The organism is Agrobacterium sp. D14, from assembly GCF_001526505.1.
GTDB classification, from domain to species: domain Bacteria; phylum Pseudomonadota; class Alphaproteobacteria; order Rhizobiales; family Rhizobiaceae; genus Agrobacterium; species Agrobacterium leguminum.
On the sequence record NZ_ASXX01000006.1, the window covers coordinates 1 to 54,104 of the forward strand.

Genomic DNA, 54,104 nt, shown 5'->3' on the forward strand with positions numbered 1-54,104 from the left:
CGAGCGTAGCGATATGCGGAGAGCTCGCCCCCTCATCTGCCCTTCGGGCATCTTCTCCCCGGCGGGGAGAAGAAGCAGGCGGCGACCTTGCGGATCAATTCCCCGGCGGTGCGAAGGACGGGTCATCCAGCCTTGTGAAAATCACGCCGCGCGCCTTCAGCGCCAGAAGGCCTTTCACCACGCCCTCGCCCGCTTCATGGGTGGGCTGGTTGATGTGGGAGATGATGACATCGCCATCCCTGGCGGCAGCGATGTGTTTCGCCGTCGCGGCCGCCCCCAGCAGCGAGCCGCCATCGCCATTGACGGAATAACCGGCCACCCGCATACCGAGCCGGTTGATGGTGGCCATGGAGGAGCCTGTATATTTGGCCGTCGCACCACGGAACCATTGCGGCTGGAGGCCAGTGGCGGCGACGATGGCCTGACGGCCCCCCTCCACTTCCTGCTCGACCGCCGCTTCCGAACCGGCGGCGGCGATGCCGTAGATGGAAACCGGCTTGTCTACTGCCGGCACATGGTTTTCGCCGTGGTTTTCGATCTCGAACAGATCCGGATGCGCCATGAGCACGGCGAGCGCTTCGCCATTGTGTTTCAGCCAGCGGGCGGTGACGAAGATCGTTGCCGGAATGCGCTCCTTCACCAGCGTATCGAGGATGCGGTGGTCGGTCTTGCCCATGCAGGCGTCCAGCGTCATCGCCACCCGCACCTTGCCGTCATGCTGCGGCGACATTTTCAGCGACGGCTCGACAAGACCGGTTCCCGCAAAGGCGGCGGAAGAAGCGCAGAAAAACAGGGTGGCGATGAAGAGGCGACGCAGCATTTTATGTTCCGGAGTGTGAAGACGTGGCAATCCGCCCGCAAAGCGCCCGAATTAAGGCGCGGTTTCCATCGCCGACAGGGCCTCCAGCGCCTCTTCCACCCGCTGGCGTTCGGCGCTGGTGAGCGGCAGGATCGGCCGGGGCGGTTCGCTCACCGTCAGCGACAGGATGTTGGCGGCGGCATAAACCACGCGGATGCTGCCGAATTCCTTAAACAGCGCCCAGAGCGGCTGGAAGGCCGCATCGATCCTCTTCGCCTCTTCCGCATTGCCGGCCTGAGCCGCCCGCGTCAGCCGCAGGGCCGGAACCGGCAGCAGGCCGGCGACCACGCTGTACCAGGTGTCGCCGCCGGCAAGCGTGGCGTCAGCGCAGCCCCAGTCACCGCTGTAACCGATGGCGAAATCTTGCCCCAGCTTCGGCCTCAGCCGCGCAAGCTCACCGGCATAATCGGAGTCGGCCGGCAGCGGCATCTTGATGGCGCGGATATTGGGAATATAGGCAAGCCGCACCAGAAGCTCGTCGCTGAAGGCAAAGCGGGTCGTCGTCGGGTTGTTGTAGATGGCGAGCGGCAGGCCCGTTGCGCCGGCCACGGCGGCGAAATGGTGATAGGCCTCTTCCTGCGTCAGCGGCGTGTAGGACACGGGCGCGAGCAGCAATGCATCCGCACCGGCAGCTTCGGCGTCCTTTGCCAAGGCCACGGCGTCATCGGTGCGCAGGGCGCCGACGCCGGCCATGAGTGTGCGCTTGCCCTTGAGGACCGCCGCGGCAGCTTCGATCGCCCGACGTCTCTCCGCGCGCGACAGATACATATAGATGCCGGTGCTGCCGAGAATGCCGACGGAATCCACCTCGGCCGCATCAAGCCGCTCGGTGAGGGCGGAAAAGGCCTGTGTGTCGACCTGCCCGGCCTCGTCGGCCGGCGTGATCGGAAAAGCCGAAAGTCCCTTGAATCGTGTCGCCATGCCCGTCTCCCTCGCTTTGATCGGCAAGCAGGGTTACAGAGCCGGTGGCGGAGCGGCAAGAAAAGCGGAGGCTAAACACCTGCCAGCAACTGAAAAAACCCGTGCTCAGTCATAAAGATACAACTTCTTCCACTGCTCTTCGGGAATTTTATCGCCCACACGGTAGTCGAAGGACTGGATGCTGAGACTGTCGCTCTTGAGCTGGCACTTGTATTTCAGCTTGTACCATTCGCCCGCGCTCCTGAAGACCGCGCCGGGCGCCTTGATGGAGTTCTTTCCGACTTCCGGATCACCGAAAGTATAGGCGATGACCTTGTCCGGCCGCATGCCCTTCTGCTCGGTCGCTATCCTTTCCATCGCCTCGATATCGCAGCGCTGTTCCAGCCGCTCCTCGGGAGCAAGCGCGTTCAGCTGCCGCATGACGCTGGCATCGATCGCGAAAGCAGGCGTGAAGGTCTGCAAGCCAAGGAAAAAGGCAGAAAGGGCAGCGGGAAGAAGCTTTCGCATGGGATCCTGTCAGTTTTTTCGTTTGTTCTTGTGGTGGGCGGCAGGCCGAGCGGCCTGCATCCATCATCGCTGATTTGCCGGATATTGCCAAAATGTGATCGAAAGCTGACGAAATTGTGCCCAAGCCGCATTCCGCCTGTGGAGATTTGAAACTTGATCGGCTGGGAGAGGAATATCAGTTGCGATTCTTTTGAAGTGACCGTCCTATAAATCTTGCCATCTCCCAAAATTTAAAGAATAACTTGAGAAACAAATTCATTTTTTAAATAACTAAATTCCCATATTAATTTAAATTTTGGTAAATTATGAAAAATACAATTATTAATTTCACGATTCTTGCCGTTTTGCTTTCCGGCTGCACTCAGACAGATAAAGAGAACGCTAAATCTCGGCTTTTAGGAAATGCTGCCAATGTCGCTCTCGGTGCCGACCTCGCCACGCAGATGTGGGCAGCAGATGCCGAGTACAAAGCACTCAATCTCAGCAAGGCCTATATAAAGGCAACCGCGACAACCTACCCCATTTCCCACCGACCGGCCGACAAGGCATTCGGAAAACTGGGCGATTATGTCGTGGAGTTGAAAAACATTGAGCAAAATCCAAATATTGGCGACATAAATCAGGCTGGATTGACCAAGCAAGTTAATATGTACCTGAATGCCAAGCGGCTTTGCCAGGGTCTACACGTTTTTGTAAAGCTATTTGATGAACCTGTTTCACTCTACGACCCTGTAACAAAGCGGGCCGGTATATTGATAAAATGCATGCCTTCCGGGCGGGTCAAGCCAGAGCATTGGCTAATGCCCATCGAGGTCCGAAGTTCGGAATATGGACCCAGGGTGGGCATTGGTTACATTGCGAGAGAGAAAGACTAACACGGCCATTCGTGATGAGCAGAACCTAGGACACCGCAAGTATCAATCCGAGGGTGAGGCGGGGCGCAAAAAAATGTTAGGGTCGTCGCCGACGAATCTTTCCTAGCGCCGTTCATCATACGAAAGCGAGTTTCCCTTGCCGATTTTCAAGAACCTGCCCGCCGCCCCGACCGCCGAAAAACGGCCCGTTCAGGATACGCACCACGGCATTACCCGCACCGACGAATACGCATGGTTCCGGGCCGATAACTGGCAGGCCATGTTCAAGGACCCTACCCTGCTCGACCCGTCGATCCGCGCCCATCTGGAAGCGGAGAACGCCTATATGGAAGCGGCCATGGGTGACACCAAGGCGCTTCAGGAAAAACTGTTCGAGGAAATGAAGGGCCGCATCAAGCAGGATGATTCCTCCGTGCCGGTCAATGACGGGCCTTATGCCTATGGCACATTGTTCGTGACCGGCGGCGAGCAGCCGCATTATTTCCGCACCCCGCGCGGCGGCGGCGAAAAACACGTGCTGCTGAACGGCGACAAAGAGGCCGAGGGCAAGGATTATTTCCGTCTTGCCGGTCTCGACCAGTCCTCCGATCACAGTCACGGCATCTGGGGTTATGACGACAAGGGTTCGGAATATTTCACCCTGCGCATCCGCAACCTCGAAACCGGCGAAGACCTTGCCGATGTCGTGGAAAACACCGGCGGCGGTGGCGCATGGGCGCCCGATGGCAAGAGCTTCTTTTATACGCTGCAGGACGAGAACCACCGCCCCTCCAAGGTCTTCCATCATATCATCGGCGAGCCGCAATCGGCAGACCGGCTGGTCTATGAGGAAAAGGATCCCGGTTTCTTCATGGGCGTCGGCGCGTCGGTTCTCGACGATTTCATCTTCATCGACATTCACGACCATGAGACCAGCGAATATCGCCTTCTCTCCACCAGCGACCTGACCGCCGAACCTGCCGTGGTGGCGGAGCGCGAGGAAGGCATCGAATATTCGATGTGCGAAGGCGGCGATGTCTTCTTCATCCTCACCAATGACGGCGACGCCAAGGATTTCCGCATCGTGGAAGCACCGGTCACCGCACCCGGCAAGGAAAACTGGAAAGAAGTCGTGCCGCATGAGCCGGGCCGCCTTATTCTCTCCGTCGATGCCTATGCCCGCCACCTCATCTGGCTGGAACGTCGCGACGGCCTGCCGCGCATCGTCATCCGCGACCGCCGCACCGGCGAGGAACATTCCATCGCCTTTGCCGAAGAGGCCTATTCGCTCGGCCTGCATGGCGCGGCGGAATATGACACCGATGTCATCCGCTTCTCCTATTCCTCGATGACGACGCCGAGCCAGCTGTTCGATTACGACATGGTGACGCGCGAGCGCACGCTGCTGAAGACGCAGGAAGTGCCCTCCGGCCACAATCCGGACGATTACATCACCCGCCGCATCATGGCGCCTGCGCATGATGGCGAGCTGGTGCCGGTCTCCCTGCTCTATCGCAAGGATGTGCCGCTTGACGGTTCCGCCCCCTGCCTGCTCTACGGATACGGCGCTTACGGTATCACCATTCCCGCCTCCTTCTCCACCACCACGCTATCGCTTGCCGACCGTGGTTTCATCTATGCCATCGCCCATATTCGCGGCGGCAAGGACAAGGGTTTCGAATGGTACGAAACCGGCAAGATGGAAGCCAAGCAGAACACCTTCAAGGACTTCATCGCCGCTGCCGATCATCTGGTTCAGGAAGGTTTCACCTCCTATGAGGGTATCATCGCCGAAGGCGGTTCGGCCGGCGGCATGTTGATGGGGGCCGTTGCCAATATGGCGCCGGAGAAATTCGCCGGCATCATCGCCGCTGTTCCCTTCGTGGATGTGCTGACCACCATGCTCGATGACACTTTGCCGCTCACCCCGCCGGAATGGCCTGAATGGGGCAATCCGCTGGAATCGGCAGAGGAATATGGCTGGATTGCTGCCTACAGCCCCTATGACAATGTGGGTGCGAAGCCTTACCCGCCGATTCTCGCGCTTTCCGGCCTTACCGATCCGCGCGTAACCTATTGGGAGCCGACCAAATGGGTGGCGAAGCTGCGTGAGAAGACAACGGGGGAAGCACCCATCCTGTTGAAAACCAACATGGCGGCCGGCCATGGCGGCAAGTCGGGCCGTTTCCAGCGTCTGGAAGAAATCGCCTTCGAATATGCCTTTGCGCTTAAGGTGGCCGGCAAGGACGCGGCGTGACCCGCTGATGGCGGAACGGGCGGCGGATAACGTCGCCCGGACCAAAAACAGTATAAAAATACCCTTCGAAAACCCGTTTCTGAATATTTTTTCCACAAAATCGCGCCGTTATTTTTTCTTTAAATACCACTTTACGACACAACGGATTTTTATTTCAAACTACTGAAATTCAAAATACACCTCAGTAAATTACAAATATATTTTCAGTATTACGCCAGACGGAAAAATGTTCCGGGAATCGAACGCATGGCTGCGATGCGCCATTTCGCGTTGCAATATCACTTTTTGGCCGTATTATGCCGGTCGTTGACATATTCATGCGCCTTTTCGCCGCATCTCCTGCGGCAATGCCGCAGCGTGTTCTGCGGATATTCTTCTTGCCGTCATTTTTTTCGGCTTTTCCACGCGCCATGTCAGTTCGCCCTTGGCAATCCGGGCTTTGCAGTGCTCCCGCTTTGCCAATTGAAAACACTGCATCAGACTTGGGGGTCTTACACATGAAGAAACTCCTCGCCTCGACCATTCTCGTAACGGGCTTTATCATCGCTGCCGGTGCAGCAAATTCCGCCAATGCCGCCGAAGAGTGCGGCAGCATCTCCATCGCCGAAATGAACTGGGCATCCGCCGGTGTCGCGGCTTACGTCGACAAGTTCATCATGGAAAACGGCTATGACTGCACGGTCAATGTCGTCAGCGGCGATACCATGCCGACCTTCGCCTCCATGAACGAAAAGGGCCAGCCGGACATGGCGCCCGAATTGTGGGTGAACGCCGTGCGCGAGCCGCTCGACGCCGCCGTCAAGGAAGGCCGCATGATCGAGGCGTCTAAAATCCTCACCGATGGCGGCGTCGAAGGCTGGTGGATCCCGAAATTCATCGCCGACGCACACCCTGATATCAAGACCGTCGAGGATGCGCTGAAACATCCCGAACTTTTCCCTGCCCCGGAAGACGCCAGCAAGGGTGCCGTGCACAATTGCCCGTCCGGCTGGAACTGCCAGGTGACCACCGCCAATCTCTACAAGGCGCGCGAGGGCGACAAAAAGGGCTTCACGCTGGTCGATACCGGCTCTGCCGCCGGCCTCGACGGCTCCATCGCCAATGCGTTTGAAAAGAAGCAGGGCTGGCTCGGCTATTACTGGTCGCCCACCGCCATTCTCGGCAAATACGAGATGGTGAAGCTGGATGACGGTGTCGAGCTCGACCGCGCCCATTATGACGAATGCACGGCCAAGGTCGATTGCGCCGATGCCAAGGTCAATGCCTATCCGGTGGCCGATGTCTTTACCGTCATCACCAAGGACTTCGAAAGCAAGGCCGGCGTGACGCTGGACTACATCAAGGCCCGCAACTGGGACAACAAGACGGTCGCCGAAATCCTCGCCTGGATGGATGAGAACCAGGGCACCAACGAGGATGGCGCGGAATATTTCCTCGAGAACCACGAGGACATCTGGACGAAGTGGGTTCCGGCCGAGGTGGCGGAGAAGATCAAGGCTTCGATGTGATTGCAGGCGGGGTTGGCGCAAGCCGCTTACCCCCCTCTGCCCTGCCGGGCATCTCCCCCTCAAGGGGGGAGATCGGCGGGCGCGCTTTCGCCGCTTCATCCTCAACCATCGAGATGGGCGAGACCTTGCCGCAGGTCGATCTCCCCCCTTGTGGGGGAGATGTCCGGCAGGACAGAGGGGGGTGCCCCGCGCGCTCCAGCCTTAACCGCTCACCACCCAATAACCCAAAGGGAAAACAACAATAATGGCCCTCTGCACTTACCTGCCGGACATGCTCTGCAAGTTCCCGGCCATCGACAATTCCACGATGCGTGTGGCACGCAAGACCATCGATGATGGTTTTCGCGACATCGTGCGCAACTACGGCGATGCGATCGATGTGATCGTGCATCCGCTCCAGCTCTTCCTCAATTCCTCGGAGCGGCTGTTCATCCAGACGCCGTGGATCATCACGCTCCTCATCATTCTCGCCATCGTGCATCTGGCCGGTCGCAGCTTCAGGATTACCGGCGGCACGGCGCTAGCCCTGCTGATGATCGGCGCGGTCGGCCTCTGGCGCGACGCCATGACGACGCTGTCCATCGTCGCCATCGCCACCCTGATCGCCATCGTCATCGGCCTGCCGCTCGGCATCCTGATGGGACGTTCGGAACGCCTGCAACGCCTCATCAATCCCGTGCTCGACGTGATGCAGACCCTGCCGAGCTTCGTTTATCTCATCCCCGTGGTGGTGATTTTCGGCATCGGCAAGGTTCCGGGCCTGATCGCAGTGGTGATCTACGCCATTCCGCCCGTCATTCGCCTGACCAGCCTCGGCATTCGCCTGGTGGACCGGGAAGTGCTGGAGGCGGCAGACGCCTTCGGTTCCTCCAACGGCCAGAAGCTGTTCAACGTGCAGCTGCCGCTGGCGCTGCCCACCATCATGACCGGCATCAACCAGACCATCATGATGGCGCTCGCCATGGTCGTCGTCGCCTCCATGGTCGGTGTCGGCGGGCTCGGCAAGAACGTGCTGCAGGCCATCAACAACCAGTTCTTCACGGTGGGCTTCCTGAACGGTTTCGCTCTGGTCGCCATCGCCATCATGTTCGACCGGGCGAGCCAGGCTTTCGGCAAGCGCCTGCAGAAATACCGCGAGGTCTCCCATGGCTAAAAGCATCGAAATCCGCAACCTTTACAAGATCTTCGGCAAGCATCCCGAGAAGTACCTCGAAGCGGTGCGATCCGGCATGGACAAGGCCGAACTGAACGACAAACACAACCACGTTCTCGGTCTCAACAACATCAACATCACCATGCCGGGCGGCAAGATCACCGTCGTCATGGGCCTTTCCGGCTCCGGCAAGTCGACGCTCATCCGCCACATCAACCGGCTGATCGACCCCACCGCCGGCGAGGTGCTTTACGATGGCGAGGACATCTGCGGCATGAGCGCTTCGGCGCTCAGGCAATTCCGCCGCCACAAGACGGCGATGGTGTTCCAGAAATTCGGCCTTCTGCCGCACCGCACCGTGCTGGAAAACAGCGTCTACGGCCTCGATATCCAGGGCGTGCCGCGCGGCAGAAGCGAGGAAAAGGGCCGTTACTGGCTGGAGCGTGTCGGCCTTGCCGGTTACGAGGATTATTATCCGAACCAGCTTTCCGGCGGCATGCAGCAGCGTGTCGGCCTTGCCCGGGCGCTTGCCAATGACGCCGATATTCTGCTGATGGACGAGGCCTATTCGGCGCTCGATCCGCTGATCCGCGTCGATATGCAGACCATGCTGCTCGATCTGCAGCAGGAGCTGAAGAAAACCGTGGTGTTCATCACCCACGATCTGGACGAGGCGCTCAGGCTCGGCGACCATATCGCCATTCTCAAAGACGGCGAAGTGGTGCAGCAGGGCGATGGCCAGAGCATCATCCTCTCCCCGGCGGATGGTTACGTCACCGAGTTCGTGCGCGACGTCAATCGCGGCCGCGTGCTGCAGGCCACAACGGTGATGGAGCCGCTGGAGAGCCGCCCCGAGGGCATGCCCGTGCCGGAAAACGCGACGCTGGAAACCATTGCCCGCGACATGTCGGAAGCCAACGAGACCACCGCCCATGTGGTGGACGAGGACGGCAAGCCGGTCGGCAGCATCGGCCTCGATACGCTGGTGGCTGCGATGGTGACGCCCGCGCCGCAGGAGGTTGAGGTTGAGGTGAAGGAGCCGGAGAAGCTCCAGGAAACGGTTATGCCGGTGGAGAAGGAAACGGCGTAATCCGGCACCGGACGGATTGGCCGCATCCCCGAAATTTCCTCTTTCCGTCATACCGGCCTTGAGCCGGTATCCAGCCAGCCCAAGTCCTTGGGCTGAAAGGACTCTCTCGCCGCGCAGACGCGCGTCGGCTGGATTCCGGCTCAAGGCCGGAATGACGGGAGTGAGGTGTTCACGGCGCCAGAAATTTAAACCGGACTGCAATGCCGCGAGGGACAAAGCTGGCAATCGCCTCCTGCCCCGCCCCCTTTATGCAAAAACGAAGCACTACTTCGCCGGCTGTCAACCCTCGGCAGTCGCTGCAGCGCAGCAAGCGCAAGTTTCGGACAAGTCGCCACCGTTAACCATTCGTTAACTTTTGAACGCGGAATCACCGACATGCAGATCGAAAGCAATATTGGCGGATATAACTATCAGGGTCGCATCCGCGACATCGAAAAAGCTGGCAGCGCTCAAAGCGCGCCGGAGGAGCAGGCGGTAAAACGCGGCCCCGGCAACCCCACCGTTTCCAGCACCATTCTTTCCCAGTCGCTGGCCAATGTTCTGTGGGCCGTCGGCAATGGCAGCGCGCCCGCTTATCAGGATACGACCGCGGCTTCCCCCGAGGATAAGGCGGAAGCCGAGGCGGAATGGGTGCGCAGCGCCTATTCGGAATATACCGAATAGGCGATTCCATTCAGGCCCTTGCCGGGCTGACTTCCACCGTCACATGCGAGAGTTCATGTATGGCGGCAAGTTTCTGCTTGTAGAAAGCCGGCGCTTTCGGCGCCTGCGAATGGATCGCCACGATGGCGGCGTGATGCCCCGGCCCTACCTGCCAGACATGCAGGTCGGTGATGCGATCCTCTTCCGTCTCCACGCTTTCACGGATTTCCTGCGGCAAATCCTCCGCCGGCGGCAGCGCATCGAGCAGTGTCGTCGCTGTGGAGCGGATCAGGCCCCATGACCAGCGGGCGATGACCAGACCGCCAACGATACCCATCAACGGATCGAGGAACGACCAGCCGTTCCACTTGCCGAGCAGCAGCGCGACGATGGCGAGAACCGAAGTCAGCGCATCCGCCAGCACATGCAGATAGGCCGCACGCAGATTATTGTCCCGGCCGCCCTTTGCGCCGTGGTCCGCATGGTGACCGGCATGGGAGCCGTGATCGTGATGGGCGTGGCTGCCATGGCCATGATGAGCATGCGAGCCGTGGCCGTGGCCGTGGCCGTGACCATGATCGTGGTGATGGTCATCCTTCAAAAGCACGGCGCTGAGAAGATTGACGGCAAGGCCGATGATGGCGACGAGGATCGCCTGGTTGAAATCGATTTCAACGGGATTGATGAGGCGCATCGCGCTTTCGACGGCAATCAGCAACGCCACCACCGCCAGCACGATGGCGCTGGCAAAACCCGCCAGATCGCCGAACTTGCCGGTGCCGAAAGTGAAGCGCGGATTGCGCGCCTCACGGCGGGCATAAAGATAGGCGAGCGCCGAAATCAGCATCGCGCCGGCATGGGTGGACATGTGCCAGCCATCCGCCGTCAGCGCCATGGAGCCATACCAGTGGCCGGCAACGATTTCCGCCACCATCATGGCCGCGGTCAGCGCAATGACCATCCAGACACGCCTTTCATTGCGCTCATGGTTCTGGCCAAGGAAAACATGGTCGTGACCGGCTGCTGCACGGTGTTCGGATGTCGTCGTCATGTCGCTAATCCTGTTCGATTTTACCGGATGTAGGTCTTCAGCACCTGGGCCAACTCTTCCGCCGCCCGCGCCCGCTCGTCTTCGTTTTCGGCATGCACCACATGCTCGTGCAGATGCTCCTGCATCACCTCCCCGGTCAGGCCGGAAAGCGCGCCGCGCACCGAAGCGAGCAATTGCAGTACCTCGCCGCAGGGCTTGGCATCATCCAGCGCGCGCTCCACCGCCTCCATCTGCCCTTTCAGGCGGCGGATGCGGGCCAGAAGCTTCTCCTTATTGCGGATCGTATGGGACATGGTCACCTCATATACTATAGGGGGGTACACTATATGAGCGGATTTTTCCGTTCAAGCCCCGTGCGACGCAATCCTCGCGAATGTTTCGGCCGTTAAAAATACCCCATGAAACTTAGGGGACTCAGTCATGACGACTATTGCAGCAACCATCAGCAGCTATCATCCCACTCCGATCCGGAGCCTTGAGCCGGCAAAGGGCAAGGAAACCCACTCCACCACCGAAGCCCTGCTGGAGCTGACGCGCGCCGCGCATCGCACCATTTCGAGCGTCGAAAGCATCGCCACGGCCGTCGCGCCGGCCGCCGCCAGCGTTTCCACCGGCCTTGCCGCAGCGCTCTGGAACCTCGACAGCGGCGCTTCCACGACGACCACACCCGCTCTGGACATGGGCAACATGGCCGCATCGGCACAGCCGGAAACCGCATCCAGCATCGAGAACGATGTCCTCAAGGCGCTCGCCCAGGCGCTCGGTGTGGATGAAGCCGCCTGAGACCCATTGAACGGCAGGCTGAAAAGCCATATCTCTAGAGACTAGAGCATCGCACCCGGAACGGTGGAAGCCACCCGTTCTGACGTCGCTGCACCCGAGATATGGAGAAAAAGATGCTGTCCATCGGTGAACTGTCCAAACGCACCGGCGTCAAGGTGCCGACTATCCGTTATTACGAGCAGATGGGCCTCATCCGCGAAGCCGACCGTTCGGACGGCAACCAGCGCCGTTACGAAAAGACCGACCTCGAAAGGCTGGCCTTCATCCGCCATGCGCGCGATCTCGGGCTGAACATCGACGCCATTCGCGAACTGATCGCGCTTAGCCAGCACCGGCAGATGCCCTGCGAGGGTGCAGATCGCATCGCCGCCGAACACCTCACCCATGTGCGCGAGAAGATCGCCAGCCTGAAGAAGCTGGAGCACGAGCTGGAGCGCATCGTCTCCCATTGCCACGGCCATTCGATCGAGGATTGCTACGTCATCCGCGCGCTTTCCAATCACGGCATGTGCGAGGGTGAACATTGATCGGAAAACCGGGCTTGACAGATTGCGGATTCGGGCGCATTGCATGTCCCATGATCAACGAACGCGCACCCATCTCCTGCTCGTACTTTTGGGCCTACCTCTAAGGGCGGCTCGACAGATCATATTGTCAACAAGCCGCCGTCAGGCGGCTTTGTTGTTTCTCAAGCGTCCTGACGGCACCGATAAGACCAAAGGACCGAAAAAATGACCGAAGATAGCTCCCTTACACTGGAAAGACCGCCCGTCGTCATCATTCGTGGCGCACGCAAGACGGATTTGCCCGAGCTCAACGAGATGATCACCCTGCTTGCCTCCTACCACGGCGATGCGGCGGCGATCACGCCGGCGAAACTGGAACGCGACCTGTTCGGCCCGCTGCCCTGGGTCCATGGCCTCGTGGCCGAAGCCGATGGCGCGCTGATCGGTTACGCCTTGCTTCTGCCGCTCTACAGGGCGCAGGAAGGTCGTCGCGGGCTTGAGCTGCATCATCTCTTCGTGCGTGACGGGCATCGCGGCCATGGCACCGGCCGGCATCTGGTTTCCCGCGCCCGCGATATCGCCAAGCGTCTCGGTTGCGACTATCTTTCCGTCAGCGCCACGACCGGCAATGTCGCGGCGCATCGTTTCTACGAAAACATGGATTTCGCGCCCCGGCCGGTTACCGGCATGCGCTACATGCAGTCCATCGCCTGATTAAAACCACGGAGACGGCCATGACACGGATCGCCATTGCGCTGGCGCAGGATTTTGCGGACTGGGAACCGGCGCTGCTTGCTGCGGCAGCCCGCAGCTATCTCGGCGTCGAGATCGTCTATGCCACCCCCGATGGCAGGCCGGTGACGTCAATGGGCGGGCTGACCGTGACGCCTGACACATCCTATGACGCGCTTGATCCGGCTGGCATCGATGCGCTTGTCATTCCCGGCGGCTTGAGCTGGGAAAAGGGAACGGCTGTCGATCTCGGCGGGCTGGTGCACCGGTTTCGCGACAGCGACCGGCTGGTGGCCGGCATCTGCGCGGCGGCAAGTGCACTCGGCGGCACGGGCGTTCTGAACGATGTCGCCCATACCGGCAATTCGCTGGCGTCCCACAAGGCTTATGCCGTCTATAGCGGCGAGGCGCTTTATCGCGACCAGCCGAAAGCGGTCAGCGATGGCGGCATCGTCACCGCCGCCGGCAGCGCGCCGGTCAGTTTCGCTGTGGAAATCCTGAAACACCTCGGCCTCTTTGGTCCGGAAGCCGAGGCGGAACTTCAGGTTTTTGCGGCGGAGCATCGCTGAGGCATAGCCGTCTCGGTTGTTTGCGCTCCCTCCACTCCCCGTCATTCCGGCCTTGAGCCGGGATGACGGAGGTGAGAACAGCGAGGATTATCGCCGATCCAGCACCCGGCACACGCGCGCCGCCGGCTCCTCACCCTCCCCGGCAATCGCCCGGCGAATATCGCGGCTGTTCAGATGCAGGCTGCGGCCGGCGGGCAAATTTGCACGTTTGATCTTGGAAAGGGCCGCCCCCACAAAGGCGGCCTCGTGGTCGTGGAAAAAGGTGAGAGCCGCCTCGCGTTCGGGATTCGGCCCCAGCACTGCCTTAAAGGCAAGGCGGTGCACGGCGCAGAAAGCGCCGTGACCGGGGACGGCAAAACGCAGCGCATCGAGTTCCTCACTCCATTCCGCTGCATCCTGCATGGATTTACGCCGACTGGAAGCGCTTCAGGAAAAACGCGCTCAATGTTCCGAGCAAAGCCCAGAAAACGAAGCTGGTCACGGTGGCGGCGACGATGAACTGACGCTCCAGCGGCAGCGGCGCCAGCGCATGTTCGCCTTCCGGCGGCAAGGGTGCGCCGACCACGTGCGGTGCGACGATCAGCACCAGCGCCAATATGATGGCCCAGGGTTCGCGGCGGAACGCGATCAGCGCAATGCCGCCCGCGGTTGCGGCAACCGTCGCAAGCCACCAGATCTGTCGCGCCTCGAGCGCGGCAGCCGGGCTGCCCGGCAATTCCGGCGGCAGACCGATCATCGGGGCCAGCATGACGGCGGCAAAACCGGCAACGCCCCAGAGAAGACCTTCGCGCCAGCCGCCATTGGTGCCACGCAGTGAAATGAGGCCGGTCAGCACCAGCGCATAACCGATGGCGGTGAGCACATTGGCGGCGACGGTATAGGCGGTGCGCTCGAAGCCATCGGCCGGAGCCCAGGCCTCGTCATTGTGCTCATGGGCGGGAACGGCAGCACCGGGGGCCGTCGCATCATGGCTGTGGGGCGCTTCGCCGGCGCTTTCATAGGTTTCCGCCTGAAGGATGAGCGGCGTCGTGCCGAAAGCCTGCATGGCCGAAACGGCGAAACCGCCAAGAATACCGACGAGAACGGCGGTAAAGACGATATTGCGAAAAGACGACATGCCGTTCCCCTCAATGGCAGGGGAAGGCATTGGCATGACGCGTGTCATGCGCGGCGTTGTGAACGGCTTCCACATGGGAAAAACCGACAAAACCGACAACGAACAGGCCAAGCACGATCGCCGTCAGCGATTGCGCGAAGCTGGTTGTTTTTGCGGAAACGGCGGCGTTGGCCGTATTCTGGTTGATGGACATGGTGACCCCTCTCCGGCGCGACCCCGCGCCTTTGGACGCGGCCGGACGGCAAAGGGCCGTCGAGCCGCTACGATACACTTCACCACGGGGATACGAGACTGACACAGGGAGGCGTCGATCCCGCCACCCTGAAATTCCGCTCTTCCGGACACCCCGCCGGCATGGATATTTCCGCGATGGCAGGTCTCCTGGCTTACGGGTCAAAACCTGAAACACCTTCCCGGCGTCACCCTCTCTGGAAACCTTCGGTTCCCGGCGAGCTGGCCTGCCAGTGGCATTTCGTTTCAGGCTCTCCGCTCACAGTTGCGGGGGCAGCCACGAATGAGGATTTCTCCCTATCGTGTTCCCTTTTCACCTTCCGGAACGCCCGGAAGGAACCATCACAGGATTGTTATCCGATGGGCGGGGTCGGGAGTCAATGGTGGGCCTGCTTTCCAACCGCACGCCGTCGCCTCCACCTCCGTCACCCCGGACTAGATCCGGGGTCCAGCGCGATCAAGTCCTTGATCGCAATAGACTCTTCTCACGGCGCAGACGCGCCGTGGCTGGATGCCGGATCTAGTCCGGCATGACGGCTGAGAGTTACCGCGACGGTATGGCCTTCAGATAGGCGGCAATCGCATCACGGTCTTCAGGCGTCAGATGCGCCATGTTCTGCTGCACCTTGACCATGGAGCCGCCGACGCTGTCGAATTCCGGGGTGAAGCCGTTTTCCAGATAGCTGGCAATATCGGCCTCGGCCCAGCTGCCGATGCTTTGCGAACCGGGGGTAATGTCGGGAATGCGGCCCTCGCCTTCCGGGTTGGGCCCGCCGGCCAGCCACTTGTCTTTCACGAAACCGCCAAGCGCGTTGCGCGGCGTGTGGCATTCGCCGCAATGGCCCGGCCCTTCCACAAGATATTGGCCGCGCAGCAATTCGGCATTGGCATTGGCAAGCTCGACTCGGGGCCGCGCCGAGGGGTCGAAATAAAGGAATTTCCAGCCGCCCAGCGCCATGCGCAGATTGAAGGGGAACGGCAACTCGTGATCCGGCGCATCGTTCTGGCTGGCCGGCAGGGCTTTCAGATAACCGAAGAGATCGTTGATGTCCTTCTGCGTCATGCGGGCATAGGAGGCATAGGGAAAGGACGGGTAGAGATGTTCGCCGTTCCTGCCCACACCGCGCGTCATCGCATCGCCGAATTCCGCCAGCGTCCAGCCGCCGATGCCATGCTGCGGATCGGAGGAAATATTGGGGACATGGAAGGTGCCGAAGGGGCTTTTCAGCGCCTGCCCGCCCGAAAGCGTCAACAGCGCCTCGCCTTTCGCATCGGGTGCGGCATGGCAGCTTGCGCAGCCGCCCGCCCAGAACAGCGTTTCGCCATTGGCCAGATCCGGTTCGCCCAGGCTGACCCAGTGGCTGGGCGCCTGCCGCTGAGGCGCGGTGACCCAGGCGAATATGCCGTAGCCCGCAATGGCCGCGACGACGGCCCCGCCCACGAGTTTCGTCCAGATGGAGGACATGCCCCTCTCCCCATTCTCACCTGATCCGGTCAGATGTCTTTCGTGCCTGAGAAAACGCCGCCGGTAAGCGGCGTTTCCAAAGTGCTGCGATTATTTCTTCAGACGATAGGTCTGGTGGCAGGTGCCGCAATCGGCGCCCAGCGTCTTCATGGCGGTAGCGACGCCCGCCTGATCGGTGGGGAGATTGGCGAGAACCATGTCCGCATCCGTGCCGAGCTTGGCGGCCTTGGCCTTGAAGTCGTCGAAATTTTCCCAGATGGCGGGGGCAGCGGCACTTCCGGTCTCGGTGCCGGCGGGGAACTGGTCCGGGAACGCCTTGGCGTTGGTGCTGATGGTGGTTACGGCAGTCTTGACGGTATCGGCGTCGAAGGGCTTTTCGCCCTTGGAGATGGCGGCGAGCGAACCCATCGCCCCACCGATCTGCTTCATCATGCCTTCACGTTTTTCGACTTCGCCGGCAGCGTAGACCGCTCCGGCGCAAAGACAGCCGAATAGCATGGCCGCGGTAATGGTTTTCAGTTTCATGCAACTCTCCTTGATTCCGGCCGGGACACCGGGCGCTAGATGGAACGGCGCGAGGATGCCCTTTCCGGATGGCGAAAAGAAGTCACATTGCGGTGAATTCTACCGTGAAAACAGAAGCCTAAGACAGGGCCTCCCACAATGTCAGCAGCGCTGCGGCAATCAGCATGAAACCGGCGGCGCGGCCGATGAAGATCGTGGCGGCGGGCGAAGAAACCAGCCATGCCCGGCTTTTATCCGCCGTCAGCGCCAGCGCGCCGTAAACCGTGAACTGCGTGACCGCCACCATCGCGCCCATCACCAGCCCCTGCATCCAGATCGGACCATAGGCCGGTTTGAGGAATTGCGGATAGATCGCCATCATGAACAGATAGGCTTTCGGGTTGGAAAGGCAGGTCAGCACCGCCCGCCAGAAGGCTTTTCTGACCGAAGCGCTCGCCTGCGCCTCATCGCCGTTCACGACAATCGCGCTGCGCATCAGGCCGATACCGATCCAGATCATATAGGCCGCCCCGAAAACCAGAAGCGGCAGGAACAGCGACGGCATCCAGGCGGCCAGCATGCCGACGCCCAGGGCGCCGTACAGCGAATGCACGATGCCGCCGGCGCTCATGCCGCTTGCAGCGGAAAGGCCCGTTCTCTTGCCGCCCGTCAGTGCGCTTGCCAGCACGAACAACATATCCATGCCCGGCAGGATGATGATGCCGAACAGGACCAGAAAGAAAAGCCAGAGATTTTCGGCGTAACTCATGTCAGTATCTCCCAAAACGGTTCACGACACATTCGGGAAATCCCATGTTTCTCAATGTGTTTCTCCGTTTATAGGAAAAGCCAACTGACAGCGTTGTGTCAGTTGCGTGGGAAAATCCACCAGGAAAACGGCAATGCGCAAGGCGTCGAGACTGTTCGAGATCATCCAGATCCTGCGGGTGGCGCGCAGGCCTGTCACCGCGCAGACGATTGCCGAGGCGCTGGAGGTGACGGTGCGCTCGGTCTATCGCGACATAGCAGCGCTTCAGACCATGCGCGTGCCCATCGAAGGGGAACGCGGCGTCGGTTATATCCTGCGTCCCGGCTTTAACCTGCCGCCGTTGATGTTTTCCATCGAAGAGACGGAGGCGATTGTGCTGGCGCTCGCCATGGTGGCCCGCACCGGCGATACCGAGTTGCGGCAGGCGGCAAGGCAGGTCAGCGACAAGATTGCCGCCTCCCTGCCCGAACCCCTGTCGAAAACCCTCTCCGCCAATGCCCTGCATGCCTGGGGCAGCATCGCGCCCTCCCCCGCCGGCGTCGATCTTGCAACGGTCCGGCGGGCGGTGCGCGACGAGGAGAAGCTGGAGATCACCTATCGCGATGAAGCCGGCGCGCAAACGCAGCGGCGGGTTCGGCCGATTGCGGTGATCTATTATTCGGAGACGGTGAATATCGTCGCTTGGTGCGAATTGCGGCAGGCGATTCGCAATTTCCGCTCGGACCGGGTGCTGAGCTGCGAAACGACCGGCAGCTTCTTCAAGCTGGAAGGCGAGAAGCTGCGGCAATTATGGATGAGCGGCTGGCAGAGCAACCAGCCGCCAATCCCCTCCTCACAGCCGTAAAAGGCGATCCTCCTCGCGCCCGAAACCGCGAATGACGATCCGGTCAGCAAAGACATCGGCAATCGCGAAGGTGTTCTGGTCGGGCGTATCGACCATGCCCTTGAAGTTCACGAAGTGGGTATTGCCCAGCACACCGTAATTGCCCTCGTGATTATGGCCATTGAACCACGCGACGACCGAGGGGTGAGAGCCGAGAAGCTCAAGAATGCGCGGCGCGTCCCACATGTTGTGGGCGTTTTCCGGATAGACAGGATAGTGGCAGAGAACGATCACTTTTTCGCCTGCCGCATCCGCCCTTTGCAGAACGGCCCGCAGCCATTCGAACTGCTCGTCGCTGAGCGAGGCGTTCCAGTCCTGCGCATTGATTGCGCCGGCATCCGCAAGGTGCTTCAACCGATCTGCGGCAAGCGCCCGACGCGGATCGCCGGGCGGCGGCGCGAAAAGGCTGACCTCGTTACCGTCAAGCACGACGAAGCGGATGTCGCCGATGGAAAAATCATGCCAGGGCGAGGACATGCCGAGGCGGGCGTGGATAGCCGGCAAATGCTCTGCGGCGACGGCAAAATCGTGATTGCCCGGCAGCAGGACCGAGCGGTGGCGAAGCCCGTCGTAAACGGCAAGGATCGCATCGAAGTTTTCGAAGCCGCGATCGATGATATCGCCGAGCGTCACGACGAAGGCGAGGTCCTCGCGGTTGAAGGCGTCGACCGCGTCTGCGAGCTTTTTCGGGCTCTCGGCATAATAACGACCCATCTCGGGGCGCGGAGCGGCATCGGCATATTGGGGATCGGCGACAATGCCGAAGGAGAAGAGAGGCGTGGTTTTTTCAGTCATGATGCGCCGCGATAAACCCGGCGGATGACAGGCTTGTGACAATAAAATCCGACAGGCCGCATCGCCCTATCACAAATGCAAAACACCCGGCTTGAAGCCGGGCGTCTCAAGTGTGTGGATATTTCCACTGTCGTCATGCTCGGGCCTGTCCCGAGCATCTGCCACGTCGCGTTTTGAGAGACGGAGCAGATCCTCGGCACAAGGCCGAGGATGACGTCGCGCGGGAGGAGGCTGCTTCGATCAGCAACCACGCATTCCGCAAGCCTTACTTGGCGGCGGCTTCGTAACGCTCCAGGACGTAGTCCCAGTTGATGAGGTTGTCGACGAAGGCTTCGAGGTACTTCGGACGCAGGTTGCGGTAGTCGATATAGTAGGAGTGTTCCCAGACATCGACGCCGAGGATGGGATCGGCACCGTGAACCAGCGGGTTTTCGCCGTTCGGGGTCTTGGAGATTTCAAGCTTGCCGTTCTTGACGGAGAGCCATGCCCAGCCGGAGCCGAACTGCGTGGTGCCGGCAGCGATGAAATCGGCCTTGAACTTGTCGTAACCGCCGAGATCGGAGGCGAATGCCTGCTCGAGCTTGCCAGGCAGCTTGTTGCCGCCGCCGCCCTTCTTCATCCACTTCCAGAAATGGACGTGGTTGTAATGCTGGGCAGCATTGTTGAAGAGACCGGCGTTGGTGCCAAAGGACTTCTTCACGACTTCTTCGAGCGACAGATCGGAAAGACCTGCTTCGGCCGCCAGCTTGTTGCCGTTGTCGACATATGCCTTGTGGTGCTTGTCGTGATGGAACTCGAGCGTCTCGCGCGACATGTAGGGTGCAAGCGCGTCGTAGTCGTAGGGGAGTTCGGGAAGTTCGAAGGCCATGGTTTTTACTCCTTTTTGCAGCGGGTTACCGCTCCTAGAAACCGTGTGAGCGGACCATAGGAGCGAACCTCTGTTTGGGCAACCTGCGAAATATCAAAATGTTCCGACAAAAGAGAAAATTCCTCTCCGCGCGGCCGCCACCACATTTGTTTCACAACCCTGGCGTACCGTTTTCCACCCTATCGGTTCGCTTTTGCCGAGATTGCAGGAAGGAAATTCCATGACCCGTCCGATCCCCCGCACCATCCTCCTCCTTGCGGCGCTTTCGTCGCTCACCTTCCCCGCCGCCGCGTCGTCGGATGACGCCTGGAAGGAGTTCGTGGCAGATGTGCAGACGGCCTGCCTTGCCGGCGCCAAGGACATGATCGAGGACGCGAAGGCGGTGGTCGATCCGGTCGGCAGCGAGAATTACGGCCTCGCCATTCTCACCGGCAAGGCCAAACTCGCCGGGAAGAGTGGGGGCGCGGATGCGCCCGTCAGCCATATCTGCGTCTACGACAAGAAGACCAAGGCCGTGGAGCTGGGCAGCGAGCTTTCCGGCGATACGCTGAAGGTGGAAATCCCCGGCTCCACCAAGCCCTGATCGTTCAAAAGCGCGGCGTGGTGTCGCCTTCGCCCAGCGCACGCTGCATCAGCACCGTATCCAGCCATTGGCCATGTTTCCAGCCGATGGATTTGAAGGTGCCGACATGTTCGAAACCGGCGGCGCGGTGCACGCCGATCGAGGCGGCATTGGCCGAATCGCCGATGACGGCGATCATCTGCCGGAAGCCGCGTGCCGTCGCCGCCTCGATCAACGCATCGAGCAGCTTGCGGCCGATGCCCATGCCCTTCATACCCGGATCGATATAAACGGAATTCTCCACCGCCGCGCCATAGGCCGGGCGCGGGCGATAGGCGCCGGCATAGGCATATCCGGCTATCTTTCCATCGCATTCGGCGACGAGATAGGGGTAATTGCCCTCCACCAGAAGGCGGCGGCGCTCGAGCATCATCTCCGCGCTTGGCGGATCGATCTCGAAGCTAGCGCGGCCGTGCAGAACGGCGTCCCGGTAGATTTCGGCAATGGCTGGAATATCCGCCTCTTCGCAGGGGCGGATGGTAAGGCTGGAAACGGTGGAAAGGGTCATTCTCTTGTCCTGCGGATCATTCACACCGTCATTGTGCATTGCGGCGCAGCCAAAATAAAGATTATCTGTCTTATACAAACGATAAGGTTTTCTTTGATGATGGACCTCGATCTGCGGCAGCTGCGCAGCTTCATGGATGTGGCCGATCTTGGCAGTTTTTCCGCCGCCGCCGACAAGGCGGGGCTGACGCAGCCGGCCATCAGCCTGCATATAAGGCTGCTTGAAAAACAGCTCGGCGTGCGGCTGATCGAAAGGGTCGGCAGGCGCGCGCAGCCGACGGCGGCGGGGCGCGACTTTCTCATCCATGCAAGGCGGATTGCGGAAGAAGTGGCGCATGCCATCGATACCGTTGCGCCGCATCGCAGCGGGGTGACGGGACGCCTGCGCATCGGCACGGGCGCCACCGCCTGTATCTATCTGCTGCCGCCGGTGCTGGGCAAAATCCGGCAGGCGATGCCCGGCATCGAGATCGTCGTGCAGACCGGCAATACCCACGATATCCTGCGGCTTCTGGAGGCCAATACCATCGATGCGGCGGTGGTGGCCCTGCCTGCCAGCGGCCGCAGCCTCGATATCAGCGATATCCATCTCGACGAGCTGGTCGCGGTTTTCCCGCAAGGCTCCGTCTCTGACGCAACGGCGCTCAACGCCGAGACGCTTTCGGCGCGGCCACTGCTGCTTTACGAGGGCGGCAATACGCGCCGGCTGGTGGATCAATGGTTTTCGGCAAGCGGCCGCACCGTGCAGCCCGCCATGGAACTGGGCAGCGTCGAGGCGATCAAGAAGCTCGCAGGTGCGGGCCTTGGCCTTGCCATCGTGCCGCGCATGGCGATGGAGCATGAAGGGGCGGCATCCGGGCTCGAATGGCGCTCGCTCGAACCGCCGCTTGAACGGCGGATCGCGCTGGCGATGCGACGCGACAAACATATGACCGCGCCGCTGCGGGCACTTGCCGCTGCGCTGCCGGATGTGCGGAAATGATGAGGCCCGCCCCGGTTGCGAGGGCAGGCCTCGACTTGTTGACGAAAAGGCCCCGTACTCTCTCCTCCGTCATGCCGGACTTGTGTGGACGTATTGTGGTTTACTTGATGCATAGGCCGGGATGCGCATCCCGGCCTATGCATCAAGTAAACCACAATACGTCCACACAAGTCCGGGGTGACGGAGCGCATAATCAAGCCTCCACCCCATACGTTCAGTCCACGAGGTTCGTTCTCAAAACTCCGTCCACTCATCCCCCTTCACGGCCAGCGCCGCATTGCCGCGTGCAGCAACGGGGCGAGCCTTCCGCGCCGGTGCGACCGGTGCGGCGGGCGCGTGGGCCGGGCTTGCGGCGCGCTGCATATGTCGCGCCGTCTCCCGCAATGCCGCGGTTTGCTGACCGAGCTGGAATTGCGCAAGCAGGGCGTGGAGGTTGGTGCATTCCTGCGCAAGACCCGCACCGGCCGCATTCATTTCCTCGACCATGGCGGCATTCTGCTGCGTGGCCTGATCCATGTGGTTGACGGCCGTATTGACCTCGGAAAGACCGGCCGACTGCTCCTGCGCCGCCGTGGCGATGGCATCCATATGGGTGTTGACCGAAAGCACCAGCTGCTCGATCTCGGAAAGGCCGACGCCGGTATCGGCCACCAGCTTCACGCCTTCACCCACCGCAACGGCTGACGCGGTGATGAGCTGCTTGATTTCCTTGGCGGCATTGGCGGAGCGCTGCGCCAGTTCTCGCACTTCCTGTGCGACGACGGCGAAGCCCTTACCCGCATCGCCCGCCCTTGCCGCCTCGACGCCGGCATTCAGCGCCAGAAGGTTGGTCTGGAAGGCGATTTCGTCGATGACGCCGATGATCTGGCCGATCTGGCGCGAGGAATGTTCGATGCGCTCCATGGCGGCGACGGCATCGCGCACCACCTTGCCGGAAAGATCGGCCTTTGTCCTTGCCTCACGCACCGTGTCGCGCGCATCGCTCGCGCGTTTGGAGGTGGCGGAAACATTGGCGGTGATCTCTTCCAGCGCCGCGGCGGTTTCCTCCAGGGAAGCGGCCTGCTGTTCGGTGCGGCGTGAAAGATCGTCGGATGCGGAGGACACCTCGTGGGCGCCGCCGTTCACGGTCTGCACGGACTGGCCAACGCTGGTGAGCGCTTCGCGCAGCTGATGCACGGAGCTGTTGAAATCGTGCCGCAGCGTCTCGAATTGCGGCGCAAACGGCGTGGCGATCTCACAGACCATATCACCGGAGGCAAGCCGGCGAAGACCGCCAGCCAGCGACCCCGTGGCCTGATTGAGACGCTCTTCGGCCTCGGCCTCGGCGCGCTGCTGCAGCTCGATACGGTCGCGCTCGGCCCGCTCACGGTTGCCGACGGCTTCATCCTCAAGCTGCCGGTTGCGGATGGCTGCTTCGCGGAAGATTTCCACGGCGCGGGCCATCTCGCCGATCTCGTCGCCGCGTTTTGCGCCGGGCACATCGATGGTCAGGTTGCCGGTGGACAATTCCATCATCGCCTTTGTCAGGCGGCTGATGGGACGGGTGACGCGACCGACGATGACGGCAAGGCAGAGAATGCAGACGCCAAGCGTGAGGATGAACGCGGCGAGATAGATCATCGCACCGATAAAGGCGTCCTGTCTGGCCTTTTCGGCATTGGCGTTGAGAACATCCATCGCTTCGGAGGCGATTTTCGCGACCGTATCGAGGCTTTCGGTGACCGTATTGCGCCATGTATCAATGGTGAAGGCAGGCGTGCGGCCGTTGTTCAGATCGTCGATCAGCTTTGCGCGCTGCGCGACGAAATCACCCTTGAAATAGGTTCTATCGGCAACGGCATAGATATCTTTGAGCGCCTGCGGCGTCGATTCGTGCGCGACGAGGTCGCCGGTGGCTTTCCAGGCAAAGGCCGCGCCGGCATCGAAATTGCCAAGCTGCTGGGTTTCCTGCGGGGTCAGCGGCCGCTGCTGGGCCACGACCGCATTGATGACAACGGTGGCGCTGCCGCCGAGCGCTCGCGCCGACCAGCCATAGGACCGCAACTGGATGAGGCCGGTGAGGCTCTGGTCGAGCGAGCGAACCTCGCCTTCCACCGCCGTCGAGCCCGCTTCGAGCGCCGTCAGAAAATCCTGGCCGAGCGCCAGCACGGTCTTGTCCAGCCCGTTTTCACGACGGTCGAGCGGCAGGGTGACGTTGGCGTCAACCTTTTTGCGCAGCTCCAGGAATTGCGTGTAGATATCCTTCACGCGGGCCAGCGGGGCCTTGAGGCCAGCCTGATCGAGCGCGGCGGACTGTTCGAGAAAGGCGCCCATGGCGGCGTCCACCTTCTGGCGCGACGCCTGCACGCTGGCGATGGTGTTGGCCGTCTTCGCCGGGTCGACCGTCAGCGCCGAGGCGCTGTTGCCGCGCTCACTGCGAAAGTTCAGCAAGGCGTTGAAAAGCAGCCTGTCCAGCGAAACGAGCTGCGCCACCTCCGAAAAGCTGCGGGCACGCTGCACGGACTGCAACATGCCGTTGCCGACGAAGCCTGCCAGCGCGATGCCGACGAGCAGAAAAAATCCCACAAGTATATTGCGTATGCTGAAAGACATTTGGCGGCCCCCACTAGCCCGGATCGGTAATGTCGCAAGCTAGCGTGTGGTCCTCTAAAATTGGATTAAATTCCCCCTGAATTTTTATGGGAAATAATGCGGCTCAAAACAAAAGGCCGCGGCAGGGATGAGCCTGCCGCGGCCTTTTGAAACCATGGGTTTTACCCGGCCTTAAACGTCCGCGCCGAGCCGCGCCCAGTCCATGTAGAGATCGAGCGCCTTGCGGGCGACGGGGCCTGCCTGCAATTCGCGATCATCGAGCTTCACGACGGGCGAAACCTTGGAATAATTGCCGGAGCAGAAGATTTCATCGGCCTCGCGGAAATCCTCGACCGAAAGCGTCGCTTCGCGCACGTCGAAACCGGCCTGGCGCAGAAGGCCGATCACGCGCGAACGGGTGATGCCGGCAAGGAAAGTGCGGTTCGGAACCGGGGTAAGGACAACGCCGTCCTTGACCATGAAGATGTTGGCCGAGGCGGATTCGGCGACATTGCCGTTCATGTCGCGCATCAGGGCATTGTCGAAACCGCGCGAGCGTGCTTCCAGAATGGCGCGACCGCTATTGGGATAGAGGCTGCCGGCCTTGGCGTCGGTCATGGCGGTTTCCGGCGAAGGGCGGCGCAGCGGCGAAACGGTGAGCGTCAGCGGCTTGCCGGCATCCATCGGCGCTTCGAACAGGCAAAGCGCAAACCGGGTGGAGCCGGCATCGGGCGCCACGACGCTGCCGGGCATGCCGTGTTCGGCCCAATACATCGGCTTGATGTAGATCGCCATCTTGCCGTCGAATTTCTTGACGCCTTCGAGCGCCAGGGACTCAATCTCCTCAGCCGTCATGGTCGGCTTCATACCCATGTTGACGGCGGAGCGATTGACGCGCTGGCAGTGCAGATCGAGATCGGGCGCCACGCCATCGAACCAGCGCGCACCGTCGAACACCGTGGAAGCCAGCCACATGGCATGCGAGGTCGGGCCGATGAGCGGCGGATTGCCGGGCAGCCATTGACCGTCAACATAGGTCCAGGTGGTTGATCGGGGTGCGGTATCGACGCTCATGGTGGTCTCCTGTCTCAAGCGTTTCGTTCGGTAAAAACGCTCCGTCTTTTTTGTTCTGATGCATTGCCGGATGAAGAGCGCTGCGCGCTCTCAACGGGGCATGTTCTGGAAATCGGCCGGAGTGAATGCCTCTCCCCGGACGAGGTCAAGTTTTAATTGCAGCGATTTCTGATTTTGATGGAAAATAATAAAGCGACAGCCCCGCAAGCACGTTTTATGAGGCGAAACAAAAGGTTGATGAATAGATTCATCACAATAATTCATGCATCGGACGATAGCGGCGCGATTTGCCCCATGCGATGCTGGCGATCTGACGGCATTTCGCAGGAGGAAAATCATGGCATGGTCCGCCCACCAATATCTGAAATTCGAAGACGAGCGGACGCGTCCCGCACGGGATCTTCTGGCGCAGGTGCCGCTGGAGCGGGTGCTGAATGGCTATGACCTCGGCTGCGGCCCCGGCAATTCCACCGAGCTTCTGACCGACCGTTACGGCGTCAATGTCATTACCGGCATCGACAGCGATGACGACATGCTGGAAAAGGCGGCGGACCGGCTGCCGACCACGCGCTTCGGCAAGGCCGATCTTTCCCAGTGGAAGCCGGCGCAGAAGGCAGACCTGCTTTACGCCAATGCCGTGTTCCAATGGGTGCCGGATCATCTCACCGTTCTTTCACAACTGATGGACCAGTTGGAAAGCGGCGGCGTTCTGGCCGTGCAGATGCCCGACAATCTGCAGGAGCCGACGCATCGCGCCATGGAGGAAACCGGAGCGAACGGTTCCTGGAAGGACACGTTTGCAGATGGCAGGCTGCGCCGCAAACCCCTGCCCGCGCCTTCGGATTATTTCGATGCGCTGACGCCGAAATCCGCGCGGGTGGATGTGTGGCACACCATCTATAATCATCCGATGAAGGATGCGGAAAGCATCGTCGAATGGGTCAAGGGCACAGGGCTGCGCCCCTATCTCACCGCCGCCGGCGAGGAAAACCGCGAAGCCTTCCTCACCGACTATACGCGGCGCATCAAGGCGGCCTATCCGCCGATGGCGGACGGCCGCCTGCTTCTGCGCTTTCCCCGCCTTTTTGTGGTGGCGGTGAAGAAGTAGCTTCAGCCCGCGAAAGCATAGACCCTGAGACGGTGATTGTCAGGGTCGGCGGCGGTAAAGGTGTAGCCGAATTCCATGCCCGCCGGCTGCTGCAGCATGTCGATGCCCTTCGCCTTCCAATCCGCAAAAATCTCGTCCACCCGCGCATCGTTTTCAACGCGGAAGGCAAGCTCGCCGCCACCGCCCGTGACGGATGCTTTCGGCTCCACGGTGTGCCGCGACCAGAGGCCGAGCTTCATGCCGTTCTGAAGCACGAAGAGCGAGAATGTCGGCGAGGCTTCGACCGGTTCCGCGCCCAGCAGGGCCTTGTAAAATTCGGTGCTGGCCGGCGGGTTGTCGACGTAAAGGATGGTGAAATCGGGGTGGGGCATGGCTGTTCTCCTGTGTTGCGGATGAACGGTTTCTAGACCCCGCTGCTGTCAGTTTTTGTCAGCATGATGCCGCCGCCGCTGTTTTTCCCTTTCGCGCCATTCTTTCAGCAGCGCCTGGCGTCGGCGCGGATAACGGCTGTCGAGAGGGCGGAAATCTTCGATGCGGTCGGCCCGGAAACTGCGGTAGTCCTGCCGTGTCTCGCACCAGCCCAGCACCACCCGCACCAGATCGAAAAAGGCGAGCGCGAAGGGCCAGATCACCCGTTCCGTCACCTCTCCCTTTTCATCGCGATAGGTGATGACGACCCTGCTTTCCTTACGGATCGTATCGCGAATGGCGGCCAGATCGACATGGATGGCGGCAAGGCCCTGCCCCGGCCCGACGAGCAGGGTGGAATGATCGAGCTCTTCGCGCAGGGCATCGGGAAGCACGGCGCCGATCTTGACGAGGGCAGCGCGGGCGGCCTCCGCCAATCCCGCATCGGCGCGGCCGGCCACCCAGCGCGAGCCGAGCACCAGCGCCTCGATTTCCTGCTGCGAAAACATCAGCGGCGGCAACAGGAAACCGGGGCGCAGCACATAACCCACGCCCGCCTCGCCTTCGATATCCGCGCCCTGCGCCTGAAGCGTCGCTATATCGCGGTAGAGCGTGCGCAAGCTGACGCCGGTTTGCGCGGCAAGCGCCGCGCCGCTGACCGGCATGCGGTGGGAGCGCAGTATCTGCAACAGATCGAGAAGCCGTTGTGAGCGTGACACGCGATATTTCCTTCCACCGCATAGCCAGACCGTGGCGTTGACGATCCCGGCGATAGACGCGTAGCGCCGCCGGCCGCCGGGTGCAACCATGCAAAAAAGGGTGGACAAGGCCGCGTCGCCAGCATGTAGATAGAGTCAGGCTCTTTCACGCCCCTCCCATCCGCCACAGGCATTTCGAGTTTCCGCCATGATCGTTCGTCCAAAACCCAACCTGCTGCAGCTTTTCCTCATCGTGCGCGGCTCCATCATCGTCCGCATCTTTCCGCAGGTGCTTGCGGTTTTCCTGCTGTCGACGCTGGTTGTCTGGGCGCACAAGGACAGGCCTGATCTGGTGCAGGCGCTGAACGGCGCGCCCTTTTCGCTGCTCGGCATCGCGCTTTCGGTGTTTCTCGGTTTTCGCGCCAATGCCTGTTACGACCGCTGGTGGGAAGCCCGCAAGCAATGGGGTGCGCTGATTACCGTCGCCCGCGCGCTTTCACGCCAGAGCCTCATGCTCGATAGCCGGCAGGATGTCGCCGATCCCGTCACCCGCCGGCGGATCACCGATCTTGCCATCGCCTTCTGCCACGCGCTGGTTTCGCATCTGCGCCCCGGCGATGCGACCGCCACTGCGGCCAGCCTCGTTCCGGATGATCTCAGGGATATTTACGACCGCAGCCGCAACCGGCCGGACATGCTGCTGCGCGAAATATCCGGCGCCGTCGTCTCCGCCCATGGCAAGGGGCAGATCAGCGATATCCAGCTACAGATGCTGGATGCCACCGTGCAGCAGATGGGGGCGGCGCAGGCTTCGTGCGAGCGCATCCGCCAGACACCGGTTCCCTTCGGTTATTCGCTGCTGCTTCACCGCACCGCGCATCTGTTCTGCCTGTTGCTGCCGTTCGGTTTCACGGATTTGCTCGGCTGGGCCACGCCGTTTACCGCCACGCTCATCGCCTATACGTTCTTCGGTCTCGATGCGCTGTCCGACGAGCTGGAGGACCCCTTCGGCACCGGCCTCAATGCGCTGCCGATCAATTCGCTCGCCACCACCATCGAGATCAATCTGCGCGAGGCGATGGGCGAGACCGATCTGCCGGCCGATCCGCGCCCGGTGGACTACGTGCTGATGTGATATCGTCCCGCCGGGTTGAAACCGATCGCGCGGACACCAGTTAATGAAAGACGGCTTCCCCGCCCGGCATCCCGTGCCGGCCATGTTTTCAGCAAACAGGAGAGACATCCCATGTATGACGTCAGCGCGAATGGCGCGAATATTCCCGCCCTCGGTTTCGGCACCTTCCGCATTCCGGAAGACGATGTCAGGCGCATTCTGCCGGAAGCACTGAAACTCGGCTTCCGCCATGTCGATACCGCGCAAATCTACAAGAACGAAGGCGCCGTCGGCGAGGTCATCGCGCAATCGGGCATTTCCCGGCATGATATCTTTCTCACCACCAAGGTCTGGGTGGATCGCTTCCGCCACGACGATTTTCTCGCTTCCGTCGATGAAAGCCTTACGAAGCTGAAGACCGATTATGTCGATCTGTTGCTGCTGCACTGGCCGAAGAGCGATGTGCCGCTTGCCGAACGCATGGGCGCGTTGAACGCGGTGCGCAAGGCCGGCAAGGCGCGCAATATCGGTATTTCCAACTTCAATGTGGCGCTGACCGAAGAGGCGGTGAAGCTTTCCGACACGCCGCTTGCCACCAACCAGATCGAATATCACCCCTATCTCGACCAGACGAAGGTGATTTCGGCGGCGCGCAAGCACGGGATGTCGGTGACGGCCTATTATCTGATGGCCGATGGCAAGGTGCCGAACGATCCCGTGCTGAAGGATATCGGCGCAAAACACGGCAAGACCGCCGCGCAGGTGACCCTGCGCTGGGCGGTGCAGCAGCCGGATATCGTGGCGCTTTCCAAGACGGCGACGGAAAGCCGTCTCAAGGAGAATTTCGATGTTTTCGATTTTGCGCTGACCGAAGAGGAAATGCGGGCGATCCACGCGCTGGCCAAACCGAATGGCCGCATCGTCAATCCCGGCCACCTCGCGCCCGACTGGGACGACTGAGGCGGCCTTCCCTCCGCTCTGGTCTCATCGCTCGGTCAGGGCCAGCTTCGCGCCCAGCGCCACGAAAGCGGCCGCGAAGCTGCGCCGCAGCCAGGCGAGGACCGCCGGGCGCGACACCACCTGCCGCCGGACCGAGGCGGCGAAATAGCCATAAAGCGCAAAGACCAGAAACGTCATGGCCATGAAGATCAGCCCGAGATCGATCATGCGCCATGTCGGCAAAGCCTCATCCGCCGCGATGAACTGCGGCAGGAAAGCGAAAAAGAAGATCGACAGTTTCGGGTTCAGCAGATTGATGAGGATCGCCTCGCCGATGACGCGGGCGGCCTTGCGGGGCTCTCTGGTATCGTCGATCTTCAGCGCACCGTCCTCCCGCAGCGTGTTCCACGCCATGTAGAGGAGATAGGCGACCCCCAGATATTTGACCGCACCGAAGGCGAGCGCACTGGTGTGCAGGATGGCGGCAAGGCCGGTGATGGCGGCAAGCAGATGCGGCACGATGCCAAGCGTGCAGCCGAAGGCAGCAATGACGCTCGTCCTAGCCCCCTGCGAAAGACCGGCGGCCAGCGTGTAGACCACGCCGGTTCCGGGAGAGGCTGCGACGATGAAGGATGTGATGAGGAATTCGGGTGTCATGGTGCGGATATGTCCTGTGGGTGGAGGACAGGAGCATGAGGGTGCGTGGGGTGGGTGTCTTGGATGAAATTGCGCCACATCCGCACACCGTCACCCCGGCCCCCGAGCCGGGGTCCAGCGTGGTCAAGTCCTTGACCACTAAAGACTCCTTTCACGGCGCAGAGGCGCCGTGGCTGGATGCCGGATCTAGTCCGGCATGACGGAAGAGAGCGACGATCCGCCGCCCGTCGCCGCCCGGTAAACCGCCGGCGTAACCCCGAATTGCCGTACGAAGAACCGGTTCAGATGACTCTGGTCGGCAAAACCGGCGGCAAAGGCCGCTTCGGCGGGCCGCGTGCCTCTGGCCAGCGCATGGCGGGCCACATGGACACGCCGCTGGAGAAGATAGCTGTGCGGCGTCAGCCCGGTGGCCCTGGCAAAAGCGCGCAGGAAGCGGAACTGGCTCATGCCGGCTTCCGCGGCGAGATCGGCAAGGCGGAACGGCCGGGAGGGCTCATCATCGATGCGGCTTTTCGCCCGCTTTATATTCTCGGGTGCGGCGATTTCGCCCGGCTTCGCCGCCGTCTCCATCGCCCCCGCCAGAAGCGTCAGCAGGGTCTCGTCGCCACGAAGGGTTTCGCCCGGCCGTTCCCTTGCCGTCATGGCTGCAAAGACCGCGTTGAACCGCTTCGCCAGCGGCCTGATGTCGACGGGATAGGCGAATTCGAACGCGCCGCGATCCGTCTCGCCGATATCGGCAATGGCGTCGCGGACGATATCGATGTCGAGATAGAGCATCCGCCAGGCGCGGCCGCCCTCCCCGAGCGGAATACCGTCATGCACCTCGCCCGGATTGACGGTGATGAGATGGCCGGCGCCCGCTTCCACCATGCCGCGGCCGGAGAGCGATTTCTGCGCCCCGCGTTCGATGAGACCGATGCCGAACTGATCGTGCATGTGGCGCGGAAAGGAACGGTCGCTATCCGCCATCACGGCGACGACGCCGGGCAGAATGGTTTTCGGCATCAGGAACCGGCCTTGGGCCATGAAAGCGCGCGCTCCGCGGATAAGAGCGCGACGCTATCACAGGATGCCCAGTCGCGACAGATGCGGCCGTTTACGGATGCATATGGTTGATCATGGCGAAGACCTGATCGAAATTGCCGTTCTGCGCGGCGAAACGCAGCGGCTTGCAGCGTTCCACCACCACTTCCTTCTCGTCCGGGCGATTTTCAAGAATATCCATCACCTCGGAAATGAAGGCGTCGAGCGGCATGGCCCTTTCGTCGCTCGCCTGCCCCTCGCCCATCAACGTCGTCTGTACATAGGGCGGCACGATTTCGATGACCTCCACCGGCGTTTCCTTCAGCTGCTCGCGCAGCGCGACCGAATAGGCGTGGATGGCCGATTTGGTGGCGCTGTAGGTGGGGGTCAGCACCATGGGCACGAAGGCGAGGCCGGAGGAAACCGTCAGCACAGTGGCTGCGGGTTGCTTGAGGAAATGCGGCAAAAGCGCCGCCGTCAGGCGAATGGGTGCGAGAAGATTGGTGGCGATGGTTTCTTCGGCCGTATCGAGATAATCCGGTGCTGCGGCGATGTCCTCCGGCCGCATGATGCCGGCATTGTTGATGACAGCGTTGAGGGTCGGATGGGCCTTCACCAGAGCTTCGGCAAACGCGCGGATGCCTGCGGCGTCCGTCGCGTCCATCACCATCGAGGCCATGCCGGGATTGGCGGCCGTCACCTCGTCAAGCACGGCCTTGCGGCGGCCGGAAATGATGACCCGGTTGCCGGCCTTGTGAAACGCCTCCGCCAGCGCCCGGCCGATGCCGGAACCGCCGCCGGTGATGAGAATGGTGTTATCAGCGATTTTCATTGGAGCATCCTTTGCTTGTTGGCTGAAAGGAAGTTAGCTATGATACTCTCCAATCGAAAGTAGGCACCCAAAAGATTTATACTTACCCAAAGGAGAGCGTAAGATGAAACGGCACGCCGCCGACCCGGCCATCGAAAGCCGGCGCAAGGTTCCGCCGCCCCGGATACCGATCCGGCGATAGAGGCGCTGGTTCAAGACATCATTGCCAAGGTGGCCGACAAATGGACGATGCTCATTCTGGAAGTGCTGGAAGAGCATGGCACGCTGCGCTTCACGCAGATCGGCAGGCTGGTCGGCAATATAAGCCAGAAGATGCTGACGAAAACGCTGCGGCAGATGGAAAGCGACGGGCTGGTGCGCCGCACCGTGCATCCCGTCATCCCGCCGCATGTGGATTACGGCCTGACGAAGCTCGGCCGCACGCTGGGCAGCGCCTTTTGCGGCGTGTGGATATGGGCGGAAACGCACCATGCCGAAATAGAAGAGGCGCGGCGCCTGTTCAATGAACAGCCGCCGCGCCCCGCTATGGAGTAGTTTCGCCTCAGGCGAACTGGCTGAGGCCCGGAACCGAGGCGATCACCTGATCGACAACCTCATCGCCCGCATGCTGGCGGGCAACGGAGATGGTTTCCTTGGCGAGCGTGGAAATCTCGCTCATGCCGAGGCCCTGGCTCATCAGCTGCTGGCCCAGCCCCATGATGCCGCCGCCGCCGATCGCGCTCATCAGGCCGCCGAGCAGACCGCCGCCGCCGGCACCTTCGCCATTATACTGCGCCACCAGTTCGCTGGCGCCGGGAATGGCTTCGATCATGCGGGCGATCGGGCCGTCTTCCGCCTCACGCTGAAGAAAACCGAGAATCATGCCAATGGCCTTTTCGGCCAGTTCGGGGCTGATTCCCGCCTTCTCGGCGATCTGGCTCACGACTTCGTTCATTCTTGCCTCCTGTTGAAAAACGACGCCAACATCGAATAACTGACGTTAACGTCAACGTAAAACAATATCATGCCGCATTCAAGCGGCCACGGTCAGGTGCGGCAACTTTCATCAAGCGGTTTTTCTTCATCGCCATCAAGCAGTTGTTGCGCCTTGAAACTGTCCTTATAAGATCATCACAACCAAACTATGAAAAGGCCGCTATCGTCAGAAGTGGCCACAACATGGTAGTGACGCTTTAAATTCGGACATGACTTTTGCAAAATCCACCGCGATTTTAAGGTCATGCACCAGCCGCAGGAGAAAATGGTCGATGTTGCAGGACGGACAGCTCTATATCGGGACCAGCCGCAATCCGGACGACAGCCTGAACAAGGGCGAATATCTGGAACTGAAATTCGGCAACCGCCATGGCCTCATCACCGGCGCGACGGGAACGGGCAAGACCGTGACGTTGCAGGTGCTGGCCGAAGGTTTTTCCAAGGCCGGCGTGCCGGTTTTCTGCGCCGATATCAAGGGCGACCTTTCCGGCATCGCCGCGCAGGGCGAAGCCAAGGACTGGGTGCAGAAGCGCGCCGAACAGATCGGCTTCACCGATTTTGCCTATGGCAAATCACCGGTGATCTTCTGGGATCTCTACGGTGAAAAAGGCCATCGCGTCCGCGCCACCATCGCCGAAATGGGGCCGCTGCTGCTTGCCCGGCTGATGGATGCCTCGGAAGCGCAGGAAGGTGTGCTCAACATCGCCTTCAAGATCGCCGATCAGGGCGGGCTGCCGCTGCTCGATCTCAAGGACCTGCAATCGCTCCTGAACTATATGGGCGAAAACGCAACCGAGCTTTCCAACCAGTTCGGCCTGATTTCCAAGGCCTCGGTCGGTTCGCTGCAGCGCGGGCTGCTGGTTCTGGAACAGCAGGGCGCGGCGAATTTCTTCGGCGAACCGGCGCTGAAGATCGCCGACATCATGCGTGTGGGCACGGATGGGGTTGGCACGATTTCGGTTCTCGCCGCCGACCGGCTGATGATGAACCCGCGCCTTTACGCCACCTTCCTGCTCTGGATGCTTTCGGAACTGTTCGAGGAGCTGCCGGAAGTGGGCGACCCGGAAAAACCGCGTCTGGTGTTCTTCTTCGACGAGGCGCATCTACTCTTCAACGACGCGCCGCGGGTGCTGGTGGAGCGCGTGGAACAGGTGGTGCGGCTCATCCGCTCCAAGGGCGTGGGCGTCTATTTCGTGACGCAGAACCCACTCGACGTGCCGGAAACCGTTCTCGCCCAGCTCGGCAACCGCGTGCAGCACGCGCTTCGCGCCTATACGCCGCGCGAGCAGAAGGCGGTGCGCACCGCGGCCGACACTTTCCGCCAGAACCCGGCTTTCAACACCGCCGACACCATCACCACGCTCGGCACCGGTGAGGCGCTGATTTCCACCCTGCACGACAAGGGCGCTCCCTCCATCGTCGAGCGCACGCTGGTACGTCCGCCATCGGGCCGTGTCGGGCCACTCACCGATGCGGAACGCAAGTCCCTGATCGATGTGAGCCCCGTCGCCGGCCAATATGACAAGGATATCGACCGGGAATCGGCCTTCGAAATCCTTGCCGCCCGCGCCCAGAAGGCTGCCGATGCAGAAGCCGCCAGACGGGCGGAAGAAGAAAACGCCGCCAGCCAGTCCGAGAGTGCTTCCGGCCGCTGGCGCCTGCCCGGCTTCGGCGATGAAGAACCCGCACCGGCCTCCACCGGCTCGCGCAATGGCGGCGCACGCAAGACCGGATACCAGCGCGAAACAGTGATCGAGGCGGCGATGAAAAGCGCTGCCCGCTCGGTTGCCACCTCGGTCGGCCGCGCCATCGTGCGCGGGATTCTGGGTAGTTTGAAGCGATAGAAACAGATACGCCGCCCGCCCTCGATGGGGCGGGCGGCGCGTGATTGGCGGGACGTTACTTCTGGCGATAGAAGATCATGCCGCCGTGATAAAGCACATCGTCGACGAATTCGCCGTCGGCGGTGAAGCCGGTATCGTCCCAATAGTCGATATGGTTTCCCTTCACCTCATACCGCCCCCGATAGGCGCTTTTGCGGTTGCCCCGCGCCTCGTCATACCGGCCATTGGGCAGAAGCTCCTGACGAATGTGGCCATCGCCGGTGACCCACATGCCGATATAGGGGTGGTTCCGGGTTTGAGCCGTTTCGGTCATATTCACGTCCATGGCGTTGCTCGCTTTGCGGGAACCTGTATCGGCGGAAGCCGTTGCGAGCAGAAGCGCAACGGATGTCGAAACAATGTTCATTGTTTTTGCCCTCCAGATGCGGCGTTGGCGCGGCGTTCCTCGAACAGCTCGGCAAGCGTGCGGGATGCGGCGATGGCTTTGGGAAAACCTGCGGGAACGGTGATCAGATAGACCATTTCCTTCAGCTCTTCGTCGGTTGCGCCCACATTGAGCGCATAACCGGCATGGACCTTCATCAGATCACGCTCGCCAAGGGCCGCCATGACCGCAACGGCAGCAAGCTGGCGGGTCCGGTTGTCCAGACCCGGCCGGGACCAGACCTCCCCCAGGGCGTAGCCTTCGGTCGCATCGGCAAGGAAAGGAAACTCCTGCCGCAAGCGTTCCAGATTGGACTGGGGCTGGCCATTGTTGAGGCTGCGGACGACTTCATCGCCACGCTTCAGCCTGTCATCCAGTCGTTGCGGATTGGCGATGGCGGCACTTGCCGCAAGCATGGCAATCGCAAGCACGGTCGGAAAAATCGCTTTCATGTCGCTCTCCTCAGGCGGCGGTGGGTCGGACGACGATTTCATTGACGTCCACATCGTCGGGCTGCTCGATGGCGTAACGCACCGCGCGGCCGATGGCGTCGGGCTTCAGGGCGATGGCCCGATAGGTCTGCATCAGTTCCGCAGCGGCGGGATCGGTGATGGTGTGGGCAAGTTCGCTTTCCACCACGCCGGGGTGAATGCAGGTGACACGCAGGTCACGGTTTTCCTGCCGCAGCCCGTCCGAAATCGCCCGCACTGCAAATTTCGTCGCGCAATAAACGGCAGCCGTGGGCGAAACGGCGAGCGCACCGATGGAGGCGATGTTGATGATATGGCCGGAAGAACGGGCGGTCATCTCGGGCAGAACGGCGGCGACACCATAAAGCACGCCCTTGATGTTGACGTCGATCATGCGGTCCCATTCGTCGACCTTCAGGGACGACATCAGCGACAACGGCATGATGCCGGCATTGTTGACGATGACGTCGACCTGCCCGAACGCCTTGCGCCCCGCCTCCGCAAAGGCCTCGACGCTCTGTCTGTCCGTCACGTTCAGCGGCTGGATGACGACCTCGGCGCCCTTCCCGCGCAATTCTTCGGCAAGCGCCTGCAAGCGGTCCATGCGGCGCGCACCCAGCACCAGCTTCGCCCCGGCGGCGGCCAGTTCCCTTGCGATACCCTCACCGATCCCGCTCGATGCACCTGTGATGAGAACGACTTTGTTCAATGTCATGGCTTTCTCCTTGGTGTTACGGCCGGCTTTTTCTGGAAGCGGCCATTGCGGACAAGATAAAGCTTGGGCATTGTCGTGATAACCGCCTCAATCATAACCTCAATGGGTAGAATTTCTAACCAATGAACATCGATCTCAACGCGCTTTCGACATTCTGCATGGTTGCCGAGGAACGCAACTTCCGCGCCGTTGCGGACAGGCTCGGCGTGACCCGCTCCGCCGTCAGCCAGACCATCCGCAAGCTTGAAGAAACGATGGGAATAGCGCTGGTGCAGCGCACGACGCGCAGCGTCAGCCTGACGGAAGCGGGACAGCAGCTTTATGCGGATGTCTCGCCATCCATCGGCAATCTCGTTGAGGCTGCCAATGCCGCGTCGTCCCTGAGCGGCGCCGTGCGCGGGCAGTTGCGGCTTGCGGTGTCCTCGATAGCCGAGCGTTTTTTATCCGGGCCATTGCTTGCGCGCTTTGCGGAAATACATCCCGAAGTGCAGCTCGATATCGTCGTGACGGACGAGGAATTCGATATCGTCGCCGAGCACTACGACGCCGGCGTGCGTCTTGGAGAGCTAATCGCGCAGGACATGATTGCGGTTCCGGTTTCCGCTCCACAGCGGCAGCTCGCCGTCTGCTCGCCGTACTATCGGGACCGCTTCGGTCTGCCGGCGCAGCCCCGCGAACTGATAGGGCACAGGTGTATCGGCTGGCGACCCCGTCCGGGTGTGGCGCCATACAGGTGGGAATTTGCGGAAAACGGCCGCGAATTTGCGGTGGCGGTAGAGCCGGCCTTCACCACCAACGACATGCAGTTGATGATCAAGCTGGCCTGCGCCGGTGCGGGCATCACATTCGGCATGGAAGAAACATTCCGCCCCTATCTGGAGAGCGGACAGCTCGTTTCCATGCTGGAAGACCACTCCCCGAGCTTTGCGGGATTTTATCTCTATTATCCCAGCCGCCGCAATCTTGCGCCGAAGCTACGCGCCTTCATCGATCACGTTCGCCTGTCAAGAGAGCGGTAATCTGCCGGAGCGAGCCCCGGCAGATTGTTAGAAAACAGGGCTATTTCCTCTGCGAAACCAGCGAGAAATAAGCGCCCTGCGGATCGACGCAATTGACGATCCAGCTTTCGCCGGGAACCTCCATCGGACCGTTGACGACCTTGCCGCCGCCGGTGCCGACGCGGGTAATGGCGTCATCGATGCCGTCCACATTGAAATAATAACCCCAGTGACAGACGGGGACCTGCGGCATGCGTTTCATCATGCCGCCGACGGCCTTGCCCCTGTAGGCGAAGATGCGGTACGGGCCCATGTCGCCCATGTCGAAATCATGGTCCTTGGTCCAGCCGAAAACATCGCCGTAAAAGGCCATTGCCTCGTCGACATTATCGGTGAAGAGCTCGTGCCAGCCGACATGGCCCTGCTTTTCCTGCATATCCTCGGGGAAGCCGCCGGTTTCCATCGGCAGCGGCGTCATGATGCAGAGCACCGCACCGAAGGGATCGGCAACCACGGCGAAGCGGCCGATTTCGGGAATATCCTGCGGCGGACGTCTGACCGCGCCGCCCTTTTCAGCGAATTGTTTCGCCGTGGCGTCCACGTCGTCGACATCGACATAGGCGGTCCAGTTCGGGGGAATGCCCTGGCCCTTGTGCTCGTCGGTCAGCTCCATGACGCCGCCCATGCCCTTGCCATCGGCCTCCAGCACCAGATAGGGCATTTCCGGCGAGCCGAAATCCTTGGTCTGCCAGCCGACGACATGACCATAAAAGCGGGCTGCCGCTTCCATGTCGGGCGTCATCAGCTCGACCCAGATGAATTTTCCATGTGTATCGGACATTGTCGTCTCCTATGGAGGGTTTGGCGGGTGTGTTTCGGCAAGCGCCCGCCGCAGGATGCGGCGGCGCCGGTGGTTTTCGGATGAAATTTTCGCAGGGCTTCAGGCCTTGCGGCGGAATTCCGATGTCATGAAGGTCTTGAATGTGCCGTCCGGCTGCCTGACGCTGCCGGAAAAGCTGCGGTGATTGTCGTCATGCAGCACCAGCACGTCGTGATAGGTATCGGTGCGGCCGGAACCGTCGAAGGCCGGGCCTTCCGCTTCCAGCGTCAGGGTCTTGCCGTCCTCTTCCAGCCAGCCCCTGTAGACCCAGAGATTGGTCATCATCGACCCTACCCAGGTGCCGACGAAATTGCCCTTGGCCGGGTCGAAGCCGACCGTGATCACGGCCGTCATCTGGTCGCCATCGGGCATCCTGCCAGTGCCCTCACCGACAATCCACAGCCCGCCGATGGAGCGGACCGTCTCGGTAAATCGCTGCGAGGGATCGTTGGCGTCATAGCAGTCATGGCCGGAACTGGAGGTCATGACCCAGTCTCCGACGATCCTCTTCAGGAACTCATGTTCCTTCTGCGGCTTGGCGATTTCCATTTCCATTGTTGTTTCCTCCTCATCCGTCCGTTTTCAGTGGCAGCAGGCTGCCGCCTTCGGCGCATCCTCGTACTGGTCGTGGCGGCGCACCCAATCCATTACCTCCTCCTCGTTACGGCCTTTTGGCACCAGATCGAGCAGCATCAGCGTGCCGAGCGTCTGCTCCGCGCCGCGGGCGTAAGTGGAATAGGTGTGGTAGATCTTGCCGTCATCGCCCCTGGCGAAAACGCTGATGCCGTGCAGGTCCTTCAGGTCGCCATAGGGCGCCATGTCACGGTAATTATAGGTGATCTCACCTTTGGCCATGTCCTCGTCGCGGAACGAGGCCTGATAATCGTAGTTGAAATCGCTGCTTTCGGCCGAAACCCACGGGAATTTCCAGCCCATGCGGTTCCTGTAGCTTTCGATCTTCTCAAGCGGCGCGCGCGACACGGCAACGAAACCCGCATCGCCATGCTTGAGGTGGATCAGCGCGCCATCGACATGATCGGCAAAGAAGGAGCAACCGACGCAGCCCTCCTCCCAGTCGGGCGCCAGCATGAAGTGATAGACGATGAGCTGGCTGCAGGTGCCGAACAGTTCCTTCAGCGATTTGGGGCCGGAAGGGGCATCGAAGATATAATCCTTCGTCACCTCTTCCCAGGGCAGCGCACGCCGGGCCTCGTTCAGCCTGTCGCGGGCGCGGGTCATTTCCTTTTCCTTCACCAGCAGATCGCGGCGGGCCGCAAGCCACTCCTCTTTCGAAACGACGGGATGAGACATGATCTTTCCTCCTTGGATCCGTCTTTCACCACGGCACCGCCCCGCTTTAACGGTGGGCGCCGGCTATTTCTGTGCTGAAAGTCAATAAACAGTCTGCGGGGCATCAAGTTCCGCTTGACTAATTAGGTTGATATCAACATATTTATCCCATGTCAAACGCCAGCGTGATTCCTTTTTCGGCAACTCTTTTCGTGCGGGATGCCTGTCTCTGCCTGCATGCGCAGCGCGCCGCACGGGCTTTGGCGCGGTTGTTCGACAATGCGCTGAAGCCGGTCGGTATCACCAATGGACAATTTTCGCTGCTGATGTCGCTCAACCGGCCGGAGCCGCCGCCGATGGGACCGGTCGCCAATCTTCTGGCCATGGACCGCACGACGCTGACGGCGGCGCTGAAGCCGCTGGAGCGGCGCGGGCTGGTCAGCATCGAGCAGGACCCGAAGGACAAGCGCGGCAAGCGGCTGCGGCTGACGGCGGACGGCATGGCCGTGCTCGCCGCCGCCTTTCCCATCTGGGAACAGACCCATGCCGAAATCGAAGCCCGCATCGGCAGCGGCGACCCCGACCGGCTGCGCCGCGACCTTATCGACCTCGGCTGAGAGGATTGACGGCATGGCGCCACTTTTGTCGGCGACAATGTCATCCGGCCGTCGTGCCGGGGAGCGACACTACGAAGAAAGCGCAATCAAGGAGGAATGATCATGCGTGCAATCGTTTTTGTAAAAGCCACCAAAAGCAGCGAAGATGGCGTCATGCCCACGACCGAGCTGATCGAGGCGATGGGGAAATTCAACGAGGAACTGGTCAATGCCGGCATCATGCAATCCGGCGACGGCCTGCATCCCTCCTCCAAGGGCAAGAGGGTTGTGTTCGACGGTGACAGCCGCACGGTTATCGACGGCCCCTTCCCGCACACCAACGAGCTGGTCGCCGGCTTCTGGATCTGGACTGTGAAGGACATGGACGAGGCCGTGGCCTGGGTGAAACGTTGCCCGAACCCGATGCTGGAGCGCAGCGAAATCGAAATTCGCCCGATGTTCGAAATGGAAGACTTCGGCGACGCCGTAACGCCGGAAATCGCCGCGCATGTGGAAGAACTGCGCGCGCGTGTCGCGAAGCAATAAAGGCCGCTCAGGCGAGCGCTGGATTAAAATGGGAGGGTGCGGGCTTGCCGCATTCTCCCCACCGCCTGCCATTGCAAAAGCCGTTGCCTCGAACAACCGCCGCTGTTAATGGTGAAGCGGTTCAACCCGTTTCAAGAAAGGAGGCTTCGCATGGATATTTCCTGCTTCTGGCGCAATCGTCAGCTCTGCCACCTTTTTGCCCTGCAGACACGTTTGCAGGGCTGACCGGAATACCAACACTCTGGTTTGCCCAAAAGGCCGCGCAGAATGCAGCTTGTCTGCCGTTGCGCATGTTTTCACGACGGATCACCCCGAACCGAAACCCCGTACTGCCTGTGGCAGACCACGGTTCGTCACGGGTCCGTCTTGCCAGAGACGACTTCATGACCATCATCACGCTTCGAAACCTCGGAATCATTCTGGGCAAGCCGCTTTTTTCCAATCTCAGCCTCACGGTGAATGCGGGAGACCGCATCGGCATCGTCGCCGCCAATGGCTGCGGCAAATCCACCCTGCTCCATTGCCTTTCCGGTGACATGGAGCCCACCAGCGGCGATATCACCCGGCTGCGCGGGCTGACGCAGTCCATCGTCCACCAGCATCTGCCCTCACCGCTGATGGAACAGACGATGCGGGACGCCGTGCTTTCCACCCTGCCGGCGGACACGATCGACAGCGAGAGCTGGCGCGCCGACATTATTTTCGACGCCATGCTGGTGCCGGATCCATTCCGCGAGCGCCGCCTGAAAGAGCTGAGCGGCGGCTGGCAGAGGCTTGCCATGCTGGCGCGAGCATGGATCACCGAGCCGGATGTGCTGCTGCTCGACGAGCCGACCAACCATCTCGACCTCGAAAAGATCAATGTGCTGGAAAACTGGCTCGGTGAATTGCCGCGCGATACGGCTGTCATCATCGTCAGCCATGACCGCGCCTTTCTCGATAATGTCACCAGGAGCACGCTGTTCCTGCGGCCGGAAAATTCGGCGCTGTTCCGGCTGCCCTATGGCCACGCACGGGCGGTGCTGGAAGAAGAGGATGCCGCCGATGAGCGGCGTTTCCAGCGCGACATGAAAACCGCCCAGCAATTGCGCCGGCAGGCCGCCAAGCTCAACAATATCGGCATCAATTCCGGCAGCGATCTTCTGACCGTCAAGACCAAGCAATTGCGTGAGCGTGCGGAAAAGATCGAAGAAAAGGCGCGGCCCGCCCATATCGAGCGATCCGCCGGCAAGATCCAGCTCGCCAATCGCGGCACCCATGCCAGGGTTCTGGTCACTCTGGAAGATGTGCCGGTCTCGACGCCGGACGGAACATTGCTGTTTCGCACCGGCCGGCAATTTGTCCGTCAGGGGGACCGCATCGTCATTCTCGGCCGCAACGGCGTCGGCAAGACACGGCTGATGTCGCTTCTGCAGGCGGCTGTATCGGGCGCAGGCCAGATACAGGAGGGCATCAAGGCCACGCCCTCGCTGGTGGCCGGATATGTCGACCAATCGCTCGCCGAGATCGATGACGACAGCACGCCCGTTTCACTGCTGTCCCGCCGCTTCGATATTGGCGACCAGCGCATACACGGCCTGCTCGCGGGCGCCGGAATCGACATGGAAATGCAGAAACGCCGTATCGCCGCCCTTTCCGGCGGGCAGAAGGCCCGGCTTGCCATGCTGGCGCTGCGGCTGGCGGAGCCGAATTTCTACCTGCTGGACGAGCCCACCAACCATCTGGACATTGAGGGGCAGGAAGCGCTGGAGGCGGAAATCATCAGCCGCGAGGCCAGCTGCGTGTTCGTCTCGCATGACAGGAGTTTCGTGCGGGCTGTCGGAACCCGCTTCTGGCTGATCGACAAGCGCAGGCTGGTGGAAGTCGACGATCCCGAAGGGTTTTTCGCCTCGGCCTGATGGTCTTGAAAAGCAAACGCCCGTCAGCCCAAAAGGCTGGCGAGGCGTGGATCGCCGGCGAAATCTAAAACTGCAAAACCCGTTCTACGCATCGGAAATTCGCAGAGCGCCTGCACCCCCGTTTTCGACAGGTGGATACGCCAGCTCATCCGTTCCACCGGCGTCTTCGCGGCAAAAGCCTTCGGCGACAGAACAGCGATGTTGAGGCCGCCGGCGGGGTCGCGGACCGAGCGATAGAGGATAGCCTCGATCTTCGCCAGACGCGCCTGATCGGCCAGCGCCTGGCATGGCTCATAATTCTGCAGATCGGTCCACAGACGAGCATCCCGGCTCAGTTCCGGTTTCGTCAGATTGAGCGCCGCATCGGTGGCGATACGGGCGGCGAAGGCGGAATAGTCGGCGGGATTGGCGGGCAGCGGCGTGCCCGGCGATTCGGCATAAAACAGCAGCCGGTAAAAGGCCATTTCGGCCAGCGCCGTCTCCACTTTCTGGGCGGCGTAATAAACGCCTTCGGTATAGCCCGCGCGGCGGAAGCGCGAACCATGCGGATAGGCGGCTCCATACCGGAAGGGCGTGGCGAGAAGATAGTCGAAACCGGCGCATTCCGGCGGAAACGGCCGCTTGCTCGTCTCCAGAATATCTTCCAGCAGCGATTGCTCCTCCACCGTATCCACCAGTTTCATGGTGGAAACCTGATGCTGCGCTTCCACCAGCCGCCAGTATTTTCCCGATACGGCGCGTTTTTCAGACAGGAGCGCGTCGGGCGTCCAGATAGGAGAGGACATCGATCAATCCGGTAATGGTGGTCAGTTTGTCGGCAGGCACGGCGTTCAGCGCAACATTGTGATTGCGCAGCCAGTTTTTTGCCACGGCCTCATCGCCGCCGGCAATCGCATCCAGCGAGCGGAAAACCCGGATCAGCAGCACCGCAAGCTCGAAGGATTTGGCGCCCGGCTCCAGCAGGAAATCGAGCCGTTTCATGCGCGACACGGTGGGGGCGGAAACGCCGAGAATATCGGCCGTGCGAGCGGCATTCAGGCCCAGCCGCTCGGCGGCGGCGATAACGGCCTTGGTGACGACCCTGCCCTGCGAGGCGGGATCCATGGCGCTCTTGGCGTGAATATTCATGACGCATATCCTTTCCTTGGAAAGAATATAGCATTTTTCTTTCTGAAAACAAGAAGGCCGGGATGAACCCGGCCTCGTTATTCAGATAACTTACTCGCGCGAATTGGATCAGGCCACCGAGACCGGCACTTCCGTGGAGGTACGCATGGCGTGGCTGTAAGGGCAGACGATGTGAGCGGCGGCAACCAGCTTTTCGGCGACTTCGCGCTCGACGCCCGGAATATTGGCCTTCAGCGACACTTCGATGCCGAAGCCGCCGCCATCTTCGCGCGGGCCGATGCCGACGGTTGCCGTCACAGTCGTGTCTTCAGGAATCTTTACCTTTTCCTTGCCGGCGACAAATTTCAGCGCGCCCAGGAAGCAGGCGGAATAACCGGCTGCGAAAAGCTGCTCCGGATTGGTGCCACGGGCGCCATCGCCGCCCAGCTCCTTCGGAACGGTCAGCGTCACGTCGAGAACGCCGTCTTCCGACTTGGCGTTGCCGGCGCGGCCACCGGTGGCGGATGCTTTGGTCGTGTAGAGAATGGGCATGACATTTACTCCTTCGGGTTGGTGTTGGGCACCTTATAACGCACAATTAAATTGTGCGCAATATAGTTTTGCGCATTGAATGAAATTTTGTTTTTTGCGATAATTTTCACGAAATTTCGCCGCGCATCCATGCGGCAGGAACCGAAAGCGGGGGCTGATTGTTCCCTTCCCGGTTGATTTTGGAGCAGGAAAATGGACGCAGAGGGCGACGAGAAGAAGATGGAAAGCCTGTTGAGGCTGGACCAGCAGATATGTTTTGCCCTTTATGGCGCGGCACACGCCTTCACACGCGCCTATAAGCCGCTGCTCGACCCGATCGGGCTGACCTATCCGCAATATCTGGTGATGATGGCGCTATGGGAAAAAGAGACATCCACCGTCAAGGCGCTCGGCGAAATGCTGGGCCTCGATTCGGGCACGCTGTCGCCGCTGCTGAAGAGGCTCGAACATGCGGGGCTGATCACCCGCAAGCGCGGCACGGTGGATGAGCGGCAGGTGCTGGTGGCCCTGACGCCGAAGGGCGCGAACCTCAAAAAAGAGGGCGTGAAGATCATGGCGGCAATCGGCAGCGCGACTGGCTGCGGGCTGGAAGAGCTGGTGCAGATTCGCGACCGGGTGAATGCGCTGAAGGACAGTCTCAGCCGGCCCTAACCCTCCGGCAAGTCACAAGGGCTGACAATCTCTCTTCCGTCATGCTCGGGCCTGTCCCGAGCATCTGCAACGTATTGATTTAGTGCGACGTGATTAGATCCTCGGGACGAGCCCGAGGATGACGTCGAGTATGGGGACAGGTTTTCCTTAAATTAAAGGCGGCACAGGGCCGCCTTTTTATTCGAAGCGTTTTCGGCTTACTGCCACACCACCACACGCGCCTTCTGCGGCACGCGGTCGTAAAGATCGATGATGTCCTGGTTCATCAGGCGCACGCAGCCGGAGGAGACGGCCTTGCCGATGGAGTTCCATTCCGGCGAGCCGTGCAGGCGGTAGAGCGTGTCCTTGCCGTTCTGGAAGATATAAAGGGCGCGCGCGCCGAGCGGGTTCTTCAGGCCCGGCGGCATGCCGCCGTTCTTGGAGGAATATTTGACCAGTTCCGGCTGGCGGGCGACCATTTCGTCCGGCGGGGTCCATTTCGGCCACTTCTGACGCCACTGGATGACGCCCTCGCCCGACCAGGCGAAACCTTCGCGGCCGATGCCGACGCCGTAACGCATGGCGCTGCCGCCCTGCTCCACGACATAAAGGAAGCGCGAACGCGTATCGACAACCACGGTGCCGGGACGTTCGCCGGTCGGGTCGACAACCCGCTGGCGGTAATAACGGCGGTCGATTTTCTGATAGGGGACGGCGGGAATGACGTAACCGCCATCCTCAACCGAGCCGTACATGACGGCCAGTTCCGCATCGCTGACGCCCGGCGAGAACATCTGCCGGAAATCGCTGCCGATGGCGCTTGCCTGCTGGCGAATGGCGCCTCCCGGACCTGATGAGGCACAGCCTGCGAGAAGCGAAGCGGAGGAGATGCCGAGAAGGGAAAGGAAGGTACGTCTGGAAAGATCTGTGTCGGTGCTTGTCATAAGGCCGGTTTGTCCCACATTTCGAACGGCTATATCGCCGTTGTACGTCATTTGTTCCGTGTCATGCGTATTGCGAAAATAGTTAACCGACCGCTAAAAGCCAGTCACAAGGCGCTGGCGGAATGGGTCCAATATCTCTTTCTTTTAGAACGTGTTCAGATAACCACAATCTGCGCCCCTTGCGGCACACGCTCGTAGAGATCGATCACATCCTGATTGAGCATGCGCACGCAGCCGGAAGACGTCGCCTTGCCGACGGACTGCCAGTCCGGCGTGCCATGCACGCGGTAAAGCGTGTCCTTGCCATCCTTGAAGATATAAAGCGCACGCGCGCCGAGCGGGTTGTTGAGACCGGGCGTCATGCCGCCATTGGCGGCGGAGATGGAGGCGAGTTCCGGCTGGCGCTTGACCATTTCATCGGGCGGCGTCCAGCGCGGCCATTTCGCCTTCCACTGGATCTTGCCGCGGCCCGACCAGGCATAACCGTCGCGCCCCAGCCCAACGCCGTAACGGATCGCCTTGCCGCTGGACTGCACGAGATAGAGAAAATGCTGTCTGGTATCGACAATAATCGTGCCGGGGGCTTCCGCCGTCTGGTAGCTCACTTCCTGCCGAAGATAACGCGGATCGATGCGGCCATAGGGAATGGCCGGCAGCGAGCGGTCCTCATCGCGGATCGGGCCATACATGACCCGGTGCAGCGGATTGGAGACAGGCAGGCCATAGGCCATCGTCTGGCCCTGCGGCTGCTGCGCGTTAAAACCCTGCACCTGCGGGGCTTGCAGCCCCTGCCCGCGCACCGGCGGACCGTATTCCTGATGGAAGCGGGTTCTGAACAGATCCGGCGGGCGCGTCGAAAGCTGGCCCGGCTGCGGCGGCAGTTCCGGCTGGCGATTGGAGCTGACGGAGTTGAAATTGAATACCGGCGCCGTTTCCCTGACGAAAACATCCGGGTCCATCCGGGTCGTATCCGTCACGAAAAGGCAGCCGCTCATGAGAGGCAGCAGGGCAAGCCCGACCAGAGAGGCCGCCCGGCGACCGTTTTTCAAAAGGAGTGCTATCATCTGAACCGCTTCATGGAATCCAATCTGCCGGCATGATGAACCGTGCGGCTGGCGCGAAGCTGGCGTCGGTTTTTCAAAAAAAATCGAAAAACCGCATTTTTGCTCTTGAAGCTCTAGTTGCTAGAGGTGCCAGATTGGCTGTCGACTGGAATTCAGGAGCGGAAACCATGAATATTTCGACAGGCATAAACATCAAGGGCAAAGACGGCGAGCAACTGACCTTCTCCGTTGGCGGCATGGATTGCGGCAGCTGCGCGGCGAAAATCGAAACCGCGCTTTCCCGCCTGCCGGGCGTTGCCGACGTCAAGGTTTCCGTTGCCCGCGAAAGGCTGAACCTTTCGCTGGCCGAAAGCAAAACCTCGGTCGAAAAAATCGAAGACACGCTGCGCAAGCTCGGTTTCAAACCCGCTTTGCTACCGCAGGAAAAAGTCTCCCGCGCAAAAATCGAAGCGGATCATCACGGCCACGACCATGATGACCACGATCATTCGTCCTGCGGCGGCCACCATGCCGATACCGGAGCGAGCGCCGACAACAGCAATGCGCTGACCTTTTCGGTCGGCGGCATGGATTGCGGCAGTTGCGCCGCCAAGATCGAGACCGCGCTTTCGCGCCTGCCCGGCGTTGCCGACGTCAAGGTTTCCGTTGCGCGCGAAAGGCTGAACCTTTCGCTGGCCGAGAGCAAAACCCCGGTCGAAAAAATCGAGGACACGCTGCGCAAGCTCGGATTCAAGCCGGCCTTGCTGCCGCAGGAAAAGACCGCGCGAGAAAAAGCCGCAGATCACAATCACGATCATGACCACGGATCATGCGGCGGCCATCACCACGACCATGATCACGATCATTCAGATCATGACCATTCGGGGCATGACCATTCCGCGCACGATCACGCGTCCTGCGGCGGGCATGATCATGACCACTCCAAGCATGACCATTCTGGTCACGATCATTCCGGCCACGACCATGCGGGCCATTCGCATGGTTCCGCTCCGGCGGCTGCAGTGCAGAGCGGGGAAGTAGGACGTGCCCATGGCGCGGATGAAAAAGGCGCGTGGTGGCGCACCGCAAAGGCGCGCAACACCTTCACCGGCACCGTTCTCGTCGCCATCGCCTATGCGGCGGAACTGAGCTTCCCGGCATGGGGCGGTTACGCCTTCATCATCGCCACGCTGGTCACGCTCTTCCCCATCGCGAAGAACGCCTTCAACGCCGCCCGTTTCGGCGCGGTCTTCACCATCGAAATGCTGATGACGATTGCCGCCATCGGCGCGATCATCATCGGCGAGGCGGAAGAGGCGGCCATCGTCGTGTTGCTCTTCTCCGTCGGCGAATTGCTGGAAGGTTTCGCCGCCGCCCGCGCCCGCTCGGGCATCAAGGCGCTCGGTTCGCTGCTGCCGAAAACGGCGCTGGTGGAGGAAAACGGCGCGCTTCGGCAGGTCGCGGCCGATCAGGTGCGCATCGGCCAGGTGGTCGTGGCGCGTCCCGGCGACCGTATCGCCGCCGACGGCGTTGTCATGGAAGGCCAGTCGAGCGTCGACGAATCGCCGATGACCGGAGAGAGCATTCCCGTCGCCAAGGAAAAGGGCGCGCGCGTCTTTGCCGGCTCGATCAACCATGACGGCTCGCTGCGCATCCGCGTCGACCGCGCGCCGGAAGACAACACCATTGCCCGCATCATCACGCTCGTCGAGGAAGCGCAGGATGCGCGTGCCCCGACCGAGCGCTTCATCCAGAGCTTCTCGCGTTATTACATGCCGCTGATCGTGGCGATCTCGGTGCTGACCATCATCGTGCCGCCGCTTGTCGGTCTCGGCGACTGGGATACCTGGATTTATCGCGGTCTCGCTTTGCTGCTGATCGGTTGCCCCTGCGCGCTGGTCATCTCGGTTCCCGCGGCCATCGCCTCCAGCCTTTCGGCCGCGGCACGCCATGGCATGCTGGTGAAGGGCGGCGCGGTCATCGAAATGCTGGCGCGCACCGAAACCGTCGCCTTCGACAAGACCGGCACGCTGACGCTCGGCGAACCTGTCGTGACCGATGTGGTGGCGCTGGACGGCAACGAGGCCGAGCTGATTGCGCAAGCCGCAACCATCGAGCACGAATCGAGCCATCCGCTCGCCCGCGCCATCGTCAATCATGCCGAAAAACTGGGCGTGAAGCCCCTGCCCGGTTCCAACATCAAGGCGATTTCCGGTCGCGGCATGCAGGGCAATGTCGGCGGGAAAGACCTGTTCATCGGCGCACCGCGCTTTGCAACGGAAGTCGGCACTCTCTCGAAGGAACTGGCCGATCGCATTTCCGCACTGGAAAGCGAAGGCAAGACGGTGGCTGTCGTGATAGTCGGCGGGGCGGCAAGCGGCCTTTTCGCCATGCGCGATGAGCCGCGCAAGGATGCGGCGGAAGGCGTGAAAGCGCTGAAGGAAATGGGCATTTCCTCGCTGATGCTGTCGGGTGACAATGCCCGCACGGCGCGTGCCATCGGCAACAAGCTGGGCCTTGAGGCGCGCGGTGAACTGCTGCCGCAGAACAAGGTCGAGGAAATCCGCAAGCTTGCCGAAAAGAAGACCGTGGTGATGGTGGGCGACGGCATCAACGATGCGCCGGCCCTTGCGGCGGCAAGCGTCGGCGTCGCCATCGGTTCCGGAACAGACGTGGCGATGGAAGCGGCGGATGCAGCGCTGATGCGCAACAATGTCGGCGACGCCGCCCGCTTGATCGGCCTGTCGCGCGCCACCATGCTGAATATCCGCCAGAACGTGACCATCGCGCTCGGCCTGAAAGCGGTATTCCTTGTCACCACTGTAACCGGCGTTTCGGGCCTGTGGCTCGCCGTTTTCGCCGATACCGGTGCGACGGTTCTGGTCACCGCCAATGCCATGCGGCTGCTCGGCTATTTCAACCGCAACAAGGGCTGACATTCCATTTGCGTGCAAGACGGCCGGGTCTCGTCAATCGAGGCCCGGCCGTCTCATTTACGGCATATTGACAAACTAATTGCGTCCAATAAATACCGCGTACCGCCGTTTCCACGCGCGTGACAATCGATTCCACGCGCAGGAGCGCTGAACTTGGCAAAGCATGGCTATAACCGCATCGCGTACCGCGCGATCAAGATCGGTGGAAACATCGCCAAGGTCATCTTTTCCATCGATTTGTTCATCCGGCCCGGCAGAAGAAAGACGCTTCCGCAGTATCAGCCTGCCAGACGCAGCCCGAAATCGGAAAAGGCCATTCCCCGCATCATCTGGCAGACGAATTACTCCAACCGGGTAACGACGCCGATCTATGCGAATTTCCTGTTCAACCGTTGGCTGACGCCGGAATTCGAATATCGCTACCATGATGACGAGGCGTGCCAGACCTATATCGACCGGCATTTTCCCGGACGTTACGCCGATGCCTTCCGTCGCCTGCAGGTGGGCGCCGCCAAGGCGGATTTCTGGCGTATTCTGGTGCTGCTGCAGGAAGGCGGCATCTATCTCGATATCGATTCCAATTTTGCGGCCCGCCCCGAGGATGTGATCGGCGCGCAGGAAGAGGCCGTTTTCATCGCCATGAAAAGCGGCGAGATCACGAATTACTTCATGGCCTCCAGGCCCGGCCACCCGGCGCTCAGGCTGATGGCCGACCGTATTTCCCAGAATATCGAAGATCGAACGCTCGCCAGTGTCTACGACATGACCGGCCCGACGGTGGTGCATGCCGTCGTCAAGGAGCTGGGGCTGCCGGTTCGCAATTACCGCGAAATGTGCACCCAGGGGCAGTTCACCAACAAGCGCGCCCAATATGCCGACAAAAAAGACGGCGCATGGTGGGCGGAGCAGGCCAAGACGTCCATCGTCAAGAACTAGGGCATCTCCGGTAAACGTGCGAAGCGGTTTTAGCCGGACGTGCTCCTGAACCTCACGTGTCCAGAAGCAGCGGTACCGTTCGCACTTCAGACGAAGGCGTTGAAAAGGCGGATGCTCTCCTCCACCGCATGCGGCACCACGCCAATATGGGTGCCGGGCAACAGCTTCTTGTCGACCTTGAAGCCGGATGTCAGGGCGCGATCCACGAAAAGCTGGTGATCGGCATCGAAAGGCCGTTCCTCCGTGCCGCGCAGAAGCAGCGCTGGACATTTGAGGCTGGGTCCGAAGCAGACGGAGGAGCGCATGATGAATTCGCGCTCGTCGGTCTCGTCGAAGCATATCTCGTCGCTATAGCGATTGAAATAACGCCAGGAATTGACGCCGGCGGAGATGGGGGCTGCGGCGCGGAACCTGCGGCTCATGGCGGCCAGAAGCGTCAGCGTGCCGCCATTGGAATGGCCGGCGATGAAGAAGCGGTTTCTGTCGATGCCGGGAAGGTTTTCCAGATAAGTGGCCGCCGCCAGCGCATCCGCCGTTTCGTCGTAGAAACCGGAATAATTGCCGCTTTGGCCGTTTTCACCACGGAAGGACGGCAGAAGCACGACATAGCCCGCTTCCCAATAGGGCTTCATCAGCGCCCAATGGCCGTCTCCGGTGGCGTTGCCGCCATGGAGGAAAAGCACGGCTGGCTTCAGCGTTTTTGACGGCTGGTAATGGGAGAGCCAGGCGACAAGTTCGATGGAGCCATCCGGCCCGCCGGGATAGGTGACACGTTCCGCCCCGGGCGGCGTGCCGAGCGCCGAGGATTTTTCCGGCGCAGCCATTTTTCGCAAGAGATGGGTGTGGAACCGTTTGCGCGCCTCCGCATAATCCTGCCGTTCCAGCGGCAAAACCTCGGGCGCGGCAACGCCCGCTTTCGCACGGAGCGGCAAAAATGCAGCCGCTGACAGCCCCATGGCGCCGGCCAGCAGGCTTCGCCGCGTCAGGCTCGGCAAGATGGTGCCGCTCTCTTCCTGTCCGAAGGCTGAGGAGAGAAAGCGTTTGTCTGCCATATGGTCACCTGAAGGGATGGTTGTAACAGCAGTTCAACACTGCGGCGGGAGGCTGTCCAATCACGGATTCGCGAATGACAACAATGTATTCGCAGCCATCATGGCAATTTCTGGACAGCGTCTTCCCCGTTCCCCTGCCTGCCACGGAGGATGACGGGGCGGCCAAGGCGCCCTACGCTTCCACGCCATCGATCATCGCCACCAGCGTCGAGAGCCTGTCCGCCTCCGCCGGCAGCTTGTCGGCGCGCAGCCGCGCAATACGTGGGAAGCGCATGGCGACGCCGGATTTGTGGCGGGTGGAGCGGTTGATGCCCTCGAAGGCCACCTCCAGCACGAAACCGAAATCCGGTGTGGCGCGCACCGCCCGCACCGGGCCGAAACGCTCGACCGTGTTGTCGCGCACGAATTTGTCCAGCACCTCCAGCTCCGCATCGGTGAAGCCGAAATAGGCCTTTCCGACCGGCACCAGCTGTTCGCCGTCCTCGCCTTCCGCCCAGACGCCGAAGGTGAAATCGGAATAATAGCTCGACCTTTTGCCGTGGCCGCGCTGCGCATACATCATCACGGCGTCGATATTATAGGGATCGCGTTTCCACTTGAACCACGGCCCCTTGGCGCGGCCGGCCTGATAGGCGCTGTCGCGGCGCTTGATCATCACGCCCTCAATCACCGGATCGGGCGGGGCGGCGCGCAGCGTGTCGAGTTCCTGCCAGCTGGAAAAGCCGATCAGCGGCGAGAGGTCGAAACGGTCATGCGGGGCGTGCTCGATGATATCCGACAGGCGGCCGCGGCGCTCCAGATAAGTCTGCGCGCGAACATCGCTCTCGCCCTCGAACAGCAGGTCATAGGCGCGAATGAAGGCGGGATAATCATCCAGCATCTTCGCTGTCACCGTCTTGCGGTTCAGCCGCTGCTGCAGGTCGGAAAAGGTGCGGGTGAGATTGTTGGAGCGCGCTGTGCCGCCGATCAGCAACTCACCATCCATCACGCCTTCGAAATCGATCGCCTCCAGAACATCGGGAAAAGCGCCGGAAATATCGTCGCCGGAGCGGGAATAGAGTTTTCGCGTGGCGCCGGCGCGGGACAATTGCACGCGAATGCCGTCCCATTTCCATTCGGCGGCGTAATCGGCCGGGTCCAGCGCATCGAGGTCGCCATCGGAAACCGGCGTCGCCAGCATCACCGAATGGAAGATGGCGGGAGTCGCCAGTACCGGCCGCCCGGACTTCCCCTCAAGCCAGGCGAAAAGCGGCGTATAGGGCGGCGTCAGCCCGTGCCAGAGGGTCTCGATTTCGGTGATGTCTTTCCCGGCAAAATCCGCCAGCGCCTGCCGTGCCAGCCGCGCCGAAACGCCGATGCGCAGGCTGCCGGTGGCGAGTTTGAGGAAAGCGAAACGCGAGGACGTATCGAGCCGGTCGAGAAGATCGCGCACCGCACCGCGCACCTCCGTACGGCCGAGCGAATTCATCAATGTCACGACGTCGCCGAGGCGTGGATCCTGCGCTTCGGCGTCATCCGCGCCGCCGATATTGCCCCAGACGAGCGAAATGGTCTCGGCCAGATCGCCGACATAATCATAGGAATAGCGAAACAGCACCTCGTCCATCCGCTCCAGCACCAGCTCGCGCAGCAGGGCAGGCTTGACGCTTTTCAAGTCCAGCGTGCCGGC

Annotated in this window: 60 protein-coding genes, 1 pseudogene and 1 riboswitch (1 of these 62 running past the window's edge); of the genes and pseudogenes, 25 read left to right on the forward strand and 36 right to left on the reverse strand. The window is 61.1% G+C overall.

Going from position 1 to position 54,104, the window contains the following annotated elements; all coding sequences use genetic code 11:
• Positions 1-94: 94 nt before the first annotated feature.
• From L901_RS04575 to L901_RS04585, 3 genes are all read right to left on the reverse strand, one after another.
• The gene (locus L901_RS04575) at positions 95-820 is read right to left on the reverse strand and encodes a polysaccharide deacetylase family protein (RefSeq protein WP_059753910.1); all 726 of its coding nucleotides are present in this window, start codon (positions 818-820) and stop codon (positions 95-97) included.
• A 51-nt stretch (positions 821-871) separates the two neighbouring features.
• The gene (locus tag L901_RS04580; protein WP_059753911.1) at positions 872-1,780 is read right to left on the reverse strand and encodes a dihydrodipicolinate synthase family protein; all 909 of its coding nucleotides are present in this window, start codon (positions 1,778-1,780) and stop codon (positions 872-874) included.
• Between the two features lie 105 nt (positions 1,781-1,885).
• Positions 1,886-2,287 (reverse strand): DUF930 domain-containing protein, encoded by a 402-nt coding sequence (locus tag L901_RS04585; RefSeq protein ID WP_059753914.1) that lies wholly within the window; start codon positions 2,285-2,287, stop codon positions 1,886-1,888.
• A 305-nt stretch (positions 2,288-2,592) separates the two neighbouring features.
• Here L901_RS04585 and L901_RS04590 point away from each other — a divergent pair, with 305 nt between their 5' ends.
• Both L901_RS04590 and L901_RS04595 read left to right on the forward strand, forming a co-directional pair.
• The gene (locus tag L901_RS04590; protein WP_147401569.1) at positions 2,593-3,162 is read left to right on the forward strand and encodes a hypothetical protein; all 570 of its coding nucleotides are present in this window, start codon (positions 2,593-2,595) and stop codon (positions 3,160-3,162) included.
• 136 nt (positions 3,163-3,298) lie between these two features.
• Positions 3,299-5,398 (forward strand): S9 family peptidase, encoded by a 2,100-nt coding sequence (locus L901_RS04595; protein ID WP_059753919.1) that lies wholly within the window; start codon positions 3,299-3,301, stop codon positions 5,396-5,398.
• 181 nt (positions 5,399-5,579) lie between these two features.
• Here the strand turns inward: L901_RS04595 and L901_RS27325 are convergent, their stop codons facing one another.
• Positions 5,580-5,897, reverse strand: coding sequence for a hypothetical protein (locus tag L901_RS27325; protein ID WP_183044124.1), 318 nt, complete (start codon positions 5,895-5,897; stop codon positions 5,580-5,582).
• On the opposite strand from L901_RS27325, the gene L901_RS04600 reads away from it, so the two are divergent.
• The 4 genes from L901_RS04600 (at position 5,896) to L901_RS04615 (ending at position 9,812) form a co-directional block, all read left to right on the forward strand.
• Entirely contained in the window at positions 5,896-6,906 is a 1,011-nt protein-coding gene (locus L901_RS04600; RefSeq protein WP_035218358.1) for an ABC transporter substrate-binding protein, read from the forward strand. The two genes, L901_RS27325 and L901_RS04600, sit on opposite strands and share 2 nt — an antisense overlap.
• Before the next feature lie 244 nt (positions 6,907-7,150).
• On the forward strand, positions 7,151-8,059 hold the full coding sequence (locus L901_RS04605) for a proline/glycine betaine ABC transporter permease (RefSeq protein WP_059753922.1): 909 nt from the start codon (positions 7,151-7,153) through the stop codon (positions 8,057-8,059).
• Positions 8,052-9,149 (forward strand): glycine betaine/L-proline ABC transporter ATP-binding protein, encoded by a 1,098-nt coding sequence (locus L901_RS04610; protein WP_059753924.1) that lies wholly within the window; start codon positions 8,052-8,054, stop codon positions 9,147-9,149. The genes L901_RS04605 and L901_RS04610 overlap by 8 nt, the downstream gene beginning before the upstream one ends.
• Positions 9,150-9,524: 375 nt before the next feature.
• Complete coding sequence (locus L901_RS04615) at positions 9,525-9,812, forward strand: hypothetical protein (RefSeq protein WP_059753927.1); 288 nt, start codon at positions 9,525-9,527, stop codon at positions 9,810-9,812.
• Positions 9,813-9,822: 10 nt separating this feature from the next.
• Here L901_RS04615 and dmeF read toward each other — a convergent pair whose 3' ends face one another.
• The gene (gene dmeF, locus L901_RS04620) at positions 9,823-10,842 is read right to left on the reverse strand and encodes a CDF family Co(II)/Ni(II) efflux transporter DmeF (RefSeq protein ID WP_059753930.1); all 1,020 of its coding nucleotides are present in this window, start codon (positions 10,840-10,842) and stop codon (positions 9,823-9,825) included.
• Between the two features lie 20 nt (positions 10,843-10,862).
• Entirely contained in the window at positions 10,863-11,135 is a 273-nt protein-coding gene (dmeR, locus tag L901_RS04625) for a Ni(II)/Co(II)-sensing transcriptional repressor DmeR (RefSeq protein ID WP_003509296.1), read from the reverse strand.
• Positions 11,136-11,262: 127 nt separating this feature from the next.
• On the opposite strand from dmeR, the gene L901_RS04630 reads away from it, so the two are divergent.
• The 4 genes from L901_RS04630 to L901_RS04645 all read left to right on the forward strand — a co-directional run bounded on the left by L901_RS04630 (position 11,263) and on the right by L901_RS04645 (position 13,432).
• Entirely contained in the window at positions 11,263-11,625 is a 363-nt protein-coding gene (locus L901_RS04630; RefSeq protein ID WP_059753932.1) for a hypothetical protein, read from the forward strand.
• A gap of 113 nt (positions 11,626-11,738) precedes the next feature.
• Positions 11,739-12,152 (forward strand): helix-turn-helix domain-containing protein, encoded by a 414-nt coding sequence (locus tag L901_RS04635; protein WP_059754117.1) that lies wholly within the window; start codon positions 11,739-11,741, stop codon positions 12,150-12,152.
• 204 nt (positions 12,153-12,356) lie between these two features.
• A complete protein-coding gene (locus L901_RS04640; protein ID WP_059753934.1) occupies positions 12,357-12,845 on the forward strand; it encodes a GNAT family N-acetyltransferase in 489 nt (162 codons plus the stop codon).
• A 20-nt stretch (positions 12,846-12,865) separates the two neighbouring features.
• Complete coding sequence (locus L901_RS04645) at positions 12,866-13,432, forward strand: type 1 glutamine amidotransferase family protein (RefSeq protein WP_059753937.1); 567 nt, start codon at positions 12,866-12,868, stop codon at positions 13,430-13,432.
• A gap of 87 nt (positions 13,433-13,519) precedes the next feature.
• On the opposite strand, the gene L901_RS04650 is transcribed toward L901_RS04645, so the two are convergent.
• From L901_RS04650 to L901_RS04675, 6 genes are all read right to left on the reverse strand, one after another.
• Complete coding sequence (locus tag L901_RS04650) at positions 13,520-13,834, reverse strand: hypothetical protein (RefSeq protein ID WP_059753940.1); 315 nt, start codon at positions 13,832-13,834, stop codon at positions 13,520-13,522.
• Between the two features lie 4 nt (positions 13,835-13,838).
• Entirely contained in the window at positions 13,839-14,549 is a 711-nt protein-coding gene (locus L901_RS04655) for a CbtA family protein (protein ID WP_059753941.1), read from the reverse strand.
• 10 nt (positions 14,550-14,559) lie between these two features.
• Positions 14,560-14,742, reverse strand: coding sequence for a CbtB domain-containing protein (locus tag L901_RS04660; RefSeq protein WP_003522264.1), 183 nt, complete (start codon positions 14,740-14,742; stop codon positions 14,560-14,562).
• Between the two features lie 160 nt (positions 14,743-14,902).
• A riboswitch (cobalamin riboswitch) is annotated at positions 14,903-15,139 on the reverse strand.
• Positions 15,140-15,324: 185 nt separating this feature from the next.
• Positions 15,325-16,245, reverse strand: a complete 921-nt coding sequence (locus tag L901_RS04665) for a cytochrome c (RefSeq protein ID WP_059753944.1) — start codon at positions 16,243-16,245, stop codon at positions 15,325-15,327.
• 90 nt (positions 16,246-16,335) lie between these two features.
• Positions 16,336-16,770, reverse strand: a complete 435-nt coding sequence (locus tag L901_RS04670) for a cytochrome c (protein ID WP_059753946.1) — start codon at positions 16,768-16,770, stop codon at positions 16,336-16,338.
• A gap of 118 nt (positions 16,771-16,888) precedes the next feature.
• A complete protein-coding gene (locus L901_RS04675) occupies positions 16,889-17,518 on the reverse strand; it encodes a LysE family translocator (RefSeq protein WP_003522261.1) in 630 nt (209 codons plus the stop codon).
• Between the two features lie 133 nt (positions 17,519-17,651).
• Here L901_RS04675 and L901_RS04680 point away from each other — a divergent pair, with 133 nt between their 5' ends.
• The gene (locus tag L901_RS04680; RefSeq protein WP_059753949.1) at positions 17,652-18,362 is read left to right on the forward strand and encodes a YafY family protein; all 711 of its coding nucleotides are present in this window, start codon (positions 17,652-17,654) and stop codon (positions 18,360-18,362) included.
• Here L901_RS04680 and L901_RS04685 read toward each other — a convergent pair.
• Positions 18,351-19,196: a metallophosphoesterase gene (locus L901_RS04685; protein WP_059753953.1), complete on the reverse strand. Its 846-nt coding sequence runs from the start codon at positions 19,194-19,196 to the stop codon at positions 18,351-18,353. The genes L901_RS04680 and L901_RS04685 overlap by 12 nt on opposite strands.
• Positions 19,197-19,461: 265 nt before the next feature.
• On the reverse strand, positions 19,462-20,064 hold the full coding sequence (locus tag L901_RS04690) for a superoxide dismutase (protein WP_003522258.1): 603 nt from the start codon (positions 20,062-20,064) through the stop codon (positions 19,462-19,464).
• Positions 20,065-20,284: 220 nt separating this feature from the next.
• Between L901_RS04690 and L901_RS04695 the strand changes: the two genes are divergently transcribed.
• Positions 20,285-20,647: a hypothetical protein gene (locus L901_RS04695; protein WP_059753956.1), complete on the forward strand. Its 363-nt coding sequence runs from the start codon at positions 20,285-20,287 to the stop codon at positions 20,645-20,647.
• Between the two features lie 4 nt (positions 20,648-20,651).
• Here the strand turns inward: L901_RS04695 and L901_RS04700 are convergent, their stop codons facing one another.
• Positions 20,652-21,194, reverse strand: coding sequence for a GNAT family N-acetyltransferase (locus tag L901_RS04700; RefSeq protein ID WP_059754120.1), 543 nt, complete (start codon positions 21,192-21,194; stop codon positions 20,652-20,654).
• 96 nt (positions 21,195-21,290) lie between these two features.
• Here L901_RS04700 and L901_RS04705 point away from each other — a divergent pair, with 96 nt between their 5' ends.
• Entirely contained in the window at positions 21,291-22,175 is an 885-nt protein-coding gene (locus L901_RS04705; protein ID WP_059753958.1) for a LysR family transcriptional regulator, read from the forward strand.
• Between the two features lie 234 nt (positions 22,176-22,409).
• Here the strand turns inward: L901_RS04705 and L901_RS04710 are convergent, their stop codons facing one another.
• Together L901_RS04710 and L901_RS04715 are read right to left on the reverse strand one after the other, a co-directional pair.
• A complete protein-coding gene (locus L901_RS04710; RefSeq protein WP_059753961.1) occupies positions 22,410-24,767 on the reverse strand; it encodes a methyl-accepting chemotaxis protein in 2,358 nt (785 codons plus the stop codon).
• Positions 24,768-24,938: 171 nt separating this feature from the next.
• Entirely contained in the window at positions 24,939-25,820 is an 882-nt protein-coding gene (locus tag L901_RS04715) for a branched-chain amino acid aminotransferase (RefSeq protein ID WP_059753963.1), read from the reverse strand.
• Between the two features lie 337 nt (positions 25,821-26,157).
• Between L901_RS04715 and tam the strand changes: the two genes are divergently transcribed.
• Complete coding sequence (gene tam, locus L901_RS04720) at positions 26,158-26,928, forward strand: trans-aconitate 2-methyltransferase (protein ID WP_059753965.1); 771 nt, start codon at positions 26,158-26,160, stop codon at positions 26,926-26,928.
• A gap of 2 nt (positions 26,929-26,930) precedes the next feature.
• Here the strand turns inward: tam and L901_RS04725 are convergent, their stop codons facing one another.
• Positions 26,931-27,299: a VOC family protein gene (locus L901_RS04725; protein ID WP_059753968.1), complete on the reverse strand. Its 369-nt coding sequence runs from the start codon at positions 27,297-27,299 to the stop codon at positions 26,931-26,933.
• 48 nt (positions 27,300-27,347) lie between these two features.
• The gene (locus L901_RS04730; protein WP_059753971.1) at positions 27,348-28,055 is read right to left on the reverse strand and encodes a YafY family protein; all 708 of its coding nucleotides are present in this window, start codon (positions 28,053-28,055) and stop codon (positions 27,348-27,350) included.
• Positions 28,056-28,242: 187 nt separating this feature from the next.
• On the opposite strand from L901_RS04730, the gene L901_RS04735 reads away from it, so the two are divergent.
• Both L901_RS04735 and L901_RS04740 read left to right on the forward strand, forming a co-directional pair.
• Positions 28,243-29,169: a bestrophin family protein gene (locus L901_RS04735; RefSeq protein ID WP_003522250.1), complete on the forward strand. Its 927-nt coding sequence runs from the start codon at positions 28,243-28,245 to the stop codon at positions 29,167-29,169.
• 111 nt (positions 29,170-29,280) lie between these two features.
• On the forward strand, positions 29,281-30,108 hold the full coding sequence (locus tag L901_RS04740; protein WP_059753974.1) for an aldo/keto reductase: 828 nt from the start codon (positions 29,281-29,283) through the stop codon (positions 30,106-30,108).
• A gap of 24 nt (positions 30,109-30,132) precedes the next feature.
• Here L901_RS04740 and L901_RS04745 read toward each other — a convergent pair whose 3' ends face one another.
• The 3 genes from L901_RS04745 to L901_RS04755 form a co-directional block, all read right to left on the reverse strand.
• A complete protein-coding gene (locus L901_RS04745; protein WP_059753977.1) occupies positions 30,133-30,744 on the reverse strand; it encodes a LysE family translocator in 612 nt (203 codons plus the stop codon).
• Between the two features lie 186 nt (positions 30,745-30,930).
• On the reverse strand, positions 30,931-31,770 hold the full coding sequence (locus L901_RS04750) for an AraC family transcriptional regulator (RefSeq protein ID WP_059753980.1): 840 nt from the start codon (positions 31,768-31,770) through the stop codon (positions 30,931-30,933).
• Positions 31,771-31,840: 70 nt separating this feature from the next.
• Positions 31,841-32,599, reverse strand: coding sequence for an SDR family oxidoreductase (locus tag L901_RS04755; protein WP_059753982.1), 759 nt, complete (start codon positions 32,597-32,599; stop codon positions 31,841-31,843).
• Positions 32,600-32,702: 103 nt separating this feature from the next.
• On the opposite strand from L901_RS04755, the pseudogene L901_RS04760 reads away from it, so the two are divergent.
• Positions 32,703-33,133, forward strand: a pseudogene (locus L901_RS04760) (winged helix-turn-helix transcriptional regulator).
• 7 nt (positions 33,134-33,140) lie between these two features.
• On the opposite strand, the gene L901_RS04765 reads toward L901_RS04760, so the two are convergent.
• A complete protein-coding gene (locus L901_RS04765) occupies positions 33,141-33,533 on the reverse strand; it encodes a hypothetical protein (protein ID WP_020813108.1) in 393 nt (130 codons plus the stop codon).
• Between the two features lie 313 nt (positions 33,534-33,846).
• Here L901_RS04765 and L901_RS04770 point away from each other — a divergent pair, with 313 nt between their 5' ends.
• Complete coding sequence (locus L901_RS04770; RefSeq protein ID WP_003522243.1) at positions 33,847-35,418, forward strand: helicase HerA-like C-terminal domain-containing protein; 1,572 nt, start codon at positions 33,847-33,849, stop codon at positions 35,416-35,418.
• Positions 35,419-35,473: 55 nt separating this feature from the next.
• Here L901_RS04770 and L901_RS04775 read toward each other — a convergent pair whose 3' ends face one another.
• From L901_RS04775 to L901_RS04785, 3 genes are read right to left on the reverse strand one after another with little or no spacing between them, the layout of a single operon-like run.
• On the reverse strand, positions 35,474-35,824 hold the full coding sequence (locus L901_RS04775; RefSeq protein WP_059753985.1) for an Atu4866 domain-containing protein: 351 nt from the start codon (positions 35,822-35,824) through the stop codon (positions 35,474-35,476).
• Positions 35,821-36,294: a carboxymuconolactone decarboxylase family protein gene (locus L901_RS04780; RefSeq protein WP_059753988.1), complete on the reverse strand. Its 474-nt coding sequence runs from the start codon at positions 36,292-36,294 to the stop codon at positions 35,821-35,823. The genes L901_RS04775 and L901_RS04780 overlap by 4 nt, the downstream gene beginning before the upstream one ends.
• Positions 36,295-36,304: 10 nt before the next feature.
• On the reverse strand, positions 36,305-37,027 hold the full coding sequence (locus L901_RS04785; RefSeq protein WP_059753990.1) for an SDR family oxidoreductase: 723 nt from the start codon (positions 37,025-37,027) through the stop codon (positions 36,305-36,307).
• A gap of 122 nt (positions 37,028-37,149) precedes the next feature.
• On the opposite strand from L901_RS04785, the gene L901_RS04790 reads away from it, so the two are divergent.
• On the forward strand, positions 37,150-38,046 hold the full coding sequence (locus L901_RS04790) for a LysR family transcriptional regulator (RefSeq protein ID WP_059753993.1): 897 nt from the start codon (positions 37,150-37,152) through the stop codon (positions 38,044-38,046).
• Positions 38,047-38,086: 40 nt separating this feature from the next.
• On the opposite strand, the gene L901_RS04795 is transcribed toward L901_RS04790, so the two are convergent.
• The 3 genes from L901_RS04795 to L901_RS04805 all read right to left on the reverse strand — a co-directional run bounded on the left by L901_RS04795 (position 38,087) and on the right by L901_RS04805 (position 40,216).
• Complete coding sequence (locus tag L901_RS04795; protein ID WP_059753996.1) at positions 38,087-38,866, reverse strand: VOC family protein; 780 nt, start codon at positions 38,864-38,866, stop codon at positions 38,087-38,089.
• Positions 38,867-38,965: 99 nt separating this feature from the next.
• Positions 38,966-39,460 carry a DUF1579 domain-containing protein gene (locus L901_RS04800; RefSeq protein WP_003522237.1) on the reverse strand — a complete coding sequence of 165 codons (495 nt, stop codon included), beginning with the start codon at positions 39,458-39,460 and terminating at the stop codon, positions 38,966-38,968.
• 27 nt (positions 39,461-39,487) lie between these two features.
• Positions 39,488-40,216, reverse strand: a complete 729-nt coding sequence (locus L901_RS04805) for a thioredoxin family protein (RefSeq protein ID WP_059753997.1) — start codon at positions 40,214-40,216, stop codon at positions 39,488-39,490.
• A 149-nt stretch (positions 40,217-40,365) separates the two neighbouring features.
• Between L901_RS04805 and L901_RS04810 the strand changes: the two genes are divergently transcribed.
• The 3 genes from L901_RS04810 (at position 40,366) to L901_RS04820 (ending at position 43,235) form a co-directional block, all read left to right on the forward strand.
• Complete coding sequence (locus L901_RS04810; protein WP_059754000.1) at positions 40,366-40,812, forward strand: MarR family winged helix-turn-helix transcriptional regulator; 447 nt, start codon at positions 40,366-40,368, stop codon at positions 40,810-40,812.
• A 102-nt stretch (positions 40,813-40,914) separates the two neighbouring features.
• Positions 40,915-41,337, forward strand: coding sequence for a YciI family protein (locus tag L901_RS04815; protein ID WP_003522234.1), 423 nt, complete (start codon positions 40,915-40,917; stop codon positions 41,335-41,337).
• Positions 41,338-41,720: 383 nt separating this feature from the next.
• Positions 41,721-43,235 carry an ABC-F family ATP-binding cassette domain-containing protein gene (locus L901_RS04820; RefSeq protein WP_059754001.1) on the forward strand — a complete coding sequence of 505 codons (1,515 nt, stop codon included), beginning with the start codon at positions 41,721-41,723 and terminating at the stop codon, positions 43,233-43,235.
• Between the two features lie 23 nt (positions 43,236-43,258).
• On the opposite strand, the gene L901_RS04825 is transcribed toward L901_RS04820, so the two are convergent.
• The 3 genes from L901_RS04825 to L901_RS04835 form a co-directional block, all read right to left on the reverse strand.
• On the reverse strand, positions 43,259-44,020 hold the full coding sequence (locus L901_RS04825; protein ID WP_059754004.1) for an RES family NAD+ phosphorylase: 762 nt from the start codon (positions 44,018-44,020) through the stop codon (positions 43,259-43,261).
• On the reverse strand, positions 43,980-44,363 hold the full coding sequence (locus L901_RS04830; RefSeq protein WP_020813119.1) for an MbcA/ParS/Xre antitoxin family protein: 384 nt from the start codon (positions 44,361-44,363) through the stop codon (positions 43,980-43,982). The genes L901_RS04825 and L901_RS04830 overlap by 41 nt, the downstream gene beginning before the upstream one ends.
• Positions 44,364-44,471: 108 nt before the next feature.
• Complete coding sequence (locus L901_RS04835) at positions 44,472-44,894, reverse strand: organic hydroperoxide resistance protein (RefSeq protein WP_003509379.1); 423 nt, start codon at positions 44,892-44,894, stop codon at positions 44,472-44,474.
• 192 nt (positions 44,895-45,086) lie between these two features.
• Between L901_RS04835 and L901_RS04840 the strand changes: the two genes are divergently transcribed.
• The gene (locus L901_RS04840) at positions 45,087-45,545 is read left to right on the forward strand and encodes a MarR family winged helix-turn-helix transcriptional regulator (RefSeq protein WP_020009598.1); all 459 of its coding nucleotides are present in this window, start codon (positions 45,087-45,089) and stop codon (positions 45,543-45,545) included.
• A 197-nt stretch (positions 45,546-45,742) separates the two neighbouring features.
• Here L901_RS04840 and L901_RS04845 read toward each other — a convergent pair whose 3' ends face one another.
• Both L901_RS04845 and L901_RS04850 read right to left on the reverse strand, forming a co-directional pair.
• Positions 45,743-46,468 carry a L,D-transpeptidase gene (locus tag L901_RS04845; protein WP_059754005.1) on the reverse strand — a complete coding sequence of 242 codons (726 nt, stop codon included), beginning with the start codon at positions 46,466-46,468 and terminating at the stop codon, positions 45,743-45,745.
• 155 nt (positions 46,469-46,623) lie between these two features.
• Entirely contained in the window at positions 46,624-47,532 is a 909-nt protein-coding gene (locus L901_RS04850; protein ID WP_059754008.1) for a L,D-transpeptidase, read from the reverse strand.
• A gap of 167 nt (positions 47,533-47,699) precedes the next feature.
• Between L901_RS04850 and L901_RS04855 the strand changes: the two genes are divergently transcribed.
• Positions 47,700-50,447: a heavy metal translocating P-type ATPase gene (locus L901_RS04855; protein WP_059754011.1), complete on the forward strand. Its 2,748-nt coding sequence runs from the start codon at positions 47,700-47,702 to the stop codon at positions 50,445-50,447.
• A gap of 153 nt (positions 50,448-50,600) precedes the next feature.
• Positions 50,601-51,383, forward strand: a complete 783-nt coding sequence (locus L901_RS04860) for a glycosyltransferase family 32 protein (protein WP_059754012.1) — start codon at positions 50,601-50,603, stop codon at positions 51,381-51,383.
• Between the two features lie 86 nt (positions 51,384-51,469).
• Here L901_RS04860 and L901_RS04865 read toward each other — a convergent pair whose 3' ends face one another.
• Positions 51,470-52,435, reverse strand: a complete 966-nt coding sequence (locus tag L901_RS04865) for a S9 family peptidase (protein WP_059754015.1) — start codon at positions 52,433-52,435, stop codon at positions 51,470-51,472.
• Positions 52,436-52,607: 172 nt separating this feature from the next.
• Positions 52,608-54,104: the 3' portion of a cisplatin damage response ATP-dependent DNA ligase gene (locus L901_RS04870; RefSeq protein ID WP_059754017.1), read on the reverse strand. Its footprint extends 129 nt past the window's final position; 1,497 of the gene's 1,626 nt are visible here — the last part of the coding sequence; the start codon falls outside the window, past its right edge; the stop codon is at positions 52,608-52,610.

Bases quoted from the DNA above. Each gene is read 5' to 3' on its own strand.
- L901_RS04780 (WP_059753988.1), bottom strand. From the start codon at position 36,294: ATGAAAGCGATTTTTCCGACCGTGCTTGCGATTGCCATGCTTGCGGCA.
- dmeR (WP_003509296.1), bottom strand. From the start codon at position 11,135: ATGTCCCATACGATCCGCAATAAGGAGAAGCTTCTGGCCCGCATCCGC.
- L901_RS04725 (WP_059753968.1), bottom strand. From the start codon at position 27,299: ATGCCCCACCCCGATTTCACCATCCTTTACGTCGACAACCCGCCGGCC.
- L901_RS04845 (WP_059754005.1), bottom strand. From the start codon at position 46,468: ATGACAAGCACCGACACAGATCTTTCCAGACGTACCTTCCTTTCCCTT.
- L901_RS04850 (WP_059754008.1), bottom strand. From the start codon at position 47,532: ATGATAGCACTCCTTTTGAAAAACGGTCGCCGGGCGGCCTCTCTGGTC.
- L901_RS04855 (WP_059754011.1), top strand. From the start codon at position 47,700: ATGAATATTTCGACAGGCATAAACATCAAGGGCAAAGACGGCGAGCAA.
- L901_RS04790 (WP_059753993.1), top strand. From the start codon at position 37,150: ATGAACATCGATCTCAACGCGCTTTCGACATTCTGCATGGTTGCCGAG.
- L901_RS04705 (WP_059753958.1), top strand. From the start codon at position 21,291: ATGATGGACCTCGATCTGCGGCAGCTGCGCAGCTTCATGGATGTGGCC.
- L901_RS04640 (WP_059753934.1), top strand. From the start codon at position 12,357: ATGACCGAAGATAGCTCCCTTACACTGGAAAGACCGCCCGTCGTCATC.
- L901_RS04635 (WP_059754117.1), top strand. From the start codon at position 11,739: ATGCTGTCCATCGGTGAACTGTCCAAACGCACCGGCGTCAAGGTGCCG.
- L901_RS27325 (WP_183044124.1), bottom strand. From the start codon at position 5,897: ATGTGTAAGACCCCCAAGTCTGATGCAGTGTTTTCAATTGGCAAAGCG.
- L901_RS04615 (WP_059753927.1), top strand. From the start codon at position 9,525: ATGCAGATCGAAAGCAATATTGGCGGATATAACTATCAGGGTCGCATC.
- L901_RS04630 (WP_059753932.1), top strand. From the start codon at position 11,263: ATGACGACTATTGCAGCAACCATCAGCAGCTATCATCCCACTCCGATC.
- L901_RS04575 (WP_059753910.1), bottom strand. From the start codon at position 820: ATGCTGCGTCGCCTCTTCATCGCCACCCTGTTTTTCTGCGCTTCTTCC.
- L901_RS04650 (WP_059753940.1), bottom strand. From the start codon at position 13,834: ATGCAGGATGCAGCGGAATGGAGTGAGGAACTCGATGCGCTGCGTTTT.
- L901_RS04665 (WP_059753944.1), bottom strand. From the start codon at position 16,245: ATGTCCTCCATCTGGACGAAACTCGTGGGCGGGGCCGTCGTCGCGGCC.
- L901_RS04655 (WP_059753941.1), bottom strand. From the start codon at position 14,549: ATGTCGTCTTTTCGCAATATCGTCTTTACCGCCGTTCTCGTCGGTATT.
- L901_RS04660 (WP_003522264.1), bottom strand. From the start codon at position 14,742: ATGTCCATCAACCAGAATACGGCCAACGCCGCCGTTTCCGCAAAAACA.
- L901_RS04585 (WP_059753914.1), bottom strand. From the start codon at position 2,287: ATGCGAAAGCTTCTTCCCGCTGCCCTTTCTGCCTTTTTCCTTGGCTTG.
- L901_RS04810 (WP_059754000.1), top strand. From the start codon at position 40,366: ATGTCAAACGCCAGCGTGATTCCTTTTTCGGCAACTCTTTTCGTGCGG.
- L901_RS04775 (WP_059753985.1), bottom strand. From the start codon at position 35,824: ATGAACATTGTTTCGACATCCGTTGCGCTTCTGCTCGCAACGGCTTCC.
- L901_RS04770 (WP_003522243.1), top strand. From the start codon at position 33,847: ATGTTGCAGGACGGACAGCTCTATATCGGGACCAGCCGCAATCCGGAC.
- L901_RS04765 (WP_020813108.1), bottom strand. From the start codon at position 33,533: ATGAACGAAGTCGTGAGCCAGATCGCCGAGAAGGCGGGAATCAGCCCC.
- L901_RS04740 (WP_059753974.1), top strand. From the start codon at position 29,281: ATGTATGACGTCAGCGCGAATGGCGCGAATATTCCCGCCCTCGGTTTC.
- L901_RS04755 (WP_059753982.1), bottom strand. From the start codon at position 32,599: ATGAAAATCGCTGATAACACCATTCTCATCACCGGCGGCGGTTCCGGC.
- L901_RS04610 (WP_059753924.1), top strand. From the start codon at position 8,052: ATGGCTAAAAGCATCGAAATCCGCAACCTTTACAAGATCTTCGGCAAG.
- L901_RS04645 (WP_059753937.1), top strand. From the start codon at position 12,866: ATGACACGGATCGCCATTGCGCTGGCGCAGGATTTTGCGGACTGGGAA.
- L901_RS04600 (WP_035218358.1), top strand. From the start codon at position 5,896: ATGAAGAAACTCCTCGCCTCGACCATTCTCGTAACGGGCTTTATCATC.
- L901_RS04690 (WP_003522258.1), bottom strand. From the start codon at position 20,064: ATGGCCTTCGAACTTCCCGAACTCCCCTACGACTACGACGCGCTTGCA.
- tam (WP_059753965.1), top strand. From the start codon at position 26,158: ATGGCATGGTCCGCCCACCAATATCTGAAATTCGAAGACGAGCGGACG.
- L901_RS04865 (WP_059754015.1), bottom strand. From the start codon at position 52,435: ATGGCAGACAAACGCTTTCTCTCCTCAGCCTTCGGACAGGAAGAGAGC.
- L901_RS04795 (WP_059753996.1), bottom strand. From the start codon at position 38,866: ATGTCCGATACACATGGAAAATTCATCTGGGTCGAGCTGATGACGCCC.
- dmeF (WP_059753930.1), bottom strand. From the start codon at position 10,842: ATGACGACGACATCCGAACACCGTGCAGCAGCCGGTCACGACCATGTT.
- L901_RS04785 (WP_059753990.1), bottom strand. From the start codon at position 37,027: ATGACATTGAACAAAGTCGTTCTCATCACAGGTGCATCGAGCGGGATC.
- L901_RS04800 (WP_003522237.1), bottom strand. From the start codon at position 39,460: ATGGAAATGGAAATCGCCAAGCCGCAGAAGGAACATGAGTTCCTGAAG.
- L901_RS04680 (WP_059753949.1), top strand. From the start codon at position 17,652: ATGCGCAAGGCGTCGAGACTGTTCGAGATCATCCAGATCCTGCGGGTG.
- L901_RS04590 (WP_147401569.1), top strand. From the start codon at position 2,593: ATGAAAAATACAATTATTAATTTCACGATTCTTGCCGTTTTGCTTTCC.
- L901_RS04675 (WP_003522261.1), bottom strand. From the start codon at position 17,518: ATGAGTTACGCCGAAAATCTCTGGCTTTTCTTTCTGGTCCTGTTCGGC.
- L901_RS04715 (WP_059753963.1), bottom strand. From the start codon at position 25,820: ATGAGCGTCGATACCGCACCCCGATCAACCACCTGGACCTATGTTGAC.
- L901_RS04820 (WP_059754001.1), top strand. From the start codon at position 41,721: ATGACCATCATCACGCTTCGAAACCTCGGAATCATTCTGGGCAAGCCG.
- L901_RS04830 (WP_020813119.1), bottom strand. From the start codon at position 44,363: ATGAATATTCACGCCAAGAGCGCCATGGATCCCGCCTCGCAGGGCAGG.
- L901_RS04685 (WP_059753953.1), bottom strand. From the start codon at position 19,196: ATGACTGAAAAAACCACGCCTCTCTTCTCCTTCGGCATTGTCGCCGAT.
- L901_RS04745 (WP_059753977.1), bottom strand. From the start codon at position 30,744: ATGACACCCGAATTCCTCATCACATCCTTCATCGTCGCAGCCTCTCCC.
- L901_RS04700 (WP_059754120.1), bottom strand. From the start codon at position 21,194: ATGACCCTTTCCACCGTTTCCAGCCTTACCATCCGCCCCTGCGAAGAG.
- L901_RS04840 (WP_020009598.1), top strand. From the start codon at position 45,087: ATGGACGCAGAGGGCGACGAGAAGAAGATGGAAAGCCTGTTGAGGCTG.
- L901_RS04805 (WP_059753997.1), bottom strand. From the start codon at position 40,216: ATGTCTCATCCCGTCGTTTCGAAAGAGGAGTGGCTTGCGGCCCGCCGC.
- L901_RS04750 (WP_059753980.1), bottom strand. From the start codon at position 31,770: ATGGCCCAAGGCCGGTTCCTGATGCCGAAAACCATTCTGCCCGGCGTC.
- L901_RS04835 (WP_003509379.1), bottom strand. From the start codon at position 44,894: ATGCCCATTCTCTACACGACCAAAGCATCCGCCACCGGTGGCCGCGCC.
- L901_RS04605 (WP_059753922.1), top strand. From the start codon at position 7,151: ATGGCCCTCTGCACTTACCTGCCGGACATGCTCTGCAAGTTCCCGGCC.
- L901_RS04710 (WP_059753961.1), bottom strand. From the start codon at position 24,767: ATGTCTTTCAGCATACGCAATATACTTGTGGGATTTTTTCTGCTCGTC.
- L901_RS04825 (WP_059754004.1), bottom strand. From the start codon at position 44,020: ATGTCCTCTCCTATCTGGACGCCCGACGCGCTCCTGTCTGAAAAACGC.
- L901_RS04695 (WP_059753956.1), top strand. From the start codon at position 20,285: ATGACCCGTCCGATCCCCCGCACCATCCTCCTCCTTGCGGCGCTTTCG.
- L901_RS04815 (WP_003522234.1), top strand. From the start codon at position 40,915: ATGCGTGCAATCGTTTTTGTAAAAGCCACCAAAAGCAGCGAAGATGGC.
- L901_RS04580 (WP_059753911.1), bottom strand. From the start codon at position 1,780: ATGGCGACACGATTCAAGGGACTTTCGGCTTTTCCGATCACGCCGGCC.
- L901_RS04670 (WP_059753946.1), bottom strand. From the start codon at position 16,770: ATGAAACTGAAAACCATTACCGCGGCCATGCTATTCGGCTGTCTTTGC.
- L901_RS04735 (WP_003522250.1), top strand. From the start codon at position 28,243: ATGATCGTTCGTCCAAAACCCAACCTGCTGCAGCTTTTCCTCATCGTG.